This window comes from Flagellimonas beolgyonensis (genome assembly GCF_003992615.1).
In the GTDB taxonomy this organism is placed as follows: Bacteria; Bacteroidota; Bacteroidia; order Flavobacteriales; family Flavobacteriaceae; genus Flagellimonas; species Flagellimonas beolgyonensis.
Map to the genome: position 1 here is coordinate 113,377 of NZ_RZMY01000018.1, position 57,671 is coordinate 171,047.

Genomic DNA, 57,671 nt, shown 5'->3' on the forward strand with positions numbered 1-57,671 from the left:
CGCATTCAGGAAAATCTCGGAATTATCGGGTAATGTAACTTCGGTGCGTTCCGCAAGTTGGGTGCTATAGGTTTCATTCAACGAACTGACATAGAAATACGAGCCTGCAAGGAGCACAGCAATCACGGCAGCCACTCTCAGGAACTTTTTAAAAGGATTGAGGGTGATTACTTTTGGTGAATTGCCGATGCGCTCGGTCTTTAAGCGCTGGAAGGCTTCATCCGCATCAAAATTGGGGGCTTCCAAGGTTTTGGAAACCTCCAGGAGCTTTTGGTATGACGCATATTCTTCGGACTTTTTAAATTCCGCAAGTTCTGCTTCCGAAAGCTCTCCGCTGAGCCATTTTGCCAAGTAATTTTCTTGCATGGGTTCTATGCTTTACGGTATTATAACAACCAACTTGATCAATACCCTACCTTAAAATATATATTTCTTTTCCACTAGATGCCATCTATCTGCTCCCGCAAACTTTTGAGTGCCAAATGCATCCGTTTTTCAATGGCCTTTACACTTACACCCTCCATTTCTGCTATTTCTGCATATTTTTTGCCATCGATCCGGTTCAATAAAAAGGTGGTGCGCTGATTTTCAGGCAGTGCATCCAAAGCATTGTCCAATTTTTGTTTGTATTCCTTTTCCTCCATCAGAAATTCTGGGGACTCATGGGACCGATCATCGCCTTTGTCCGCATATTTCAACCGTACTTTCTCAGCCTTTATAACATTAAGGTATAGGTTGTTGGCTACGGTATACACAAACGATTTGGCTTTGTCGGGGGTAACCTTGGCACAGTTCTCCCACAGTTTTACAAAAGCCTCCTGAACGGCATCGTTGGCCTTCTCCTCATTGCCGAACTTATAATAGATATAATTGAAGACCGATTTGGAATGCGCCTTGAACAGAGAACTAAATGTTTGGTCTTCACAGACATTGTCCATGGTTAGGTATTTTGAAATCCAAATATATTTGAAAAAAAATTAAGATCAGGTAGGGTTTTTTAGGAGTTGGTTGTTTTAGAGTTGAATTATAACCCCAAAATTCAATCGTTATGAAAAAGTTTCTGAACAACTTGATGCGCGCGGCTCTCGTTGTATTGATTTTTAGTCTTGCCTCATGTCAAGAGGAATTTGAAAAAATTGACACAGGAAGCGGCAACGAATCCATAGCTGCCAGCTCTTCCACAGCCCTTTTAATCGAGAACACCTCTTCCCATGATGGCTCTTTCGACAATATTGTGGATGGTGCCAGTTGTTTTGCATTGAATTTTCCGTATACCGTTGATGTAAATGGTATTCAGGTGACCATCGATTCCGAAAGCGACTTGGATGTTATTGAAGAAATCTTTGACGAAATACTCGACGACGACGATATTCTGGAAATTCACTTCCCAGTGACCATCACCTTGGCCGACTTTAGTGAAATCACCATAAATAATATGGATGAGTTGGAAGCTTTGGCCCGTGAATGTTTGGAAGGTGGTGACGATGATGATATCGAATGTATCGATTTTGTATATCCTATTACAATGTACACTTTCAATTTTGAGAACCAACAAACCGGCCAATTCACTGTAGAAAGTGATAGAGGTTTGAGACGTTTGTTTGAAGAATTGGATGATGATGGTTTCATCAGTTTCGATTTCCCCATTACCATGAAAAAATACGATGGTACAGAATTGACCATCAATAGCAATGAAGAATTGGCAGCTGCCCTTGAAATGGCAAAAAACCAATGCGATGAAGATGATGATAACGATTACAACGACGATGATTTCAGTAAAGAAGAATTGGATGCCTATTTAACGGCCTGTCCTTGGGAAGTGCGTCAAGTGATTCGCAATGAAGTGGACAATACCGAGCAATATTTTGAGCAGTTGTTGGCCTTTATGGCCGATGGTACCGTAATGTTCGGCGGTGGAGTAAACGCTTCATTGGCCGGAACATGGAGCACTACTGCTACCGAAGCAGGTGTCTACCTAAGCTTGAATTTTGAGATGTTGGCCGATTTCAACATTGAAGGGCAAGTGTATGAATTGGAAGATCACAGTATCAAGTTGTACCAGAACAGCGGCAACCGAATCGTATTCAAAAAACGATGTGATATCGATGACTCTGTGGGAGAAACAGACCCCAATACCCTGCGAGCCATTCTACAAGAATGTGAATGGGTGATTAAAAAGGTTAAAAACCAAGGAGAGGAAGTTGAAAGGTTGCTTGGATACGAGTTTAAGTTCATGGCCGAAGGTGTAGTTACCTTGAGCAATGGAGTGAACACCAAAGAAGGTACTTGGGACATTGGATTGAACAGTCAATTGGTGCTGTCAGTAATGATCACCATGGGCGATGAACCTGGCGTAAGCTTTGAATGGCCGGTGCGTGAACTTACCCAATCCCGATTGAAATTCAGAATTGAGGAAACGGACCATGAAATGGTACTGCTACGTGAATGTAACGAAAGTGCCGACGATGCCGATGTGGCCGAAATCAAGAACATTGCCATGGGCGGAACTTGGAACGTGGCCTTGTATTCAGAAAGTGATGTGGACATGACCGCTGATTACGCTGGAATGGATTTCACCTTTGGTGCAGACTACCAAGTGGCAGTTGCTGTAAATGCAGATCCTATTGCCGATGGTCTTTGGAGAGTGCTTCGCGACTCTGAGGACGGGTTGAAATTCTACATCAATTTCGATACCACCGACAATTTGGCCGATCTTACAGATGACTGGCAAATAGTTTCCGTAACAACCACTCGAATCGAATTGAAAGATGTGAGTGACGACGGATCTATTGATGTCTTGGTTTTCGAGAAACTATAAGTCCCAACTAAACGAGAACACTATATTTTAACCCCGTTTTATGAAAACCTCGATTTTGAAAATAGCGGCAGTGGTAATGTTCATGGTAACATTGGGTTGCGAAAATAGCGAAGACGACAACATGTTGAACAATTTGTCGGCCGCCCAGATTACTGAATTGAAAGGAATTGCTGCCAGTGGTACTTGGACCATCGCTTATTATTTCGATACTGATAAGGAGGAAACAGCCCATTTCAATGGATATACCTTCACTTTCAACACCGAAGGAAGCCTGGTTGCCACCAATGGCGCCACAACCGTGAATGGTACGTGGTCCGTTACAGATTCGGATAATGGTAATGATGATAGTCCCAATGATAGTGATGTGGACTTCAATATTGCATTTGCCTCACCGGCCGATTTCGCTGATTTGACAGACGATTGGGACATTGTGGAGTACACCGCGGTTCGAATCGAGCTAATCGACATCAGTGGAGGAAACGGTGGAACCGACAAGCTGGTTTTCGAAAAGAACTAGATATTTTTCCCCAATCTTTATTTTTAAAGGACGGCTCTCCCCAAAGCCGTCCTTTTCTTTTTAATTATTCTTAAATTTGTGCCTCTTAAAACCCTAAGAACCTATGTTCGATAATTTAAGCGAAAAACTGGATAAGGCACTCCACGTCCTCAAAGGGCATGGTCAGATTACGGAAATCAATGTTGCGGAGACCCTTAAGGAAATTCGTAGGGCCCTGTTGGATGCGGATGTCAACTTTAAGATAGCCAAGGAATTTACCAACAAGGTAAAGGAAGAGGCCATGGGACAGAACGTGTTGAGCACGCTCCAGCCTGGGCAATTGATGGTGAAGATTGTTAAGGATGAACTTACCGAACTCATGGGGGGCGATGCGGAAGGCATCAATCTTTCAGGTAATCCATCGGTGATTTTGATGTCAGGTCTTCAAGGTTCGGGTAAAACCACTTTTTCAGGAAAACTGGCCAACTATCTCAAAAATAAAAAATCCAAAAAGCCGATGTTGGTGGCCTGTGACGTCTATCGTCCGGCTGCTATCGATCAGTTGCACATTGTGGGTGAGCAAATTGGCGTTGAGGTCTATTCCGATAGGGAAAACAATGATCCCGTGGCCATCGCCAAGGCAGGTATTGCCCATGCCAAAAGTTTGGGCTGTAATGTGGTGATCATCGATACCGCGGGTCGTTTGGCCGTAGATCAGGAGATGATGACCGAGATTGCCAACATCCATAAAGCCATTCAACCACAGGAAACGTTGTTTGTGGTGGATGCCATGACAGGTCAGGATGCCGTGAATACGGCCAAGGCCTTTAACGATGTGTTGAATTTTGACGGGGTCATCCTTACCAAATTGGATGGTGATACCCGAGGTGGTGCCGCCATTTCCATCAAATCCGTGGTGAACAAGCCCATCAAATTCATCGGTACCGGTGAAAAAATGGAAGCCATCGATGTGTTCTATCCTTCACGTATGGCCGATCGTATTCTTGGCATGGGAGACGTGGTATCCTTGGTGGAACGCGCCCAGGAACAGTTTGATGAAGAACAGGCTCGAAAGCTCCAGAAAAAAATCGCCAAGAACAAGTTTGGCTTCGACGATTTCTTGAGCCAGATCCAGCAGATCAAGCGTATGGGGAACATGAAGGACCTGATTGGGATGATTCCGGGTGCGGGAAAAGCCTTAAAAGGTTTGGATATTGATGATGATGCCTTCAAGCATATCGAAGCCATTATCCATTCCATGACACCGGATGAACGTTCCAACCCATCCAAATTGAATGCCAGCCGTAAAAAGCGGATTGCTGCTGGTAGCGGTACTTCCATTCAAGAAGTAAACCAATTGCTAAAGCAATTCGACCAAATGGGCAAAATGATGAAGATGATGCAAGGTGGCGGCGGCAAGCGAATGATGCAGATGATGCAGAATATGAAGTAAATTCAAGAAATCTGATTTGCAATAAATCGATCAAATTTGATAACTGAATAACCACAAACCCAAACCTAAACCCGTTGTCCATGGAAATCCTTGACGGAAAAAAAATATCGAATCAGATTAAAGAAGAAATTGCCGTTGAGGTGGCCCAGATGAAGGAAAGAGGGGAAAAGGTCCCCCATTTGGCAGCCGTGCTCGTTGGTAACGATGGTGCCAGCCTAACCTATGTGGGCAGTAAGGTACGTTCCTGTAAAAAAATTGGTTTCGAATCCACCTTGATCCATCTGCCCGAAGACACTTCGGAAGAAGCGCTGTTGCAACAAGTCCACGATTTGAACAACAACCCCGATATAGATGGCTATATTGTGCAATTGCCCCTTCCCAAACATATTGATGAGGAAAAGGTGTTGATGGCCGTGGATGCCGATAAGGATGTGGATGGGTTCCACCCCACCAATTTTGGTAAAATGGCCCTTGAAATGGAAACCTTCATTTCGGCGACGCCTTTTGGCATTATGGAATTGTTACGAAGATACAATGTGGACATTTCGGGTAAACATGCTGTGGTGATCGGTCGTAGCCATATTGTGGGAAGGCCCATCAGTATTTTAATGAGCCAAAAAGGGAAGCCGGGCAATGCCACGGTGACACTGACTCATAGCCGGACAACGGATATCAAATCTTTGACACAGCAAGCCGATATTGTCGTCTCTGCCTTGGGAGTGCCCAATTTCCTAAAAGCCGATATGGTCAAGGAAGGGGCGGTGATCATCGATGTGGGAATTACCCGAGTTAGCGACGAGTCTAGAGAAAAGGGTTACTACATCACCGGAGACGTGGATTATGAAAATGTAAGCAAAAAGGCATCTTACATCACGCCGGTTCCTGGTGGGGTAGGCCCAATGACCATCGCTATGCTCCTAAAGAATACCCTGTTGGCCAGGGAGCGCCATAAGTCGAAAAGGGCTTAATTCACGGTCTCGGTTTCCAAAGGAGCCGCCGTGGATTGTTGTTCCTCATCCGGATTGAGGTGATCGAACTCGGTATCCGCTTCATCGTTGGTACAACTGGAAACGGCCATGCCGGAAAACAGGATGGTGATCAAAAGTAAAATTGTTTTCATAACGGTACGATTTGGGTTCGGCCCTTAGGCCTATTCATTACATTTATAACGATTTACGTCTCAAATTCTTGTTTTTCTTGGCAATTATTCGATAACTTACCTGTACCTAACCAGAACAATATGGCCAAAACCGTAAGAAACAAGGTAGCCTGGATTGTATTTGTATTGTTGGCCATTGGTATTGGCCTGTATCCACTGATTTATCTATTTGCCACTGATGATTTTGGGCTGCTTTTGAGCAAATCCAAGGAACTATTGGCATCCGATATTTGGAATCTTGCCTTTTATGGACACATTAGTTTTGGGGGATTGGCGCTCTTGTCCGGTTGGTCCCAATTCAGCAAAAAGCTGAGGGCCAAACATCTCAACCTGCACAGGACCTTGGGTAAAATTTACGTGATTTCGGTGCTAATAAGTGGACTCTGTGGTGTGTATATCGGATTCTTCGCCACCGGAGGTTTGGTTTCTTCCTTAGGCTTTATCAGTCTTGGACTGGTTTGGTTATTTACCACAGTTGTGGCCTATGTCGGCGTAAAACGAAAGGACATGTCCCTTCACCAAGGTATGATGATATACAGTTATGCCGCGTGCTTCGCTGCGGTAACCCTGCGAATTTGGTTGCCCTTGCTCACATTGGTTTTGGGAGAGTTCCTGACCGCCTATCGTATTGTGGCATGGTTATGTTGGGTGCCCAACATCCTGTTTGCCTACATTTGGGTGAGGCGCAAAGGCATAACCTTGGTATGATTATTTGGCAAACAATTGCCCCATATCCTTAAAAGCCTTGAACTCCAAAGCATTGCCAGCTGGGTCCAAAAAGAACATGGTGGCCTGTTCCCCGACTTCACCTTTAAATCGAATGTAAGGTTCAATTACAAAATCAATGCCCTTGGCTTCCAATTTTTTGGAAAAGGACTCGAAGGTTTCCCATGGCAAAACAACACCATAGTGTGGAACAGGTACATTTTTTCCATCCACAGGATTGGTGTGCAGTTCTTCTTCGGATTTTGGTTTGTAATGGATCACCAATTGATGACCAAATAGGTTGAAATCTACCCAGTGGTCTGCACTCCGGCCTTCTTCACACTCCAAAACGTCACGGTAAAAAGTACGGCATTCATCCAAATTATGAACTGGGATAGCCACATGAAAGGGGGTTATGTTTTGCATGGTTTATTTTTTGTGAAAATTAGAACAACTTTTTCAAGCTTCCAAAAAAGAGATGATCTGATCGTTCACATCATCTTGGTGCATGGAGTGGCCCAAGCCTTCGGTGCTCACCAAAGTACTGTTTTCCCAATTCTGGTTTACGGCGACCGATGCATGATAGGGGGTTATGGCATCAAATTTATCGTGGAACAACAATCCTTTTTTGCTCAAGGAACGTGCAAATTGGGAGGTGGAAAACTCATCGATGCGAAATCCGAACCGATCCAAGACATACCTGTCCAATTGCTTCATCACGCGGTTGTTGAACTTCAGGATATCTTGAAAATGTTGCATGATTTCATGAAATTCGGATGGAGAACCAATGGTCACCATTTTTTCCACATCCGGACATGGATTTTTGTACTGGTTGTAAATAATGGTCATACCACCTACCGAATGTCCGATCAAATGCTGTGGATTGTATTTTTTCACCATGTGGTTCACTGCTTTTTCATACAGCGGAACATACAGGTGTTTGCCCGTGGAATAGCCATGTGATGGGGCATCAAAGGCAATGACGTTAAAATCGGCTTCGCGTAGTTTCTTGATCAAATTGCGCCACCTAAAGGTGTTGCTTTCCCAACCATGCACCAATAATACCGTTTCCTTGTTTCCCGGCCAGTGGTAGGACTGTACTTTATGGCCTTCAACTTCCTCCACATTCAATTTGGCTTGGTCAAGGTAATCTGCCTGTTGGGGCTGAACACGGCCTTTGCGGACGGTACAGAATAGATGAAAGGCACTTTCTGCCGCTTTTTTGGGGGCGATCAGGGTGTATATATTATAATATTGGCCATAGGCCAAGGGCATTATTTGCTTGATGAGCTTTTTCATTAGGTTACTTTTTGTAACTTACTCTTAATTTGATACTAAAAGTACATATTCATTTTTAAAAATTAAAGTAGTCACTAACTGAAAACTAGGTGTTTATATGGAAACTGTTACTGAAAATCAAAAAGTTAGGACCGTAAAAAAATTGGAAAAAATGTTCGGCCACATCGATTATAAGAACCCGCCCGAACTTTGCCCGGTACGTGATGTGATGTCGGTCGCCTCCGATCAATGGAGCGTGTTGATCTTATTGTGGTTGGGGTATTTTCAGGTGCTACGGTTCAATAAATTGAAAAAATACGTGTATGGCATTTCCAATAAAGTGCTGAGTCAACGACTCAAAGTATTGGAGGCCGATGGCTATTTGAAACGCAAGGCATACCCCGAAGTGCCTATTCGGGTGGAGTATAACCTGACCGACTTCGGGCGTTCGTATGTGGAAAAGCTGTTGGATCTGGCCGAATGGATGCACGATAATAGCCCTAAAGTAATTGCCAATCGGGAACGTTACGGCTTATTTTAAAACAGTTACTCCCATCCCAACATCAAATACTTGATCTTGGCTTCATCAGGAATCTGTACCTCTTCTACCTTGGTACTGAACCTTAGATTTTCAGGTAGCTCTTCCTTGTCGATTGTAAAATAGAGATTGCTATTTTCAGGAAAAACAACCACACTGCTCAAAGTAGCCACAATCTTTTTTATAGGGTATTTCCTTTTGATTTCCCCAAACGTACTGGTCAGTCCAACGCCATTGTCCGAAACATAGCGCTTGTCCATGATGCGCACATTTTCCACGTTGGGTATGCTGTCGCTACTTGGGGTGATGATGAGGAGATGTTTGCCCCCTTTTTCGAATATGTCGATTTTTTTACCGGAAGAACTTAGGGCAACCGTGGTGTCCCGAACAATGGAATCTTGTGCAAATACGGTTTCCAGTTCTTCAATTGTTGTGTTTTGGGACAAAGGCCCCACAGTGGTTTCGGTGATTAGGAATTTGGTGTCTTTTTGACAAGACTGCACAACTGCGATACCCAGAAAAAGGGTAAATAATTGGATATTCTTTCTCATAAAATTAGCGCATCACTTTTTTTAACACACCCATTACACCCCTAATAAATGTGGCACTGGTCAATACTTTTACCACAGGATTCATTCGAGTGCTTCTTCGCGAAGTAGTGGTTCGTCGTGTTGATGTGGATTTTTCTTTTTCTCTTTCTTTTTCAGCTTCTCTTTCGGCCCGTTCCATCTTGGCGTTCAAGATTTCATAGGCACTTTCCCGATCGATTTCCTCATTGTATTTTTTGATCAATTTGGATTGGTTCAATACTTCCTTGAGTTCACTATCCGTCAAGACGTCCATACGGCTCATCGGCGCTCGCATCATGGTAGCCGCCAATGGGGTGGGCCTTCCTTTTTCGTCTAAAGCGGAAACCAAGGCTTCCCCTGTTCCCAAGGAGGTCAAAACTTCTGCTGTATCGTAAAATTCCGTAATGGGATAATTTTGTGCCGTTAGTTTGATGGCCTTTCGATCCTTGGCCGTAAAAGCCCGCAGGGCATGTTGTACCTTCAATCCCAATTGTGCCAGAACATCATCAGGTACATCGGTTGGGTTTTGGGTCACAAAATAGAGTCCGATCCCTTTGGAGCGAATTAGTTTTACAATACTTTCAATTTGGTCCAATAGGGCTTTGGAGGCGTTGTCGAAAATCAAATGGGCCTCATCAATGAACAAAACAAGTTCAGGTCTGTCACTATCCCCTTGTTCCGGAAAGGTGGAATAGATCTCTGCCAACAAGCTCAACATAAAGGTCGAGAACAACTTGGGACGGTCTTGGATATCCGTCAATCGAATAATGTTCACATAACCCCTGCCATTTTCATCGATGCGTACCAAATCTTCCACATCAAAGGATTTTTCGCCAAAAAATAAATCGGCACCTTGTTGTTCCAATTCGATGATCTTTCGGAGGATGGTACCCGTGGAACTGGTCGAGATTCGGCCATAGGATTCCTGAAATTCCTCTTTCCCATCACCGGTGGCATATTGCAATACTTTTTTGAAATCCTTCAGGTCCAAAAGCGGCAACTTGTTGTCGTCACAGTATTTGAAAACAACGGCCACAATGCCTTCTTGGGTTTCGGAAAGGTCAAGGATACGGGAGAGCAACACCGGTCCAAATTCGGACACGGTAGCCCGCAAGCGCACCCCATTTTGTTCGGAGAGGGAAAGGATTTCTACAGGAAATCCCTTGGCCTCGAAGGGCAATCCTATTTTTTCGTGCCGTTCATCAATTTTGGGATGGCCTGGGCTGGGCTGGGCAATACCGCTCAAATCACCTTTCAAATCCATCAAAAGTACCGGGATGCCCTTATCGGAAAGGTTCTCGGCCAAAACCTGAAGGGTCTTGGTCTTTCCCGTTCCCGTGGCCCCGGCAATCAGTCCGTGTCGGTTCAAGGTTTTGAGAGGTATTTTTACAAAGGCATTGGTGATGGTTTCACCTTCCAACATGGCAGCGCCCATCGTAATGTAATCGCCTTTCATGGTGTAGCCCTGTTCGATGTGTTCAAAGAATTTTTCTTTGTCGCCCATGGTGTTCAATTTCCGATAAAAATAGGGTAATTTTAAGCAAATCTAAAAACACGATCATGAAACCTTTTCACTATACACTTTTGTCTTTTTTGTTATGTGCGATCATGACAACCACCTATGCACAGGAAAGTACGGTGCTTATTTTTCATAAATCGCACGAACCCAAAAAGCAGCAGGCTCCATTCAGCGATGTGGTTCAGGCGGGCAACCTGTACTTTTTGGCAGGACAGATCGGTATGGACCATTCCACACGGACCCTGGTGGAAGGAGGTATTCAAGCGGAAACAGAGCAGGCCATTAAAAATATTGAGGCCGTTTTGGCCCAGCACAATCTTACCTTGGAGAATGTGGTCAAGTGTACCGTGATCTTGAGCACCATGGATGATTTTTCATCCTTTAACGAGATTTATACCCAATATTTCACCAAAAAACCGGCCCGAACCACCTTTGCGGCTTCAGGAATAGCGGCCAAAGGTAAAATAGAAATTGATGTGATCGCAGTAAAATGATGAAGGGCCATCGGGAAATTTAAAGCTTTGGGCGGTAAAAATTTGAACTCTTGAATTACTTCGTATCTTTCAAACTTGCGAGAACACAAGTGATATAGGTTGAAATTAAATAAAAAATTAAAGTATTCACTCTTCATTGGGCTTTTTGGCCTGTTTTCCAATTTGCTGTGTGCCCAAGGAAATGTGGCCCCCCAAATAATTGCCACGGGTGATCAGTTCTATTGCCCGCAATCGATGCTGCCCATCACCACGGATTTTAATATCGTAGATCCGGATGATACAGAAATCGATGCCTTTTATATCCAGATTTCCACCGGTTACGAGCGCGGTTTTGATGTACTGAGCCTACAAAACAGTCACCCTACCGTTACCACCAATTGGAATGCCCAAGAAGGGAAATTAACGCTTACTGGAGTAGGTGGTGTCCCCATGTTGTATACGGATCTTATCGCTGCGGTCAGGGATGTGGTGTTTGAAAGTGCTTCTGCTTCGCCTGAGGAAGAAAAGTTTTTTTCATTGACCATCGGAAATGCAAATTATTTGCCTGAAACCGGGCATTACTACGAATATGTATCCGATGTGGGCATTCGCTGGGACGATGCCAGAACTGCGGCGGAGAATAGGACCTATTTTGGGCTGCAAGGCTATTTGGCTACCATAACTTCTGCTGCCGAGGCCCAAATTACTGGGGAACAAACTACTGGAACAGGTTGGATCGGTGGTTCGGACGAACAAACCGAGGGTGTATGGCGATGGATGACTGGGCCAGAGCAAGGGCAGGTTTTTTGGAATGGAGACAATACAGGCAGTAGTCCAAACTTTGCGTTTTGGAACACCAATGAGCCCAACAACTTGGGTGACGAGGATTACGCCCATATTACCGCCCCAGGTGTCGGAATAACAGGTTCGTGGAACGATCTTCGCATTACTGGAGATCCCACAGGGGATTATCAACCCAAAGGATATATAGTGGAATATGGGGGTATGCCTGGTGATCCGATACTGAATTTATCTGCCAGCACAAAAATCACAACACCTAAAATTACTTCAGTTACGCCTGGTACCATTTGTGGTTCTGGTACTGTGAGTCTGCAGGCCACATCTTCTTTTGGTGATGTGGTTTGGTTTGAAACAGAGACCGGTGGAACCGCTTTGGCCACTGGGAATAATTTTGACACCCCTGTTTTGGATAGTTCCAAAACCTATTACGTTATGGCTTCGTATAATGGTTGCATGGTAAGTGAGCGACTTCCGATCCGGGCAACGGTTTTAATTCCACCCAATATCAATGATGGAATCACGTTGACGAATTGTGATGAGGATGGGGTTGCGGATGGTTTTACCCAATTTGACCTTACCCAATATTTGGATTTGCTCAGTACTGAAGATGGCAATTTTGCGTTCACTTTTTACCTCTCCGAAGCGGATGCGGAAAATCGTGCAAATGAAATCGACGCTCAAAATTTCAATAATGCGGTGGCCGACCAATTGTTTTTTCGAGTAGAAGGCACTGGCGATTATTGCTATGCTATCGGCTCGGTATTTTTGGACGTTTCCACAACATCATTTCCAAATGGGTATGTGTATGCCCTTGAAACGTGTGATGATCGTAATGCGGATGGTATTGCCATCTTCAATCTCTTGGAGGCCGAACAGGATTTGCTAGACCAGTTTCCTACATCTCAAGGGTTGACCGTTTCTTTTTATCAAAACGAAGACGATGCCCTTTTAAAGCGAAACCCGATCGGAAATACCCAGGCCTATACCAATACAATGGCCTATTCCGAAATCTTGTTTGTACGAGTGGATGATGAATTCTCAGGTACATGCTTTGGAGTGGGACAACATCTTTCACTTACCGTGCTGCCTACCCCTTCTTATGAATTGGAAGAAAACTATTTTTTCTGTAGTGGATCGTCGGTGGAAGTGGTCCCGTTGCGACCTTTGGGGGCTTACCAGTATCGGTGGTACAATGCCAGTAACACGCTGATCGGTGAAAGTGAATCCATGGTTCTTTCGGAAGCCGGCCAATACAGTGTGGTGGCCCTCTCCGAAGCTGGTTGTACATCGCCAGCCCTTTCTTTTGGGGTGGAGGAATCGAGCCCTCCGGTGCTGCAGCCCCAATTTGTACAGGTTGAAGATGATGGTGAGACAGGTACCATCACCGTACTGTATGAAAATGGGGAACTGGGTCTTGGGGATTATGCCTTTTATTTGGACAATCTTTACGGTGAAGGAGGTGATTCCTCCGTTTTTACCAATGTGGAACCCGGCTTGCATACACTATACGCCATTGATAAAAATGGGTGTGGTGTGGATGCCATTCAGGTCGGGGTAGTGGGGGTGGCCAAATTCTTCACTCCCAACAACGACAATATTAATGATGTGTTGGCGATTAAGGGGGTGACAAGCGAGTTTTATGCCAGCGGCAATTTTCTCGTTTTTGATCGGTATGGAAAATTGATGGGGCAAATCGATCCTTTCCAAAAGGGTTGGAGTGGCCTCTACAAAGGAAAACCATTGCCTCCATCGGATTATTGGTATACGTTGGAGCTTACCGATCATGAGGGGATGATCCACCGACGTAATGGCCATTTTACCCTCAAGCAATAATCAAAAAGATAGCTGGTATTCCACGGGCATAAATGTATCTTTGCACCATGGTTGAAGCTAATACAATGGATTTGGTGGAGAAGGGCCTGATGTTGCCTTTGATGGAAGAATTTTATACCATTCAGGGAGAAGGCTACCACAAGGGAACCGCTGCTTACTTTATTCGGGTAGGGGGGTGCGATGTGGGTTGCCATTGGTGCGATGTCAAGGAAAGCTGGAATGCCGAGACGCATCCGCCAACGGCCATTGAAAGTATTATTGCCAATGCCAAAAAATATTCCGATACCATTGTGATCACCGGTGGGGAACCGTTGACGTGGGATATGGGGCCATTGACCGAAGGATTGAAGGCAGAAGGGATGAAAACCCACATTGAGACCTCAGGGGCCTATCCTTTGACGGGCAACTGGGATTGGATCTGCCTTTCTCCTAAAAAGAACAAATTGCCCGTAGGTGATATCTATAAAAAAGCGGATGAGCTGAAAGTGATCGTGTACAACAAACACGACTTTGTTTTTGCCGAGGAGCAGGCAGCCCAAGTAGGAGACAATTGCATCTTGTACCTACAACCGGAATGGAGCGTTCGCGATAAAATGGTTCCCTTGATCGTGGACTACGTGATGCAGCACCCCAAATGGAAGGTATCGCTACAAACCCATAAGTATTTGAATATTCCCTAAGCGTAAATTAACGCCCCCCATACTTTTGAAGGTCCAACAAACATTCCGCATCAAAATCGGGCACGGCAGCCGTTCCTTTGGAAACATTGCTTTGCATCATTTTCAATAGGGACGTCCCAAACTGGAGTTCGGCACGCATTAAGCAGCCTGCAACATTGCAATGGTTTTCTGCATCGGGATCTTCGTGGTCGTTTACAGGGGTGGTGCTCAGCGCCACCAGACCGAACAAATGGCCGGTTTCGTGCAGAAGAGTCGCCGTTTCCACATCTTCAACCTGTACCGCACTGCTGCTATTGGCCAAATCGCGTATGGTTTGCTCATATACCACCATTGAGGTATTGCGGTATACTGCACCCAGGGTCACCGTACCTTCTGTTTCGTTATCGGTATCGGCAGGGGCATCCGCAAAGTAAATATACAAGGCCAAAGTGGAGCCATCGTTGTAGACATTTCGGTTTTCGCTTTCCAATTGCACCACCTCATCCAAGGTCAAAGTTGCTTCTTGGGGTGAAGGTAGGGTGGTGTACCTGATTTCGATGTCTTGCTTAAAAGTCCGTTCCCGCAAGAAATTTTCATAATTGGTAATGGCTTCTGCCGTGGGTCGAAAACCCGAAACAAAGGCAATCTCGATCAATAATTTATCGAATTCGGCATTGCTCAAAAAATCACTGGCCGATAGTCCTGTGGTCAGCAAGTTTGCTGTTTTGTTGACCGTTGGGTTTTCGGAGGTAATATCGGAGTCCTTGGAACATGCCGCAAAGAGGAGTAGGCCCGTTAAAACGTAAAGTGCAATTTTCTTTTTCATCTATAGCAAATATAAAATAGAACGTTCCATATTGGAATCTATTACGTTTGGCTCGTCAATCGGGCCAAATAGTCGAAATGTTCCCCTTCCATGATCAGTTCACAGTTCAGGCCATTGTCCCAACATGCATTCTGCAAGGTATTGAAATCCAAATAAATCCAATCAAAAGCATCACTTTTTTGCCCTTTGTATTGCATGGTGAAAGTCACTTCGCCATAGTATTTTCCATCGTTGGGAATCCAATAACCACCATCCTCATCTTCCTCGAACATATAAATAATGTCACTCGAATCCAACAAGATTTGACCATCCGGTGCCAACAGCGTGCCTAAATGCTTTAAAAATGGGGCAACATTTTTCAACGTGCCTGCAAGTCCGATGCCATTCATCAGCAATAAAATTGTATCAAATGTTTGGTCGGAATAGGCCAAAATGTTTTGTTGCACCACGTTTTTTACACCACGCTCTTTACAGACAGAAATACAGCCTGAGGAGCTGTCCAATGCGGTTACCTCCAAACCCTTTTCCTGCAGGTATAGGGCATGGCTTCCTGCACCACAGCCCACGTCCAACACTTTGCCTTTGGCCAATCGCAGGGCCTTTTGTTCAATTTTGGGCATTTCTTTGTACGAACGGAATAGGTAGGGCACTGGAATCACGTCTTCTTCGTCCAAGGATGAAAAGGTCTTAATGTCTTCCGTATAATTGCCCTGTTGGTAGTCCCTAAAGGCCATGCCCAAAACATCTGCCATGGTGCTGCTTTTTTGCAAAGGTGGGACTTTAATCGCAGAGAACGATTTAAATTGGATAAGTTTGTGTTGTATGGAAGAATTTCTGGAGGAATTGCCCCAAAGGGCGAGGGAAAAGCAGGCGGAGAATAAAAAATTCTTCACCAAGTTGAAGAAGAAACCGCCAAAGGATTTGGACTATGTGATGCTGGAGTTGCACGAGGCCGAGTTTGAACGGATCGACTGCCTTACCTGTGCCAATTGCTGCAAGACCACTGGGCCATTGTTCACCAATACCGATATTGAGCGCATTGCAAAATACTTCCGGATGAAGCCTTCCCAATTTATCGATCAGTTCCTACGTATCGATGAAGAAAACGATTATGTGCTACAATCCGTACCCTGTACCTTTTTGGGAGCCGACAATTATTGCTCAATTTATGAGGTGAGGCCCAAGGCATGCCGTGAGTTTCCGCACACCGATCGCAAAAAGTTCCAACAGATCGGCAATCTCACCCTAAAAAATGTGGCTATTTGTCCCGCAGCCTTCAACATAGTTGAAGAAATGAAAAAGCGCATAAAAATTTGACGATTTCCTATATTTGGGAATATGGAGCAGATCATTTCTTACTTTGAGACCATTCCCTCAGCACACCGAAGTTTGATTTTGGTGGGAGGAATTACCTTTTTCTGGATTTTGGAGGGCATTGTGCCCTTATTCAACGTGCCCTATAAAAAATGGCGACACTCCGTTCCCAATTTCTTTTTTACCCTTACAACGATCATTGTGAATTTTCCCTTGGCGTTTTTATTGCTCAAGACTTCCGATTGGGCCGTGGAAAACCAGTTTGGTATCATTAATTGGTTGCCCGAAATGCCCTTGTGGCTGTATGTGTTGCTTGGGGTAATGTTATTAGATCTTATTGGGGCGTATGCCGCCCATTGGGTGGAGCACAAGGTGAAACCGCTTTGGATGGTGCATTTGGTGCACCATTCCGATCATAATGTGGATACAACGACTGCCAACCGACACCATCCACTTGAAAGTGTGATACGCTACGTTTTTACGTTGACGGGCGTTTTGTTGGTAGGCGCTCCAATCGGCATTATTATGTTGTATCAGAGCTTGTCCGTGGTGTTTTCCCAGTTCAACCATGCCAACATCCGATTGCCGAAAAAAGTGGACAATGCCATTAGTTGGTTCATTGTAAGCCCCGATATGCATAAAGTGCACCATCACTACCAATTGCCCTATACCGATTCCAACTATGGCAATATCTTTTCCATTTGGGACCGATTGTTCGGTACCTACATGACCATGGATGTAAAGGATATTGTTTATGGGGTGGATACCTTTCCGGATGAAAAGGAAAACAGCAGCATCACTGGTTTGCTAAAGCAACCTTTTCACAAATACCGTAGGCCGACTACCGAAACTCAATCGTAGAGCAAATAGTTCTTTCGGATTTGCTTGAAGGCCTCCAATTCGTTTTGCCAGGTGGCCTTTATTTCGGCTTCGGTCAATCCTTCCTCAATTTGTTGCTGCAGCAAGGGCGTCCCCGCATGTTTGGTAAAACCGCTAGTGAGGAAGAATTTGGATTTGTCCAAACAGTTGGCGTAGGCTTCCATCACCCATCGTAGGGTCATTTCATTCATTCTAGGAGTGTTGGACAAATCTTTTCCATAACAAGTTTTGCCTTCTTCCTTGGGATATTTGGACCCAAAATTGGGTTCGGGCACATAACGGAAATCATTCTTGGTGCTGTCCAAGAAAGAAGCACCATACCGTTGAAATTGGAATTCCGTACCCCGACCGGCATTTACGTTGGTGCCTTCAAAAAGTCCCAAACTAGGATACAGGTTGATCGACACATCATTGGGCAGGTTGGGCGAGGGCCGAATGGGCAAATGGTATTCCGATTGATGGGTGTAGTTTTCCAGTTGGATTACTGTCAAATAAGCTTTGCCGCCATTTTCAAGCCATCCTTCGCCATTGAGCATTTTGGCATATTCCCCCATGGTCATCCCATACACCAAAGGAATGGTGTTCATGCCCAAATAACTGGTGTGTTCAGGAAGCATGGTGGGGCCGTCGATATAATGGCCATTGGGATTGGGTCTGTCCAAGACAATGATGGGTGTGTGGTGTTCGGCGCAGGCTTCCATTACCAATTGCAAAGTGGCGATGTAGGTATAAAAGCGCACGCCTACATCCTGGATGTCAAAAACGATTACATCCAAGTTTTCCAATTGGTCTTGGGACGGTTTTCGGTTATCACCATATAAAGAAATGATGGGTACCCCAGTCTTGGCATCCATACCATCCTTCACATGTTCCCCTGCATCGGCGGTACCGCGAAAGCCATGTTCCGGCGCAAAAACTTTTTGAACGGCAATACCACGGGAAATCAAGGAATCCACCAAATGGGTATGACCCTTTTCATGAAACACTACACTGGTGGCATTGGCCACGACCCCCACTTTTTTACCTTCGAGCAAAGGCAAGTAGGCTTCCGTACGATTGGCGGCCACAACAATAGCAGGTTGGGCGAGTGCCATGGCCTCGTCATTGGTCATTTCCTGTTGCTTGTGCTGCCCTTTACAAGAGGAAAACACCAAAAACAAGAAGAAAACTGTACTTTTGAATCTAGAAAAAATGGCCATTCGTTGAATTTAGAATTGTTTATTGCCAAACGCCTGATCACAGGGAAGGAACATAAAATTAGTATTTCCGCCCCTATAATAAAAATTGCCATTGCGGCAATCGCCATTGGTGTGATCATGATGCTCATTGCGATTGCAACGGGTGTAGGTCTCAAGCAAAAGATTCGGGAGAAGATTGCTGCGTTCAACGGGCATATCCAAATTTCCAACTACGACAACAATACTTCTGAGGTTTCCCTTTTTCCCATTTCCATTCACCAAGATTTTTATCCGGAGTTCAAAAACGTGGAAGGGGTTAGGCATGTTCAGGCTGTGGCCACCAAAGGTGGAATCATTCGCACCGAGGATACCTTTGAGGGCATGTTGGCCAAGGGCGTGGGAACCGATTACGATTGGAACGTTTTCCAGGAGTATATTGTGGATGGACGTTTACCGGATTATTCAGGCAAACTCAACGATGAGGTGTTGATATCGAGAATGATGGCAAATCGATTGCAATTGGGTGTAGGGGATACCTTTTTTTCCTTTTTTCTGAAAGATGGGGATGCCTCCAAAGTGCCCAACAATCGTAGGTTCAACATTGTGGGCATATACGATAGTGGATTTGAGGAGTTTGATGCCACTTACGTCTTTGTCGATATTCGTCACATTCAACGTATGAACAAATGGGAGGATGATGAAATCGGCAATTTTGAGGTGTTTTTGGACGATTTTGACCAGCTCGAAGCCAAAAGCAACGAAATTTATGGCAAAACGGTGTCCAGTTTGGATACCCAAAACATTAAGACCAAGTATTATCGCATTTTTGAATGGCTCGGACTTTTTGATTTTAATATTGCATTGATCATTGGTATCATGATCATAGTGGGCGGTATCAACATGATCACGGCCCTGTTGGTTTTGATCTTGGAACGAACCCAAATGATCGGAATTTTAAAGGCATTGGGCTCGGCCAATTGGAGTATCCGCAAGGTGTTTTTGTACAATGCCGCTTATCTGATCGCCATTGGACTATTCTGGGGTAACCTGATTGGGTTGGGGGTCATTTTTCTTCAGGATAAATACCGCATGTTCAAGTTCCCGAACCCAGAGGAATACTACATCGAATACATCCCGGTACACATCGATATACCTACGGTTGTTTTGCTCAATTTAGGGGTCATGTTCCTGTGTTTGCTCATGTTGCTGGTACCTTCCTACATCATTACCAAAATCACCCCGGTCAAGGCCATTCAGTTTGAGTAACGACTCGGAATTATCCGCATAAATTGATACCTTGTGTGGTAAAATCAACCAACATGACTTCAAAATACATATTCGCTGCCGTAGCAGTATTTCTATCTCTTTCGTTATCAGCCCAAAAACTTTCCAGAACTGAAAAAAAGATTGTTGCTTCCGTGGAAAAGAACAATTCTGATGCCATCGGGTTTTTGGAAAAAGTGGTGAATATCAACAGCGGAACCCTCAATGCAAAAGGCGTACAGGAAGTGGGTATGGTATTCAAGGATGCTTTTGACGACATCGGATTCGATACCCGTTGGGTGGATATGCCCGCCGAAATGGGCCGTGCTGGACATTTGTTAGCCGAAACTTCGGGAAACAAGGGCAAAAAGTTGTTGTTGATCGGTCATTTGGACACCGTTTTCGAAAAGGACAGTCCGTTTCAGACTTTTGAAATGGTAAATGACAGTATCGCCCATGCGCCAGGGGGCAATGATATGAAAGGGGGCGATGTTATCGTCCTCTATGCCTTGAAAGCTTTACATGACAATGGACTCTTAAACAATGCGCAGATTATTGTGGCATTTACCGGGGATGAGGAAAGTACTGGAAAACCTTTGGATATTAGTAGAAAGGACTTGGTGGAAGCGGCCAAGCGAAGCGATATAGCCCTTGGGTTTGAAACCTCCACGGGATTCAATTATGCCACGGTAGCCCGAAGGGGTGCATCGGGTTGGGAAGTGGAAGTGGAAGGAAAACGAGCCCACTCCTCAGGCATTTTTAGCGAGAATACCGGTGCCGGTGCCATTTTTGAGATGTCAAGAATACTGCATGGGTTTTACACGGATGTAAAAGGGGAGGATTTGTTGACTTTCAACCCGGGTGTTTTACTGGGTGGTACCTTTGTCAACTTTGATGAGGCCACCAGTAAGGGCGATGCCTTTGGAAAGTCGAATGTGGTAGCGCAAAAAGCCATTGTAAAAGGTGGACTGCGTTTTATTTCCGAAGAACAAAAGGAAAGGGCCAGGGCCAAAATGCGTGAGATTGCTGCCAATAATTTACCCCAAACATCAGCCACTGTGAGTTTTACCGACAGTTATCCAGCCATGAAACCCACGGAGGGCAACATGCAATTATTGGGAATTTTGAACGATGTAAGCCTAGATCTTGGCCAAGGGGAAGTTTTGGCCTATGATCCGGGTCGAAGGGGTGCCGCCGATGTTTCGTTTGTCGCGGAATATGTGGATTGTTTAGATGGTTTGGGCACCATGGGTTCAGGGGCGCATACGCCACAAGAGACGGTAAATTTGAATACAATCCAGGCATTGACCAAACGTACTGCATTGTTGATCTACCGATTGATAAACACCAACTAATGGTACAACTCCAAAAAAATAATACTGTCGTCAGCATCGATAAAGGCGAACTTGTGGGTTACGAAGTGGATGGCCATGAGTTTATGCACCAAAAAGGAAGTCCAGGTTGGGGAAATGCCGATACGGAAATGTTCCCAATAATCGGACCGGTGGATGAGGCCGATTTTCGGGTGGCTACACCGAGGGGAAAGGCTGTACAGGACCAACATGGACTGTTACGCCAAATGTCGTATGTTCTGGTTTCAAAATCAGAATATTTTGCAGTTTTTACCAAGGAATATAAAGCAGGTACGCCAATTCCAAATTCAAAATATCCAGCAAAATCAACCGAGGAAACGCTTTCATGGCCCTACGATTTTAGATTTGAAAAATCCTTTGATCTGAACGGAGATGCGTTGGAAATTACCTTCAAAATATCAGGTGAAAAAGATATGCCGTTTATGTTGGGTTACCATCCGGCCTTTAAGTTGACCACTCCGTTGCCAACCATCATCACTAAAAAGGGGGAAATTACCTTGGACCAGGTATTGGCAGTTGGGAGTAGGGCGTTACATGTGCCTGAATGTACCGAAATTACCCTTAGGGATGAAAAGGAATTTACGATTGCCACCGAAGGTTTTGGTGATTTCATGTGCTGGACGGAAGTTCGGAACATGGTCTGCATCGAACCCATTTCTTTTTATCCGTATGCCGTGGAACAACACAATTTGCACCATGGATTTCAAATGCTGGAAGGGGAGGCCATTTTTAAAGTTTTCTTGCGCCCCGGTACATGATCTAGCCAAATTTTTGTTGCAGGGTTTCGACCACAGCTTCGGTTTTGCGGTTACGTTCCTGACGGGTTAAAATGGTTGGGGGGGATTGCCGTACATCGCAATCGGCGATGGAACAACGTTCGCAGGTAACACCCACATTATAGGTCTTGATGGAGGAATCGTTCAAAAATGCCACTTTCTTCCGTAATTCGGAATTGATCTGCAGGCCAAGGCTCACACTGCGGTATAGGTTTTTTTTGAACGGGTCTACCGTGGCACTGGAAAAAATTAAATAGGATAATCCATCGTTCGGATAATGGGAAATCTGGGCATCCATATGATGCTCTTCCTCGGTTTTGGCAATATCCTGCAAAACCCGAATGGAGACCCATCGTCTGCAATATTTTTCGTTGGTCTCGTTCCCATGCGGTGAATGGTGGTGCGTTAGGTGCAGTTCCTTGGTGATGTCAAATCGGTTGGTGTCCTTTTTATGGGCCAACCGCAGGAAAAACAGATTTTCGAGCTGGTAATCGTTGGGCAAAATGTTGGTCAAACGTTGATAAAGGGATTCCGGTGACGCATTGTAATAGTTTTTCAATCCCGTTAAAAAGGTCTTGTCAAATTTGGGTTTGGCCAAAAAAGCATCAACGTGTTTTTTGATCACTTGTCTTGGGATGACCAAGGCTCCCGCAAAATAGGAAGCATAAAAATTGTTCAGTACTTGGTCAAAATTATTGAACTTGATCCAAGTGAATGTGTAGAGTCGTTCCTGAATGTCCAAATAATTGTAACCGATTTCTTTGGCATAGATAAAAGTGCGCTGCGCCTCATCAATATGATCGGCCACCAACAAAGTCTTGGTCTTGGGGATAAAAATAGATCGGAGATTATCCAGTTCCCGGTATTTGGTCAGTTCATCGGTATTGATGGTATAGCCATACTCCTCGACCAATATTTCTTCCAACTCTTTTGAAGTTGGCGATTGGGCCAAATCTATCTGGTAAGCTTTGGCAAATTGAAGTACGGCATCTTCCAATTCCGGAAAAAAATTATTGCTCGCTTCTTGAAAGGATCGAAGGGCGGCCAAGTAAAAATTCTCCTTGCCAAAATTATAGTGTTTGGCAATTTCGATGATGGTACTGATAAATGCGTTGACCTTGGTGGGCGCATTGGCTACGATATCAATAAGATCACTTTCCTTAATGCCGAACAGTTCCAATGGCAGTTCCTTAAGCACCTTGGATTGCAACAGTTCACCCACTGGTGCCAGGTTCTTGTCCAATTTCAAGGAAACCAAATTGTCGTAGGGTACTTCCAGTTTTTCGGCAAGCAGCGCAATTTTGTCCGTTTTTGGATATTTTTTTCCCTTCTCGATCTCGTTCAAGTATGATTTTGAAAGGCCGGTAAGCTTCGCTAGGCCGAATAAAGAAAGGTTTCGCTTGGTGCGAACCTGCTTCAGCTTAAGCCCAAATATCAATTTTATGTATTCTTCTTCCATTTTTCTTGATCAAAGATAGCCTTTTTTGCGAATCTTTTAAAAATAGCGGATAAATATAAAAAAGCGAACGTTCGCTTGTTTTTCTCAAACGTTTGCGTTAATCTTGTTGAAGTAAATATGAAATGTTATGGATGAAGCATTAATCACAAGTACCAAGTTGCAGTTTGCAAAAGAAGTGGAGAACTACTATCCGGAATTGTTGACGGATGGCGCATTGGAATTTTTGATCGCACTACATCAAAAGTTCAATAGGTCAAGATTACAATTGTTGGACGAACGGGCCAGAAGACAGGTACGTTTTGATCTCGGGGAGTTTCCTGATTTTCCGGCAGAGACGGAACAGACTCGTACAGCCAATTGGCGCATTAAAAACATTCCTGAGAACCTGCAGGACAGAAGGGTGGAAATAACTGGACCAGTTGAACGTAAAATGGTCATCAATGCACTCAACTCAGGGGCCAAGACCTTTATGGCCGATTTTGAGGACAGCAATGCACCCACATGGTACAATTGCATGCAGGGTCAACAGAACCTTATCGATGCGAACAATCGAACTATTACCTATTATGATTCGAAAAAAGGAAAACAATATGCATTGAACGATGAAGTTGCCGTTTTGTTGGTACGTCCACGAGGATTGCATTTGAACGAACGTCATATTTTGATCAATGGAGAGGAAACCTCCGGTAGTTTGGTCGATTTTGGCCTGTACGTCTACCATAATTCCGGCACGTTGCGAAGAAGAGGGTCAGCCCCTTATTTCTATCTGCCCAAATTGGAGCATTATTTGGAAGCAAGATGGTGGAACGATGTGTTCACCTTTGCCGAGGAATATATTGGCATACCGGTGGGTACCTACAAGGCTACCGTATTGATCGAAACCATTACGGCCAGTTTTCAGTTGGATGAAATCATCTATGAGTTGAAGAACCATATCGTTGGTTTGAACTGTGGGCGATGGGACTACATTTTTTCCTATATCAAAAAATTCAGGAACCATCCAGACTATCTGATGCCCGATCGCGATCAAGTGACCATGACGGTGCCGTTTATGGATGCCTACTCCCGATTGGTGATCCAACGTTGCCACAAAAGAGGCATCCATGCCATGGGGGGCATGGCAGCACAGATTCCCATCAACAATGACCCTGTGGCCAACGAAAAGGCATTGGAAAAGGTTCGGGCAGACAAAGAACGCGAAGTTAAAAATGGCCACGATGGTACGTGGGTGGCCCATCCAGGATTGGTGAGCATAGCCATGGAAGTATTTAATGCCCATATGCCAGATGCCAATCAGTTGGGCAAATTAAGGAAAGAAGATCATATTTCGGCTACCGATTTGCTGGCCATTCCCAAAGGGACCATTACCGAAAAGGGTATACGGAAAAATATTTCCGTGGGTATTTTTTATCTCGAATCATGGCTACGAGGCAATGGTTGTGTCGCCATCAATAACCTTATGGAGGATGCGGCAACCGCTGAGATATCCAGAACACAGGTATGGCAATGGCTAAAGTTCAATGCCCGATTGGATGATGGCCGAAAACTCACTCAAGAACTATATAAATCCATCTTGGCGGAGGAGGTCATCAAGATCAGACATGTGGTCGGTGAGGGCAACATGCACAATACCAAATTTGAAGAAGCCATAGCGCTCTTCGATAAACTTGTGCAGGCCAATGAGTTTGAGGAGTTCCTTACCCTCAAGGCCTATAAAGAAATCTAAACAAGTCAATCAATACATAAAAAAATCCCAAGAATGCGCGAACATTACATGGGATTCAAGTCAAATTTCGAATTCTAAAATTATGGAAAAAAAAGAGAAAATTCAAGCATTGGTAACCGATTGGACCATAAATCCGAGATGGAAGGGGGTAGAACGTCCCTATACGGCCGAGGAAGTGATCAAACTTCGTGGTTCCTATGAAATTGACCACTCCATTGCCCGTTTGGGGGCAGAAAAGCTATGGAAAAAACTGAACAACCAGGATTTTGTAGCGGGGTTGGGCGCCTTGACCGGTAACCAGGCCATTCAGGAAGTGGAGGCCGGACTGGATGCGATATACTTGAGTGGCTGGCAGGTAGCCGCCGATGCCAATTTGGCGGGCGAAATGTATCCCGATCAATCGTTGTATCCAGCCAATAGTGTGCCCATTGTGGTGAAACGCATCAACAATGCCCTGCTTCGCGCCGATCAGATTCAGTCCGTTAACGGGGTTCGGGACAAAAAGGATTATCTAGTGCCCATTGTGGCCGATGCAGAAGCCGGTTTTGGCGGAAACCTCAATGCCTATGAACTCATGAAATCCATGATTGAAAATGGCGCATCCGGTGTCCATTTTGAAGACCAGTTAAGCTCCGCTAAAAAATGCGGACATTTGGGCGGTAAGGTTTTGGTGCCTACGCAAGAGGCCATCAATAAATTGATAGCTGCCCGATTGGCTGCAGATGTTATGGGCGTGCCCACCGTGATCATTGCCAGAACCGATGCCGACGCTGCCAATCTGCTGACCAGTGACATCGACCCAAGAGATCATCAGTTTTTGACCGGAGAACGTTCATCGGAAGGGTTCTTTTATGTGAAAAATGGTTTGGAACAGGGCATAGATCGCGGTTTGAGCTATGCGCCTTTTGCCGATCTGATTTGGTTGGAAACCTCTACCCCAGATCTGGAGCAAGCCAGAAAATTCGCTGAGGGAATCCACAGTAAATACCCCGGAAAACTTTTGGCCTACAACTGCTCGCCATCGTTCAATTGGGCCGCCAAATTGAGTGTGAAGGAAATGGAAACCTTCAGGGAAGAATTGGCTGCCTTGGGCTATAAATTCCAGTTCATCACCTTGGCCGGGTTCCATGCCTTGAACACCAGTATGTTCGAGCTTTCCAAATCGTACAAGGAAAGGGGAATGGCAGGGTATTCCGAATTGCAGGAGCGCGAGTTTGCCTTGCAAAATGATGGTTTCAAAGCCGTAAAACACCAAGGCTTTGTGGGTACTTCCTATTTTGATATGGTCCAGAATATCGTGACCGCTGGAAAGGCAAGTACCATGGCCATGAAGGGTAGTACGGAGACTGCCCAATTTTAATACTGGAAAATTTTAATTCTGTAGTTAGTTGCTCATAATTCCAGGCCCCCTTTTAAAGGGGGCTTATTTGTTGGAAGCTGTTAGGTGACAGGCGAAGTGTAAATCTTCTCCGAATTCTTGAGCAGGTAAGCAGTGAGTATGCTTTCCGTTTCCACGGTGTTTTTTTGGGGCGTTATGAAGGCTTCTATATCATCCAAGGTTCCAATACTGGTGTCCTTGTCGATAAAACCATAGCCCCTGTACATCCCTTCGGCAATTAGTACGACCGCATTTTCATCTGCTGTCCTTCCTTTTTCCTTAATGATTTTTATTTCTGAAGCACCTTCTTTCAAATGGGCTATGGCTTCTTCCACTTTTTTGTTGTAAGCGGCAACAGGTTCATCGCCCCTGCAAATGCCCTCGCAAGTAGTAATTTCATGATGGGAGCATGCCGCATTGGTTTGTTGCAAATGGCAAAAACGCGGACATAGGGAAAATTCTTTGCACAACGTTTCCAAGTAAGATCGGCAATCGGTTTGGTTATAAAAAACCTTTAATGGATTCGGCACACCTTTTATGGTGTTGTAGGCCAAATGTTGAATGCCGTTCCGATCCTCGTAATTAAAAATGGCATATTGCCGTACAGTTCGCTTTTGGGCCCGGTTGTAGGGTGGGAACAATCTTTTGATTTCCGCGGATTCCATCAATAGGGCCACAAGTTCACTGCCAGAGAGTTTAAAGTCGATATCGGCGGTTTCACTACAGAGCTGTATTTCCTTGGCGCTTTTGTCGTAAAAATGCCCCAGCACCCTTTTTTTAAGATTGATGGCCTTGCCCACGTAAATAATCTCCCCTTTCTGGTTCTTGAAATAGTAGATGCCCGGTTTAGGTGGAATCTTATCAAAAACAGATTTGGGCAAGTGTGGGGGCAGAGTGGCCTCTTGGCTTCGAGCATTCAGGAATTTTTTAAATACTGCCTCCGCTTCTGGTTCGCCCAACAATTTTTCGAACAATAAGGCTGTGGCATGTGCATCGCCACGGGCTCGGTGCCTGTCAGTGAGCGGAATACGAACTGCCGTGCACAATTTTCCCAAACTGTAGGAGGCCAGTCCCGGAATCAGTTTTCTGGAAAGTCGCACCGTACACAGCTTTTTCCGGGTAAAATCGATACCGATTTGCCGAAACTCCTCCTTGATCACCCCATAATCAAAGTTGACGGAATGGGCCACGAAAACGCAACCTTCGGTAATGTTTAAAATGTCTTGGGCGATTTCAGAAAATGTGGGGGCATGTTGTACCATCTGGTCATCGATACCTGTGAGCCCGGTAATGAAATAGGGAATGGGGCATTCGGGATTGACCAAGGTGGTGTATTCGTCCACGATTTGGGAACCGTCGTACTTGAAAATCGCAATTTCCGTAATCCGGTTGCCTTTAATGCCGTTGCCCGTGGTCTCTATGTCGATGATGGTGTACAAAAGAAGCTATTGGAATTTAAGTTTGAAATTAGGCATAAACCATGCAGTCTCCAAATACGAGATCAAGTCCTGAATTGGGAGCGGTATTGGGAAGGGGTGAAACCTTTCAAGGATTTGAACTTCCGGTTAAAATGGGCAATATTGCTGAACCCACAATGTTCCGAAATGGTGTTTATGGGATACTCTGGTTGTGCCGCCAACATTTTACAGGCACTTTCAATTCGGATCTCGATCAAAAATTGAAAGAAGGTTTTGTTCGTTCTTTTCTTGAAATAGCGACAAAAAGCATTTTTGCTCATGTTCGCCTTGGCAGCAATTTCATGTAAAGTGATGGGTTCATTAAAACGTTCCATGGCATATTCAAAAACATGGCTCATGCGCTTCCCTTCATCATCACTCAGCGATTTTCGGTACACGAAGGAGGATAACGGCACCGTTTTGGATTTTGCGATTTGATTGATAATGAGCAATAAGGTGGCTATCTGTTCCACTTTGTTCTGATGGGCCAACAGATGGAACCAAGAGGTGATTTTCCTCTTGTTGGATTGCACTTTCATCCCAAATTCCGATTTCTTGAAAAAGGAGGCTGTACCGGACATATCCGACAGTTCGAAGAAATCTTTGCCAAACGAATCGTGGTTGAAGAATAGGGTATGCATCAACGATTCCTCCTGGATTCGGGTATCGCTTCGAAACACATGGGGAATATAACTTCCGATGACCAAGATGTCCCCTTCGCGGTAGGCATTGATGCTATCGCCCACGATCAAAGTGCCCTTTCCTTTTTCCACAAAACTGATTTGGATTTCTCCATGTTGGTGCAATTGATCATAAAAAACCTGTTCCCGATCCACTTGATAGACCAAGGCTTCATTTTTTGGTTTTGGAATTTTAAAGGGCAGTACTTTCATCAATTAGCGAAAAATCATCAGTTAAATTAAAAAAAGACAGATTACTGGTTAATATAGTATCAAAAATAGCTAATAATCGGATAGTTGATGCGATGTTGTCTTTGTAATTTTAGCTTCAAACAATTAGATCATGAAAGTACTATGGGAAGGCGTGATGCCAGCGGTTACCACTAAATTTACCAGTGACGACCAGTTGGACCTCGCCATGTTCGAAAAGAACATCAAGGCACAGATAGCGGCCGGTGTACACGGCATCATTTTAGGGGGAACCTTGGGGGAAGCCAGTACCTTGGAACAAGAGGAGAAAGTGACACTGATTAAAAAATCGGTGGAATTAGCCGATGGAAAGATCCCAGTGATCATGAATGTGGCCGAACAGAGTACCAAGGGTGCCATTGCGGCTGCCCAATTGGCCGAAAAGGTGGGTGCAAACGGTCTCATGCTGTTACCGCCGATGCGCTATAAGGCAACGGATTATGAAACGGTAGCTTATTTTAAGGCCGTGGCAAGCAGTACTTCATTGCCGATCATGCTGTATAACAATCCGGTCGATTATAAAATTGAGGTTACCCTTGATATGCTTGAAGAATTGATCCAGTGTGAGAATATTCAGGCCATCAAGGAATCAACTAGGGACATCACAAATGTTATTCGGATACAAAATCGATTTGGTGATAGAGTGAAAGTATTTACTGGAGTGGATACGTTGGGCTTGGAGAGTTTGGTGATCGGTGCCGTGGGATGGGTAGCCGGTTTGGTTTGTGCCTATCCTGCCGAAACTGTAGCCATTTATGAACTGGTAAAGGCCGGAAGAATTGAGGAAGCACTAAAAATTTATAGATGGTTCATGCCCCTATTGGAGTTGGACATAAGCCCACAATTGGTTCAGAACATTAAATTGGCCGAAGTGGCCACAGGCATTGGCACCGAATATGTACGTGCGCCAAGACTGCCCTTACAAGGGGCAGAAAGGGAGCGGGTGCTTGCCGTTATCGATACGGCAATGAAGCACAGACCAGTGCTTCCAGCATATAGGAATCTAAAAAGTATGGCATGATCACCGGTAAAAATTGTATAGCAGGAAAATTTAAAGCGGAAGGCAAAACCGAATTCAGGACGATAGATCCAAAAAATAATGTGCATAATCCCACCGTGTTTTTGGAGGCAACCCAAAATGAGGTGATCGAAGCGGCCGATAAAGCCTGGGATGCCTTTAAAGTGTTCCGAAAACAATCTGGGGAAAATCGCGCCGATTTTTTGAATGCCATTGCCGATGAAATATTGGCGTTGGACAAGGAGTTGGTGGATATGTACATGCTCGAATCGGGACTGCCTGAAGGCAGGGCCGTTGGGGAACGTGGCAGAACGGTTTTCCAATTGCGCTCGTTTGCCAAACTGGTGGAGAACGAGGATTGGCGCGAAAATACATTTGATGCTGCCGAACCGGATAGAAAACCCTTGCCCAAAGCGGATTTGAGAAAGACCATGATTCCATTGGGTCCCGTTGCTGTTTTCGGGGCGAGTAATTTTCCTTTGGCGTATTCCACTGCAGGAGGTGATACCGCAAGTGCGCTGGCAGCAGGTTGTCCGGTAATTGTTAAATCGCACCCTATGCATGCGGGCACTTCGGAGTTGGTGGCATCAGCTATTGTAAAAGCCGCGGAAAAAACAGGAATGCCGCCCGGGGTTTTCTCCAGTATTAACGGCGGTATCCAAGCAGGAGTGGACTTGGTGAGCCATCCGAAGGTGAAGGCGGTGGGCTTTACAGGAAGTATTTCCGGTGGTAGGGCCTTGTACGACCTTGCAGCAAAAAGGGACGAACCCATTCCGGTTTTTGCGGAAATGGGGAGCATCAACCCAGTAATCATAACTCCCAAAGCCATTGCAAAGCGCTCTTCCGAATTGGCCAAGACCTATGCGGGATCCATCACTTTGGGAACAGGACAATTTTGTACCAATCCAGGACTGCTGCTCACCGTGGTAAGTACGGATACCGAAGATTTTATTACCGAATTGGCCAAGAAAACCATTGCCATTGAACCTCAGTGCATGCTGCATCCCAACATTAAAAAAGGGTATGAAAGCAAGGGGGAACAGGTAACCTCCCAACCGGGTATTTCAGTGGTGGGCAAGTATGAGGGGAATCTGGACCCCAATTTTGCGGCTTCCATCATTGCCAGTGTGTCGGGTGCGGAGTTTTTGAAAAACCCCAAGATGCACCAAGAAGTGTTTGGGCCTTTTTCCTTGGTGGTGAAGTGTAAAAATGAGAACGAATTGATTGAAATCATCGATGGGTTGGAAGGCCAATTGACAGGGACCTTGATTGCGGAGAAAGATGATGACCTGGATTTGGTAGCATTGGTCGATGCCCTTCAAAATAGGGTTGGTAGAATAATTTATAATGGTGTTCCCACCGGAGTGGAGGTTTGCCCGGCCATGCAGCATGGAGGGCCGTACCCGGCTTCAACAGATTCCAGGTTTACGGCTGTTGGTACCCATGCCATTAAAAGGTGGGTTCGACCTATCAGCTATCAATCCTTTCCAAAGGAACTGTTGCCGGAACATCTTAAATAGTAGCTTAAAAAAAACACGTGGCAAGAAAAACCTTTTTTTGTGTGGACGCCCATACCTGTGGCAACCCGGTCAGGGTGGTGGCTGGTGGAGGTCCCAATTTGGTGGGGGAAAATATGAGCGAAAAGCGGCAGCATTTTCTCCGTGAATTCGATTGGATTCGCAAAGGGCTCATGTTTGAGCCCCGAGGGCATGATATGATGAGCGGGAGCATTCTGTTTCCACCCCACGACCCCCGAAACGATTTTGCTATTCTGTTTATTGAAACTTCCGGTTGTTTGCCCATGTGTGGTCATGGCACCATCGGAACCATTACAATAGCCATTGAAGAAGGGTTGATCACCCCAAAGGTGCCTGGGAAAATCCGCATGGAAGCACCCGCAGGTTTGGTGGAAATTGAATACAAACTGACCGGTAAAAAGGTGGAATGGGTCAAATTGGTCAATGTAAAATCGTATTTGGCGGCAGAAAACCTGACCATCGATTGCCCAGAATTGGGCGAGATTACTTTTGATGTGGCCTATGGGGGCAATTATTATGCAATTGTGGATCCCCAAGAAAATTTCAAAGGATTGCAACATTTCACTGCGGGACAGATCATTCAATTTTCCCAAGTGGTGCGCAAGCGCATCAACGAAAAATATCCCGATGCCTTCATCCATCCTGAAAATCCAACGATAAGGGACGTCAGTCATATGATGTGGACAGGCGAACCTTTAGATCCAGCTTCTTCTGGTAGGAATGCTGTTTTTTATGGGGATAAGGCTATAGACCGATCACCTTGTGGAACGGGAACTTCGGCAAGAATGGCCCAATTGTTTGCCAAAGGAAAACTGAAAATGGGAGAATCTTTTGTTCATGAAAGTTTCATCGGCAGCAAATTTGTGGGCAAGGTGGAGCAGGAATCGACCTTGGCGGGAAAACAGGCCATTGTGCCTAGTATTCAGGGTTGGGCTCAAGTAACAGGATATAACAACATCATTATTGACGATGACGACCCTTATGCCCATGGGTTCCAGGTAATTTAGATATGAACCAATAAAACTTAGCACCATGTATAAACTTTTGAAGGGAATTTCGATTTGGTTGGTACTCTTGGCTTCCATTGCGGTCTCGGCTCAGACCAGCAAACTTGCGGATTTGATAGACGAGTTCCGAGCGGACAATTGGGGACTCAACCATGTGTATATCATGAAAGAATCCGATGAATACTACCAACGGTTTTCCAAATTTTATGATGATTGGTCCAAACGAATGGATGACCTTGAATTTGGTTCCCTTTCCCAACAGGAAAAAGTGGACTACATCCTTTTGAAAAATCTCGTGACCAAGGGGGATTATTTCCTTTCCAATGATTGCAACGAGTTCAAAGCGGTGGCCAATGTTATGGATTTGGGTAAAGAGTTGGTGCCATTTATGCAAGAACGAAGAAGAGGCAAAAAACCCGATTCCAAACAGTTGGCGGGACACATGCAAAACGCTGCCAAAGCCATTGTGGCAGAAACCGAGACTAGAAAAAACAAACCATTTAAAGACTGGCAAACCGCCGAAAAGGCTTCCAATGTGGTGCTATCCTTTCAAAAAACATTGGAAGAAGCTTATGAGTTTTACTACGGTTACGACCCCGATTTTACCTGGTGGGTGGAACAGCCTTTTAAACGTTTGAATGAAGATTTGAAAGCGTATGCCGAATTCCTTAAGAACAACTATTCCGAAAACAGTGTCAAGGACGATGGCAGTGGCATTATCGGAATACCGATTGGCAAAGCCGCACTTATGGAAAGTTTGGCCATGGAGTTTATTCCCTATACCCCGGAACAATTGATTAAAACAGCAGAAGAACAATTTGATTGGTGTAAAAATGAGATGATCAAGGCGTCACGCGAATTGGGATATGGCGATGATTGGAAAGCAGCCTTGGAGCATGTGAAAAATACCTATGTGCCCGCCGGGGAGCAACCACAGGCCATCATGGACCTGTACAACCAATCGGTCGATTTCATTGAGGAGAGGGATTTGATCACCCTTCCGGCCATGGCCAAGGAAACTTGGGGTATGAAAATGATGAGCCCCGAGCGGCAAAAAGTGAGCCCCTTTTTCTTGGGAGGTACCGACATCATCATATCGTATCCAACGGATGAAATGGATCATGACGATAAAATGATGAGTATGCGTGGCAACAACCCCAATTTTTCACGTGCAACGGTGCACCACGAATTATTGCCCGGCCATAACCTGCAATATTTTATGACCAATAGGCACAAGAGTTACCGCAATGCCTTTTATACCCCATTTTGGACGGAAGGGTGGTCATTGTATTGGGAAATCATACTCTGGAACAAGGATTTTCCGCAGACCCCGGAACAAAAATTAGGGATGCTCTTTTGGCGGATACACCGTTGTGCCCGTATCATTTTCAGTTTAAAGTTCCATATGGGTGAAATGACCCCACAGCAATGCATCGACCTATTGGTGGATGAAGTGGGGCATGAGTACGCCAATGCAGAAGCTGAGGTCCGTCGCTCCTTTACCACGCGATACCCCCCGCTGTACCAATTGGCCTACATGATGGGTGGATTGCAGTTTTATGCATTGCGAAACGAAATGTTGGAGCAGGGCTGGACCGAGAAGCAGTTTCACGATCGTGTAATGCACGAAGGGCGGATGCCCATTGAGCTGTTACGCGCCTTATTACAGGATAAACCCTTGAGCAAAGATTATAAGACCCAGTGGAAATTCTCCACGGCATTCAACTGATAAAATTTGAAATCCCCTGTTCCCGATTTTGAACAGGGGATTTTTTTGGCAGGTAAATGAGCTCTGATTTAGTGTAAAGGACAAGCCATTCCTAAAAGATCCTCCTGCTTATAATGGGGCAACCTTCCTATTTTGAAACTGAAGATGGCTTGGGAAAGCAAACCAATACCAATAGCCTAGGTTCGGTATTCGATTGACCAATGTCATTTTCTAGGTGTGGCCTTACCGCTATCTTTGGATAAAGCCCAAATGTCATGCGAACTGTCTTAATACCCACCGATTTCTCAAAGAATGCGTTGCATGCCCTGCAATACGCCCAAGAACTTTATAAATGTGAGCGTGCTTGTTTTTTTGTGCTGCATGCCTATGCCGATGAGGTGTATGGTGAATTCAAAAATGTGGATCAGGACAAGTTGGATGAGTTGAAACGAGGAAAGGAGGCAGAGGTGCAGAAAAAATTGGATGATTTGCTCGATAACGTAATCGATGAGCCACCCAATCCATTACATACCTTTGAAACCATTGCAGCGTTTGATGCGCTGGTAGACAGCGTGAACGAATTTGTGGATGAAATGAACATCGATTTGGTGATTATGGGGACCAAGGGATCGACCAGCGACCACAAAACCACTTTTGGCAGTTTTACCATCGAGGTTTTTAAATATGTAAAATGCCCTGTTTTGGCCATTCCAGAGGATTTTAAATACCACCAGCCCAAAACCGTTCTTTTTCCCACGGATTATATGTTGCCCTATAAAAGAAGGGAATTGAAACTGTTGGATGACCTGGCCGGAAAGTTCAAAGCCAATGTGCATTGCCTCTATATTACCGATTTTGAAGATTTGAGTCCAAGACAAGAGGATAATAAATTGTTTTTGGAAGGGACCCTTTCCCGTTCCTATGTGTTTTTTGAGACCACTCCCGTAACAAATAGGGCAGAAGCCATCATGGAACACATCGAGAAGAAAAAGGCCGATTTATTGGTGATGGTGAATTCCAGGCATTCCTTTTTTGAGGATATGCTGTATAGATCAACCGTGGATTTATTGGGTTTGAAAGTAAAAATCCCCTTCTTGGTCATGCAAAACCTAAACAGATAGACCATGAAAAAGCAACGCATTGTATTGCCGACGGATTTCTCTGAAAATGCATGGCATGCAATGAAGTATGCTTTAACAATTTTTAGGGATGTCCCCTGTGATTTTTTTATTGTAAATGCCTTTCAGGTTGGCTCGTCAGGCTTGTCGACCAAAATGGGAATGGCCAATGACACCCGATTGTTTCAATTGATGAAGGAGGAATCGGAACGCGAATTGAAACGGGTGATGGAACGAATCCACGGGCGGGGCACCAATAAGAAGCATTCGTTTAAAACACTTTCCGTTGCCGATACGTTGGTAAACGCCATTGGAAAAACCGTGTATAACCAAGGGGTGGATTATATTGTAATGGGAACAAAGGGAGCCTCAGGGGTTCGAGAGGTGTTCATGGGAAGCAATACCTATAAAATCATCAAGGAAATTGATTTTTGTCCGGTATTGGCCATTCCTGATGATTATGAAATTCAACCAAGTATCAATACCATATTGTTGGCGACGGGGTATGAGCATTCTTTTGAAACGTATGAACTTAAACCAGTTTTGAAATTGGCCAAACATTTTGGCTCGAACATCAAAATAGTGCATGTGGGGCCCGAGGAAGCTTTGAATGAGAGACAACTCGAGTCCAAAACAGCTTTGGAAGGTCTGTTAAAAGTTGCGGATTATCAATTTCTGGATGCAGCTGAAAATATTTCGGTTAATGCCACCCTTCAGCAATTAATTGAGGAAGACGATAGTATTCAATTGATCGTGATGATCAACCATGACCATACTTTTTTTGAACGATTGACCCGTGAACCGGTCATTAAAAAAATAGCATTCAATACCAAAGTTCCCTTTTTGGTCATCCATCTTTTTGAGTAGCGAATCAATGTTTATAAAAGTAATAAGGCCCCGTCAATTGACGGGGCCTTATAGGTACTAAACGGAAAACGCTTAACTAAACTCAATTAAACTATTTAATACCCTGTGTTTTGGGTCAAGATATTACCACTAAGGTCAATCGCTGTAACCGGAATTGGTAATAGATCCATATAGGCTTGATAAGTTGCCACTTTTGTGTTGAAGTTAGGAATGGTCCTATCCTCGCTGGCAATATATGTATTCAATACATCAACAGTCACGCCCCATCTTCTCAAATCGAACAAACGATGGCCTTCCATACCCAATTCCAATCTCCTTTCAAAACGAACAGCTTGTCTGGCAAAGTTCACATCAGGGAATGAACCATAAGGTTCAATTTGGTAATTGGCAGCTGGGGCATCGCCAGCTTCGTTCAATACGTAGCTCATGTTCTTGGCACGATTTCTTACCCTGTTCACATAATCAAGGGCAGTTGGAAGGTCGTTGGTTTCAACAGCGGCTTCTGCGGCCATCAACAATACATCTGCAAAGCGCATTACGTTATAGTTTATTCCCGAATGCTGTTGTCCCCAAGCACCTGTACCTTGGTTGGCATCCAATTCACTAGCTTGGTAAATGTTCTTCTTGGGAAGATAAGGTCCGGAGATATCGGATGGCAATGCTCGAATCCAATCTTGTCCTGCCATAGGTCCGAAACCATTATAATCAATGCCTCTTCTACCCACAGTATAGTCCAATCTTGGATCAAGTGGCCCAGCATGTGGTGTAAATGGATCGGCACTTGGAACTCCTTGATCGTTATCCACATCGGTTTGGTTAAAGGTGTCCAATAATGGTAGACCTGAACCATCTGTTTGGTATGCGTTCACCAAATCTTGAGTTGGTTGATAGAAACCACAGCAAGATCCAAAGGGATCACCACCTGGGAAGTTCAGTGTTCCACCAATGTTACCGTTCAAGGACTGGCCACCATCGGATGCAAACTGAATGGCAAAAATTGATTCGGCTGAGTTTTCACCCGCAGCATTGAAGTTGTCCAAGAACTCAGCATTCAAGCTGTAAGGCCCATTGTTGATGACATCTTGCAACAACGTAAGCGCAGCTCCCCATTCCGATTGGAACAAGTGTGTTTTGCCCATGAAAGCCTTTGCAGTCCATGAAGTTGGTCTACCGGCAACCGGTTGGGTTGTAGGCAAATTATCGATGGCGTACTGGAAATCAGCCTCCACTTGATCCCAAATAGGACCGGTGTTGGGTTGGTTGAATTCCGTTGCAGCATAGTTCTCTTCAGAAATGTAGGCAGGATTGCCGTACATTTTCTGCAGTTCAAAGTTGAAATAACCACGAAGGAAACGGGCTTCGGCCAATTTAGCTGAGAAATCGACATCTTCAATGGTTGCAATCAAAGCAATAACCGCGTTGGCACGGTTGACCCCTGCATACAACGACAACCATTTACCCAAAATGTAGGGGTTACTGGTTTGGATGTCATAGGTTTCCAATTGGTAAAGTTCTACCTGGTCACTATCCGTACTGCCTTTATGGGCATCATCGGACATTACATCGAACCACCAGTTATCTGGACTGATGGCAAATCCGTTTCCGATTTGATTCAAACGAACACCATCCAAAGCGGAGTAGGCGCCGGTAAGAAGGAGGTCAACACCTGTTTCGTTGGCTATTGCCTCATCGGTCAACGAACCGACTGCAGGCTGTTCTGTAAAATCCTCTTTACAGGCAACTGCAGTGCAGATTAGTATTACGTATAAAAATATTCTCTTCATCATTTTTTTTTAGAATTTTAAGTTAACGCCAAATGTGTAAATCTGGGCCAATGGATATGGAGCTGTATCAACACCCTGGGTTAAGTTGTCCACAGAACCGCTAGCTACCAAGATTGGAATTTCTGGATCCATACCATTGTATCCAGTAATGGTAAACAAGTTTGAAGCCTGAACATAAAGTCTGATCTGGTTCATTCCGATTTTATCCAAAATGGTATCAGGAAGTGTGTAGCCTATCTGAAGGTTTTTGAGCCTAAAGTAGGAAGCATCCTCAACAAAATAAGAGTTTGGACTGGATTCGTTGTTGGTAATGGTTGAACTTAAAGCGGGAATGCTTGTATTGGTGTTTTGTGGTGTCCATGCATCCAATACCCTTGTGCTTCTGTTCCCGTTAAAGAAGGTAGGAAAATCAGTAAAGATTTTGGAGTAATTGTATGCATCCCTTCCTTGAACACCGGAGAAGAACAAGGACATATCCCAATTCTTATATCCAAAGTTCATGTTGATACCATAGGTGAAATCTGGGTGGGGAGATCCTATAAAGGTTCTGTCCTCATCGTTGATTGTACCATCACCGTTAACATCGCGGTATTGGAATCTTCCAACACCGTCTGCTGGGGTTTCAAACCCTTGACTTGCAGCGGCACTCACTTCGGCTTCGCTGGAGAAAACACCAACGACATCAAATCCATAAAAAGAGGAAATAGGTTGTCCCACTTGGGTCGCTGTTACGGCACCACCCCGGAAACCAGCATTACCAAATTGAATTTCGTTGATCAAATCGGTCACCTCGTTTTTGTAACGCGAAACATTCACATCCACACCATAGGAGAAACCGGATTCGGTTTGGTCCCTGTAGCCAACTGCCAAATCAAAACCAGTGTTCTGCACGCTACCGATGTTCACGAATGGTGCATTGGCATCAATTGCAGTTGTACTGATACGTTGGAAATCTTGAGCAATCAAATCTTTGGTTTTGATCTTAAAGTATTCAAATTCCACACTCAATTTGTTTTCCATAAGGCCCAGTTCGATACCGATGTTGCTGGTCTGGGAGGTCTCCCAAGTTAAATCTGGGTTACCGATGGCACTTACAATGGCACCGGTCGCTGGAGCACCAGATCCATTATAGGCATAGTTGGATTGTGCAGGATCTATTTGAGAAACGTTGATGGTCGGGTTTGCTGTTGGAACCGATTGGTTACCCAATTCACCATAGGACGCTTTCAACTTCAAACGATTGACGATACCAAGGTCGAACCAATCTTCATCACTCATCAACCATCCACCGCTAACAGCAGGGAATACATCACTCTTGTTGTCACCTAAGAAGTTTGATGAAGTATCACGACGTAAAGTAGCGGTCAGGAAGTACTTGTTTTTGAAAGAGTAATTTGCACTACCAAAAACCGAGAATAGTGAAGTGGTGTTGTCACCTACAAAACCAAATGTTGGATCTCCGGAACCTCTGTTCAACAAATAGAAATCTGGGGTTTCAAACAAGAAATTGGTAACACTGATGGTCTTTTGCTTGTTTCTGGTTTCCACGGCCTCGATACCCACAAGGGCATTGATGGTATGATCGCCGAAGGTTTTGTTGTAGTTCAAGGTATTGGTCCAGATCCAGTTGAAGATATCCACATCGGATTCAGTCAATTGGTTGGTCGATCTTGCCTCTGAGTGTTCAGGGTTAGTTGGTAAGAAGGCTCTTGTGCTCAACAATTCCACATCACCACCAATGGATGACTTAGCGGTAAGGCCGTCAAGAATTTCATAGGTAGCATAAATATCGCCCAATATCCTGAACGTCTTATAAAAATCATCTCCAGCACGTTGTAAATCAGCAACTGGGTTGGTAGGGTTGGAAAGTCCCAATGCATTGCTGTAAGTACCGGCATAGCTTCCATCGTCTGCAAAAGCAGGTAACAATGGGCTGTTACGCATGGCCAACATCAAGGGGCTTCCACCAAGACTTGTGTTTGGATTTTTAGGAGCGCTGCTGTTGGCGAAGGAAACGTTCAAGTGTTGGCCCACCCTAACTTTATCACCAATTTTGAACTCAGAGTTCACCCGGGTCAATCCTCTTTTGAAGGACGACTCCAACTGAATACCTTGACGATTCAAATAGGACATGGTTACGGAATATTTGGCCCCGGCATTTCCATTTTCCAATCGTAGGGAAACATTCTGGGTCGGAGCACTTCTAAAAATGTCATCAAACCAAGTTCCACTTGTTCTGGTGGTCACAGGAACTGGAGCACCAATAATAGTGGATGGTACAACAGGGGACGCACCATCTCCGTATTGCGGATGAGTAGGAGTCAAACCATCGTTGGACAAGCTATCAAATATCATTTGACCATGTTGTTCGGCGTTCAGGATGCCAGGCAGGTTTGCCGCTCTAGAAAAACCGGTGTACATGTCAAGCGAAACTTCAGCGGTTTCCATGTTGTAACCACCATTTTTAGTAGTGATGATGATAACACCATTGGAAGCCCTTGCACCATAAATGGAAGCAGCACCATCTTTCAAAACGTTCATTTGAAGAATGTCCGCAGGGTCAATGGCGTTCAAAATGGAGCCATCAGTGGTCTGGACACCGTCGATAATAAACAACGGGTCGTTGCCATTGGTGGAACCAAAACCACGAATTCGGATAGTTGGTGAAGAACCTGGAGTTCCTGAGTTGATCAAGGATACACCGGTTACCCTGCCTTCCAAGGCTTCAGCGGCGTTCACAAGTGGAGCTTTGGTGGCTTCTGAAAGGTCTACCGAAGCAACAGAACCTGTCAAATCGCCACGTGTTTGGGTGGAGTAACCTAATACAACCACTTCATCCAGCTGGCTCGCATCTTCCATCAACGTAATGTTAACTACAGATCTTCCGTTTACAGCAATTTCCTGCGTCTTGAATCCAACATAACTGAATACCAAGGTGGCATTGCCATCGGCTTGGATGGTAAAGTTACCGTCAAAGTCGGTTTGGGTACCATTGGTTGTCCCTTTTACCAGAACGCTGGCGCCAGGCAGGACTTCTCCATTTTCGTCGGTTACCGTACCTGTAATTGTTTGTTGAATTGTTTCGAGCGCCGAATCTGGAAAGTTCTCATTGGCTCGGACGAAATTGCTGCAACACAGCATCATTAATAAACCAAAGGCATAGGATAGCAAAGGCCTACCATGCTTTGGCCATGAACAATTGATTTCATTCATAATTGTCGAGGTTTGTTTAGTTAATTTCAGTTAAATAATTCTAATTAGGTTTAGTTTGTAATAAATTAAATAAAAAGTTAAAATATTCTTTGTAAATCATTAAAAGGCTTAAAGAAATCTTAAAATGATAATGACAAATTAAAAGATATTTTTGCTGATAAAACAAATTGAATTGGACAAATTTGTTATAAATCTAAAAAAGCAATATCCATATTTGGAATATCTTAAGTTAAATTTTAAAACTTTAAGAGGGCAAATACTTTCAATCTTCAGTCAATTTTTGAATTCGATAAGATTTTTTTAACACTTATTTAACTTTTTGATTAATAGTTGGTTAATGTGGGAATAAGGGAGGATTAACCCTTTGGGTCTATGGATAATTTGATTAAAATAGTTGAACCAAATTCAAGGAATCATTGCCTGAATTGAACAAATGCCTATTGGTTGCAATTTGCAGTTGGGAAAAAAGGAATTTTTATCATTGTAAAGAATTTTGTCGGAACAAAGCGAATGTTGTCCGGCCATATTAATGAGTTTTGAACCACCAATCACTAAACTAAATACATACCTCGATTAATGAATAACAGATTAATAGTCCTCGCAGTCTTGGTTTTGCAGACAATTTCCTGTTCCAAAAAAAATGACCAACCCCTTCGTTTTGAACTTTTAAATCCCCAACACACCCAGGTGGATTTTATCAACAAATTAGTGGAATCGGATACCATGAACATTGTTGGGTTCGAATATATGTACAATGGTGCAGGGGTTGCCATTGGCGATATCAATAATGATGGACTAAAAGATATTTATCTAACAGGAAACCAAGTAAATGACAAGCTGTATCTGAACAAGGGGGATTTTGTGTTCGAAGATATCAGTGCGTCTGCCCAAATAGAATCCACAGGTTGGTCCAACGGGGTAACAATGACCGACATCAATGAAGACGGACTCTTGGACATTTATGTGAGCCGTGGCGGCATGCGCGAATGGTCGCGAGACGATTGGGCCAATAGATTGTTCGTGAACATGGGGGATGGTACGTTCAAGGACATGGCCAAGGAATATGGCGTGGCCGATACAGGTTACAGCATGCAGTCCGTGTTTTTTGATTATGACAAAGATGGGGACCGCGATCTCTATGTGCTTACCAATGCCCTGGTCGACTATAATAGAAACACAAGCAAATACAAAACAAGCGATGGAAGTGCACAGAGTACGGATAGGTTGTACCGAAACAATGGCGACGGCACATTTACCAATATATCTATGGAAGCAGGCATTACCATGGAAGGTTTTGGACTTGGTGTCTCGGTCTGCGATATCAATAAGGATGGTTGGTTGGATCTCTATATTTCCAATGATTTTTTAACCGACGACCTTTTACTGGTGAACAATCAGGACGGCACTTTTAGTGATCGGCTTACGGATTATTTCAAGCATTTGAGCTATAACGGAATGGGCAACGACGTGGGCGACCTAAACAATGATGGGAACCCCGAACTGTTTACCGTGGATATGTTTCCCAATAGCAACGAGCGAATCAAACAGACCATGATGAAACCGAGTTTGGATGTTTTGGATCATAATATTTCGTTGGGATATGCACCACAGTTTGTCCGAAACACGCTTCAACTCAATAATGGTAATGAGACATATAGCGAAATAGGCCAGTTCAGTGGTATCTATAACACCGATTGGAGTTGGGCCCCTTTGATCGCGGATTTTGACAATGATGGGTTCAATGATCTTTTCATTACCAACGGGTATCGTAGGGACATTACCAACCTGGATTACCAATCCTATACTCAGAGACCGGCCAAATATCAAACCGAGGATGAACTGATCCAAGGCGAATTGGAGCGTGTAAGCAGCTTACCGGAGGTCAAACTTTCCAATTACATATATAAAAATAATGGAGATTTGACCTTTACTGAAAAAATAGAGGAATGGGGCTTTGAAACTCCCTTGTACTCCAATGGGGCTGCTTTCGCGGATTTGGACAATGATGGAGACCTTGATCTGGTGGTGAACAACATCGACGACCCTGTAAGCATCTACAGGAATAATACCATGGAGCAGGCCACGGCCGATGATCCAATTTCGTACCTGACCCTACAATTGAAAGGGAAGGCCAACGAGGATCTAACGGGAACGGAAGTTTGGGTTTATCAAGATGGTAAAACCCAATACAAATTTGCTTCTACGGTTCGAGGGTACTTGTCCACCATGGATCCTGAACTCCACTTTGGACTGGGCCATGCCAATAAGGTGGACTCCATTGTGGTGCACTGGTATGACGGTTCCTCGGAGCTAATAAAAGACGTTGATGCCAACCAAAAACTGGTCGCGGATATTGCCAATGCAGGTTCGGGTTCAAAAAGACTTTTCCAGAATAACGTGCCAAAATTGTTCAAGGAGGTGGCCCAAGAACTGGGAATTGATTATAAGCATGTCGAGGACGACTTTGACGAATTCAAATTGCAGACCACCCTATTAAAAATGAACACAAAATTAGGTCCGGGGATTGCCGTTGGCGATGTAAATGGCGACGGACTGGAAGATTTTTATATAGGGGGAACCAAGGAAAAGAAAGGAACATTCTACATGCAGGTGGAGGGTGACAAATTTGTGGAAAAACCGATAGCCTGTGCTGGACTAAAAGAAGATATGGGTGTGGTTTTTGTCGATTTGGACAATGATGGCGACTTGGATCTTTTAGCCGTAGACGGTGGTAGTATTGAAGAAATGGCGTTGCAGAATTATGAAGACATGGCCTATTATAATGATGGCGAAGGCAACTTCACCTGTGCGACCCTGTTCAAAAGGAAATCCAGGGGATCCGGTGTGGAATTGGCGGATTTTGACAAAGATGGTGACCTGGATGTGTTCATCGGTGGAAGGGTCATCAATGGATTTTATCCCAAGAGTCCTAAAAGTTATGTGCTTCGAAACGATCCAAATGGATTTACGGATGTTACTTTGGATGTGTTGCCCGAACAGGAACTGGGAATGGTAAGCGATGCCCTCTGGACCGATTTTGACAATGACGGATGGTTCGATTTGATCGTGGTGGGCGAATTTATGGACATCACTTTTTTGAAAAACAACAAAGGAAAATTCCAGGATGTAACAAACAACACAGGTTTGAAGTATACCAGCGGCTGGTGGAACAGTGTTGTTTCGGGCGACTTCGATGCCGATGGCGATATGGATTACCTAGTGGGCAATTTTGGACTGAACAGCGATTTCAAATGTTCCCCGGAACAGCCATTGACCATTTATACCAAGGATTTTGATGGCAACGGGACCATTGATCCCTTAATCAGTTGCTTTAGGGGAGGAGAGGAACACTTGATCCATACACGCGATATTTTGGTGGACCAGATCAGTTCCATGAAGGGCAAGTTCAAGGACAATGATTCTTATGCAAGGGCGGATTTTGAGGAAGTGAAGAAAGCAGTGGGTCTTTCAGGGGCAGAGCAAATGAAGGTGTACAATTTTGCCAGTAGCTATATTGAAAATTTGGGCAATGGGAAATTCACAATCAGTAATTTGCCCAACCAAGTACAGTTTTCACCGGTTTTTGGCATGTTGACAGGCGACTATAACCACGATGGAAATCTGGATGTTTTGGTCACCGGCAACCAATTCGATATTGAACCCTTTATTGGGCAAAATGATGCTTCCATTGGGTATTGTCTTCTGGGAGATGGAAAAGGTCATTTTACCGTTGTTAACCCGATGAAGAGTGGCCTGAATATTTCAGGTAGTGCCAAAGGGGCAGCAAGCATTACAATGGGAAATGGAAATTCGGTATTGCTCTTTGGAATGAACTCCGATACGCTTCAGGCCTACCAGTTGATGGACAATGGGGACGCCAGGGTTTCCCTAAATAGTGATGATGCATTTGCGATCATCAAGACCAAGGACGGTACCGAAAGGAAAATGGAGTTCGTTTATGGCGACGGGTATTTGGGCAATTCTTCCCGAACCTTAAAATTCAATAAGCAAGAGACACAGGAAATTCGGGTCACCAATTTTAAAGGGGAAACACGCACCCTAAATCTCGGTGATGTACTTTGACGTCAACATTTTCGATATTCAGTCAATCACATGAACGATTGGGCCACTTGGATGATCTCGCCTTTTTGGAGCACACCCGATTGGCGCCACAACTGTTTTCCGTTCTTAAAGAACATCATCGTGGGCACACCACGAACTTGGAAGGTATTGGCCAGCGTTTGGTTTTTGTCGACATCAATTTTAACGATTTTCAAATTGTCGCCCATTTCATCCTTGACCTGCTTTAATATGGGCGCCAGCATTTTGCAGGGACCGCACCATTCCGCAGAAAAATCGATGAGCACCAATTGGTCCGAGTTGATCAGATCTGCAAATTTCCCTTTCATGATAGTTTTGGATTTTGATTATGCAAGTTATAAAAACGACCCAGCTATAACATTGACGAAAATCATAAAAATCCCTTTGAAAAGAATCGGAACCCATACGAACCCATTTCATTTTTTTAATTTTATCCATGTACAACCTAACTAACGCATTATGTACCCAAAACACAAATTCCTGATTTTAGCCCTCATGGCACTTGTTGCCTGCAAAAATCAAGAACAAAAACAAGAGGAAACCACTTGGCGTACCAAGAAACAGGCCGTCGAAAATGAAACCCACAATCAACTGCTCGATATTGAAAAAGAGCAGGGATGGCAATTGCTTTTTGATGGAAAAACCCTAAATGGCTGGCATGTGTACAATGTCCCGGAAGGCAATTCGGTTTGGGAGGTGGTGGATGGCGAAATCCATTCCAATGCCAAAGATGAATCCCTGGTAGCCGGAGATTTGGTCACCGATAAAGCCTACAAAAATTACGAACTCAGTTTGGAGTGGAAAATTTCCAATCGGGGCAATAGCGGAATTTTTATGAATGTTCAGGAAAAACCAGAAATTCCCACAGCTTGGCAAACCGGTCCGGAATATCAAATTTTGGATTCGGACCATATGGATTATGGGGTGCCCGAAAAGCGCCCGGGTTGCCTTTACGTTTTTTTGCCCCAAGCCAATGAGGTTGATATGCAACAAGATCAATGGAATGAGACGCGCATCAAACAAGTGGACGGCAAGGTGGAATTTTATCTGAACGGGGTGCTAACGGCCACCGAGGATTTTGGCTCTCCGGAGTGGCAAAAGAAGATTTCAGAAACCCATTTTATCAAATATCCCGAATTCGGCAAAGCTACAGAAGGTAGAATAGCATTACAATATTGGTATTTTGAAACTTGGTTCCGGGATATCAAAATTCGGGAACTCTAACATTTTGGTACTGGTTCCATAAAATTGACTGCCACAATTCCATAAAAGGTATTGTGGCAGTTTTTATGTAATGGTCAGCGTTCCATGCGCTTTCGGTTCAGTAATATTTTTGCATAGTCCCTGGCCATCCGATCGCCAAAATCCTGATAGGATTTTTGGGCCCATTCCAAGGCTAGATCTGTATTTCCAAGTACTTCGTTTGCCACGGCAATATTGTAGGCCGCACGCCCTGCGGATTTTCTGTTTCCTTTTTGGGCCACATCGGTCCAAATTTCAATGGCTTCCTTCCAATTGGCCACTTCTGAGGCTCTCCAGCCTGCTTCGAACATTCTTTTGTCACGGCCACTTCCTTTTTTGTACATATCGCGCCTTACCCTAAAAAAGCTGGGGTAAAATCGGGATGCATAGTCCATTCCGGATGCATAGGCCGTTTCGGGCAATGCTGTAAAGGGAACTGTTCCATCGGCAAGGTCAAATTGCATCAAATAGGTCTGTTGGTATTGATCCACGATTCGTTTCACGGCAGGGTCGTACAATCGCCAATAGCTTTTAACATTCACTCGGGCCCTTCTGGGTATTCTGTCGCTCATTTTGCCCGTTTGTAGAACCGAGGTAACTTGTTCCACTGCTGTATTGATCACAAAATCGGTGTTGGAATCGAAATTTTCGAGCACCAAAAGCACATCGGCCTCGGAAGCTTCACAAATTTCGGTTACTTGGTCCCAGCTCAAAACTTCAGGTGTGGACCTTGTTCCGGTGCCCATCAATCGGGTCGTTTCCGGAATAACCACCTGCAAGCTGCCTTGATCGCGGAGCCCATCAAAAATACCCTTGATCGCCTCGTCGGAAGCCAGTTTGTCGGAACCTACTATTTCGCCTGTCGCAATGGATTCCAAAGTTTTGTTGGATTTATCCGATTCCTCGGTCAATGAACGATTGACCACGGCAATGGTCTGGATTTCATCAGGGAGCACCAAGGCGGGCTCTTGTGGGAAATCGAGATTGACATAACCGGAACTGGCACAGGAAAAAAGAGTAAGGGCGATTAGGCCTAAGCCAAAAAGTTGAGATTTTTTCATGACGGTAAGGTTTTGGTAAAGGATTTAGGGCAACAAATATGCCAAAAATGGGATTTTACACGCTTCCAAACCTATCAACGTTCAATTATGTCTTTTATTTTCAAGGGTTTAAGTAACTAATTTTTGACATTGGAAAAAGGTGTGCCTGCTTGATACATTCCATAGTACACGATCAATTTTGAAGCTGGGCCAGTAAACCGTTCAGAATTTCATCCTGTTCATCCAATAAATGATCTTTGATACAAATATCGGGCACCACACCTTCCGCTTTGGCACTTCCATTCACACGGATACTGTATCCTTTGGATAGATTGACCGTAATGCCCGTATTGGGCAATCGAAATTGAAACTGGGAGGCATAAAGCGTGGGAAATTCCCCTGTTTCTTCCCCAACTAGGGTCCCGAAACCATAATCTTGGATTTGTGCTGCCGTGACCGTCGACTGGGAATGGGACTGACGGTTTACCAGAACATACACTTTTCCCATAAACCGTTTGGCTTTGGGTTGTGGTTGATGGTAATCCAAATCGGGTTCATAGGTGGTCCCGTTTTTATGGGCCAGAATTTCCTTGAAATAGGTCTTGGTGGTATCAAAATGCTTTCGGGTATGCTCTTTCAGGACCTGGCTGGTTTTTAGTGAGAAGTGTGAATACCAGGTAAAGGGTCTGTCCGCAAAATAAGAAACCAAATAATCGCTGAAGGAATCGTTGCCACCTGGATTGTTCCGCAAATCAATGATCAAGTTCTTGCTTTTCTGGGCCTTGATCTGGGTAAAGCACGAATCAACAAAATGCTGATATTTTGCTTCATCGCCACCAAATTCTCCTGGGCTGAGGTAGGCCGACTCGCCTATGAATTTCAGTTGCATTTTGGAATCAATCACTTCGTTCCGTTTCATTTCATAACCATTGATCACGTCCACCGCTTTAAGGGTGTATGTAGCAGGTTTTCCTTCGGAAACCAATTCCACGGTAAAGGAATCTATTTGACCATAAACCTGCCAGTACAAACGCGGAAGGGAATACAGTTCAATCTTGGCATTTTTAAAATAGGGCCGTTCGGCAGAGAGTTGGGGATAAATTTTGGCCAAGATCTGTTCCATGGATTGCCCATTGATGGCTAGAATTTCCGACCCAACTTTGATGCTGTCATTCCCCGACCAATTTTTTCGTACCCACCCTGTACCATCTTCAAAGGTAATTTCTAAAGGAAAAATGGTTCCACCGGCATAGGCATAGGTTCCATATGACTGCCCGGGGAAGCCAATCTCGGTGTGTCCATTGTTCGCTTTGGAAATGATGCGTTGCAAAAGTGATGTCGCTTCCAATAGGTTGAAGCTATCCTTGCGAACCGACTGTTTGACCTCTTCATAATTGCGATCAAATTCTTTTTTGGGAGTGTAGGCATACAAATTATAATGGGCTTCTTCCATAGTGCTTTTCAGATAGGCCATGTCCGATAGAATTTGATCTTTTGTGAACGTTTCCTGGGCAGAAACACAGAACCAAAAAAGGAATACCGCAACATTGTGAAATCTAAAAAGACTTGTCGTGAAAGCTAAAGGGAATTTCATGCAAACAGTTTGAAATTAAAGGCGCAAAACTAGGCAAGCACACCATACGGAACGACCGACTGCTTCCATTCGGACTAATCTTTCAGCTGTTTGGCATAGGAACTAGGTGTGACGCCCGTCATCTTTTTAAAAACATCGTTGAAGGTCGATTTGGAGTTGAAACCACACTCAAAAGCATGCGCAAGTAAGGTCAGTTTACTGCTCTCGGGTTGTTGCAATCTTTCTTTAAAGGCCGCCACGCGGTATTTGTTGACAAACTCGTAAAAGTTCATCGCGAAATCCTGGTTGATGGTTTGGGACAATTGCTTCGGATTGATATCCAGTAAATCGGCAAGCCCGGAAAGATCTAGCTCAGGATCTAAATAGGGCCGCTCCCTTTTCATAAGTTCGGTGATCCTCTGGGCCAATTCGGAATTGGATTTTGATTTTTTTAGATGTGCCTTTTGCGGAACAAAGCCGGAAACGTCCTTTTGGGAATGGAGATACCCCTTAAATCCGATCCAGTTGGTGACCATGGCCAGACCCACGAAAGCAGGTAAAAAATAAGAGTCCCGTAAAGAGCGATCGAAAGCAAAGCGATCGATTTCCGTCAATACCATCCAACCAATCCAGTACCCTGCATAAATGATCACCGGCAGTTTCATCCAGTTGAGGGATTTGTTCTCAATATTGGAAAACTGACTTTTTAACCAAGATTGATAACGAAATAACAAGATCAAGGAAACCACCACATAGATGGTGATGGAAAGTATGCCCAGCCACTGTTCCCACAAATAGATTTTGGTGTACGGATGAACAGGATCTTGGTACATGCCCTCCGCACCCAATCGGTAGAAGGCCGTTCGATAAAACAGGAATTCGAGAACGACCGGAACAAAATGGATATAATCTTTTTTAGCGAACCGGAATTCGCTATCGGTTATGCATTTGGTATAAAAATAGAGGGAGGGCCCGATCCCATATAAAAGTTCCATCTGAAAATAGCGAAATACCGGCATCAAGTTGTTTGCGCTCAAAACATTGACCCAGGCAATATTGAACGCCATCAATGCAAAAAAGAAAATCAAAAAGGAAAGGAAAACATGGGCTTGTTTTCGGGGTCTTTTTAAGATCAACAACACACCCAATACCATGGCTTGCAGGGCAAAAACAAAAATAATAGTGGTTAAAATGGGGTTTGGGGCACTCATTGGTTACAAATCGTCACGCTAAGTTAACAAAACGATTTAAGGGACGGAGTACCATTTTGAAGGCCTTTTGTTGGTGTTGGCCGCGTATTGTGGTTTGAAATATCCCACTTGGGAAAACTGTGGATTCTGAAAAATTTTATTTTTAAAAAAGCCCCTTGGTATTTATGCAATATCCAAAGGGCCAATTGTTCATGCCAATGCTACTTAAACCTAATTCAAAATACTTAAAGCATGACTTCCTCAATGATTCTGTTCTCCTTTTTGGAAGGGGTTGCCGTTTCTTCCCTCTCTAGCCAAATGTGTCGTTTGTCATATACAAATGACGACATGCCTTTTTCGGGATCTATCACGATCAAATAGATCCATTCGTTGTCGAGTAGGGACTTTAATCCATCGTTATTAAACAGTATCGAGGTAACTCGGTCTAGTGGCGCTTGGATCACCACGGACAACCGTAATGGTTTATGATAGGGGTTGTTTTCCCCATCAAAAAGTGACTCCCAAGGCAGTCCCATTTTTAGGTCACCACCGTTTCCTTGAACCACCCCAAATTTACCGGTAACGTTGTGTGTGGTTTTGGTGCCCCCGCCAAATTTTTCGTTGTCTACCGTGGAAAAGTAGTAATGGTTGTTGATCCATTGGGTGACCACCATGGGCCCCTGCATAATGGCCTCGAGGGCAGTACCTTTTTTGTCCATTTTCCAATCGTAGGAGTGGAGGAAGCAACGACCATCCAAGTTGTGGTTTTGTGTCATTGTTCTCGGAGCGATCACAAAGCTTGCGTTTTTGGCCAAGCCCCACTCGGGTCTTGTCTCGCCCCAGTAATTGGCATTGAATTGGGCTTGCCCAATACTGTTCTTGAGGGTCCCCAAACGTTCTTGGGTAGCCGTTACCTGTGCTTTGGCCAAGTTTGCTTTAATTTTTTTCAAAGCATTTTCATGGCTTTCTGGGGCATTGGCGTCAAAAAGAATTATTTCATCCGTGGTGGTATTGTGCTCCGCACCCACAAAAAGAGTGGTTTCAGGAATCTCCAGTTGAAATTGCTCCTTCAAAGCTTGCCTTACATTTTTGTCATTGGCCAATTGTGCCAACATACGGGCATTGTGCCTTCCTGGGCTTGCGGCGCATGCGCCACAGTCCAAACTGGAGCCGAAGGGATTGTTTGCCGAATGGCTGCCGTGACCCACAAAGAGTACCAAGGGAGCGAACTGTTTCCAGCCCATAAGGTCAAACGCCGATTTAACAATGGCCGTCTTGCTTTCAATCGGAATTTCTAGGTCCTTGTCGGAAGGATTGCAACTATGTAATTCGGGCTCGCTAATGGACTCGTACGTTTTCCTTCGGTTGTGCCATCTGTACAAAGAGTCGGGGACCAGTGTTCTGCCCAAAAGGTTGATTCCGTAAAAAAATCCTGCACCTTCCACGAAACCGAAGGTGGATGGCAGCATGTTTTTCATTCGTTTTAGGAAGTAGTTCCAAAAAATCTGCAGGCTATTCTTGCGCTCGAATACCTTTTTGGCCTCCATTTTATCCGTAATGGTTTTTTCCGAGACGGTATAGCTCGAAGGAACAATGGGCGGACAAGCTTTGTGTACATGACCATCCTTGGGGCTTTCATAATCCATGGCGATGCCAAAAAATCCTGCATAACCAAAGGTTTCGTAATTCCCATTGGCTTCCACATGCCTTCGAATAAGTTCTGACCGTGTATCGATGCAAAAGACCAATTGTGCATCCGGTGCTTTTTCATCCAATTCGATTTCTTCGGATGGGGCATTTTGTTTCAGTGTGTGCACCAGACGGTTTTGCCATGATTTTTCCCATGCCTTTAACCACAGATGTTTTAATTCGAAGTGTTGTGTGTCTTGGTTTGTTGGAGCTGCATCCCAGAGTACGGGTAGTTTGAGCAGCTTTGCACTCCACAAACGAACCGCCAAATATTGTGCAAGGTCTATCGGATATTTTTGCTGCCAAAGGGGTAGGTTTTGGGTACGATGGTTAATGTATCCGGTCCATCCCGGCAGGGCTGCCAAATGTTGGATAAAGAGTTCCTGGATGATCCCCTCATCATATCCGGACACCAATTGTTCCAAAGCAGCTTCATGTGTTTTGGGGATAGTGGATAGCTTCACTTTTCCCATCGTGCCATCGTATGTCACCAATTTTCGCCAAGCCTTGTAGAACCCTTCGGCCTTAAAAGGCATTTCCCATTCGGCCAAACCTTCATCCATAAAGCTGGACAACCACTTCACCATAGATCGGTCCAGTTGGTGGTATGGGTTTTTCACCGTTTTTGCAATTGGAGTGTCCATCAGTTCCAGATAATGCTCAAAGGACTTGGTATACCCTTTTTCCTTTAATAGTTTATCAAGTTCCAAGGGTACAATCTCTCCATTTTCCAGTGCCATTCGGTACACGTCCGCTTTGGGGAAGACTTGGCAGCCAAAAACTGCACCGGCCTGCTCAACAGCTTCCAAAAAGGGAGCATTTTCATATCCGCTCAATGGATTGGAGGTCACGAAGGAATAAAGTGGCCATGTCTTTCCGACACGCTCGGAAGCTTTTGCTATTAGATTTTCAATGCCGTTTTGGTTCATTGGTTTTCGTTTTTGTACGTTAACACGGTGTTTTTATGCGGTTGGGAGAGATTCATCAGTTTTACGTAGATCCAGGGAATTTTGCGGTATACCCCCAGTTTCATCAAAAAGAAACCGATCAGGAAGATAATCCCAAACCCTATCTGCAAGGTGGATACCGGCATATGGACCGAAGCCACCGCTATGTCTGCCATTAATAGGGTGACCCAATTATACAACAGGGCATAAATACCGATTCCTGAAAGAAAGAGTACGGGTGGAAGCACGAGTTTTTGCCATCCGCTCAACAATTGTTGTTTTACAATATTGTAGGTTGCCTGACCCACAGCAATCGATGCTACGAGTGTCAAGAAAATACCGCTGTCCCAATGCATGCCCTTACCGGTCAATCGGGCAAAAAGGTAAGCGCCGATCAAACTGAAAAGGACGACGATAATGGCCTGAAACCATTTGATTTGAATGATTGGTGGTGCTTTGGGATTGGATTGTTGGATTTCCTCGCCGGAGGATAGGAACAACGACGCCTTATAGAATCCATGAAGGATCAAGTGCGTGATTGCGGCATTGAAAAAGCCGAGGCCGCACTGCATGATCATGAATCCCATTTGCGCAATGGTGGAGCAGGCCAAACGTTGCTTTACGTTTACCTGAATGAGTTTTGTAAACTGTGCTACAATGGCTGTGAGCCCTCCGATAATGAAAAGGATGTCTAATGAATCCGTGGCTAATAAGAGGGTGGCGAACAAGGTCAACAGAATACCTGAGCCGTTCACAAATCCAGCATGCATAAGCGCTGAAGCGGGTGTAGGTGCTGTCATGGCCGAAAGTAACCATTTATGAAAGGGGAAAATGGCAGATTGTATGAGTGCAGCCAAAATGATGCACACAGTGGATACCAGTAAAATTACATTGGGAATCCCATCCAATTTTGCTAGAATGGTGCTTAAGGAATAGCTGCCTACATAAAATGCGGGCAAGCATACCCCGATTCCCAATAAAAGACTGCCCACAAGAAAATAGCTTCTGGAAAACCCTTTGGCTTGCCTGGCTTCGCCCCAGGTGGAATCCAGTCCGATCAGCCTCGACATAAAGAGACCCATCAGCAACCAGCTAAGGATCAATAAGCCCACGTGCTCCGAAACGACCAACAACATTACGCTGAAGGTGAAGGCCAAACAGTGCCACATAAAACTTGACAATTGTGCTCTGTGCTTGAAATAGGTACTGGCATAGTAGCTTACAATGGCAGCAAAGAACGTAACCGTGGCCCACAGTAGCTGCGAAAAACCATTGAAACGAATGAAGTGCTCTATATTTCCTGTTGGAAAGTTAGGGTACAGCAGCACCGTATACAGTAGATTGCCGAGGAACAAGGCCCAGAACAGGGATGGGATTATTTTGGCGATCAACGGTTTTTTTCCGGTGACGGCCTTTTGGGTTTTGTGTTGAATGGTGATGGTCTCCATGCTTGGATTTAATGATTGGTTTGTTCCTTTTCGACGGATACTTTTTTAACACCGCTACGCAACCGGGCAAAAAGTACCACTGCCAGTATAAAGCAGCACATTAGGATTTGGTCGAGGAAAATGGAACCGTTTACGTAAGAGAGCACGATTAAGGCAATCGTGAAAACTATGCCTAAACCTTTGGTTACTGTGTCTTTGTTGATTTGCATTTTGTGTTGTTTTTAAGATTTATCGAATTTGAAATGGTGTAGCCAGCAATCAGTCTTCGAGATGCATCTTCAAAATGCCACTGATCCTTACATTTTTACCTTGGCTCCTAGCCATATCAACAATGCGACGTGCAGTTGCCTTTTCCTGCTCCAATTCTTCAATACGGTTGTCCAACAGATTGGTTTTGCTGTGATGGTTGCCCTCCCATATTTTTAGCCGTTGTATTTTGTGAAAGTTGATTTTTTCATCAATCAAAGAGATAATGACGTCCGAAGCTTCGGTTGGGGTGAACAATCCTTTGACCAGTTCAATGGTGCGTTGGTCTGTTGTGGTCTGGGTCAATTCTTTGGTTTCCATGCTTTTTTGTTTTTTAGATTTTCTGCGTGCAAAGGTTGGGCATATTAATCATTAATTTTTATTTATATTTATAATGTTATATATTAATATAATTTATGAATTATACATTGCACCAACTTCAAATATTTTTGAAAATAGCTGAACTGCAGAGCATTACAAAGGCTTCGGAAGCCCTTCATTTGACCCAACCTGCGGTATCAATTCAGTTGAAAAATTTTCAAGATCAGTTCCCCATTCCCCTTACCGAGGTGGTGGGCAGAAGGCTTTTTATCACCGATTTTGGTAAGGAAATAGCCGGTGCCGCGGAAAAAATACTGAATGAGGTGCACGAGATCAACTATCGAACCCTGGCCTATCAAGGGAAACTTTCCGGGAGGTTGAAGATATCCGTGGTATCAACAGGTAAGTATGTGATGCCTTTTTTTATGTCCGATTTCATGCGAAAAAATGAGGGAGTGGAGTTGGTGATGGATGTGACCAACAAATCGATGGTGGTACACAGTTTGGAGCAGAATGAAGTGGATTTTGCCCTCGTTTCGGTATTGCCGGACAAATTGCAAGTGGAGCGGGTGGAGCTCATGCCCAATAAATTGTTTTATGTAAGCGATTATGGCCGGGAGTTGCCCAAAACCATCAATAAACGAAGATTGTTTGAGAAAATACCTTTGATATACAGGGAGCCAGGCTCCGCCACCCGAAATGCCATGGAGGGTTTTATTGAAAAGAACAATTATGCCGTGGTCAAGAAAATGGAGCTTACCTCCAATGAGGCGGTGAAACAAGCCGTGATTTCGGGTTTGGGCTGTTCCATTATGCCCTTGATCGGCATCAAAAATGCACTCCGTAACCATGATTTGAAAATTGTGCAGGTAAACGGTTTGCCCATCACTACCAACTGGAACCTGATATGGTTGAAATCAAAGAAACTTTCCCCAGCGGCAGTGGCTTTTTTGGATTATTTGGATCATAACAAAGATCAAATCATAAGGGAGCATTTTGCCTGGATCCATGATTTTTGAGAATCATTGGAATAATTAAGTTGGCAGCTAACTTCTGATAATCACAATTGATACCGTCTTTAATTTTTTTAATCCGTTTGTTTACAAAACAAAAGAATGATAACCCGTAGTAACCAAGAAATTTAAAGGAGCGCTGAAAAAGTTGGATGTCAAAAAATGAGTTATGCCATTTTGTTGAATTTTCAAACTCCAATTAGTGATTGCTATAATTTGTGGCTGTTTGCCGTGACTTGGTGAATGCTTAACAAATTTTCTTTCAAAACCGCATATCCTCACTCAGCATTCTATCCATAATCTTGGCATAATGCTAGATTGTTAGCAGATTCTTGTACTCTAAAAGTTTTGCCCAACAGTTTTAATGGGAACCCCAGTGTAAAGCATTACGTTAATGGTTAAGGTATGCCAGGTCAAAATGCAAGTTTATGCTTCCCTTTTCTCACCGATATGCTCTCTAACTTCATCCAAAAATTCGGCCTCTTCATGTGGTATCAATTGCACAGCCATTTCCAAAACAGATAGAATGCAAACATCCGGTTCTACAATATCCTTATGGTTGCCAGAGTTGGGATTGTCCAAGGCCAAAATACAGACATTGAGCAACGACTCTACTTTAAAAAGTAGGTCACGATATCCTTTAAACCGTACATTGCTGGCACTAAAATCTCTTTTTTGGGGAATCAACGAACCAAAATAGGTTTCCAAGCGGAGGTCTAGGTTTTCAAGCTCAATGACTTTGAATTTTTCCATATTGATTGATTTGGGAGTTGTTTTTCCAAAGGAAATACATAAAGTTGAGAAAGGTGTCACACAATAAGTTGACACTTATACCATTGTATTGATAATGAATAATTTATGTAAGAAGTTCAAACCAATCTCTTGTTCCTAAACGCAATTCCAGAACCTGATTTTAGATATTTTTCAAAAGCATAAGCTTTTTGTTTATCACAGAACACAATATAGGTGACCAACTCAAATGGTAATCTGTAGCTAGTTGAAAAAGATTTACCCTCCTCGTGTTCTTTCAGTCGTCGATTTAGATTATTGGTAAAACCGGTATAGAATTTACCATCGTTACATTTAAGAATATAAACCGTCCAGTTCATTAGTAAAAAGGTTCGTTTGGGTTACGATGGACGGGTCCTCCGAAGCCCAAAATGTTCAGAATAAAAAGGAGGTTGAATACAAAAAGAAGCCCTCCTTCGCTTTTCGTTAAACTCAAAGCTACGGAGGGCGTAGGTGGAGCCGGAGGGATTCGAACCCTCGTCCAAACAAGCAATAACCATGCTTTCTACATGCGTAGTCTTCGTTTGGTTGTCGACGCACGACCGACCGAAAACCGCCTATCGTACGCTTAGCTTCTAAAGTTTTACGACCGTATCGAAGCCATACGATCGCTATGTTGACTTTTTTGGTGCTCCTTTACGAATCGCCGCCAACAAGGGCTATTCAGGAACATCTCGCTTCCCTACCTTGTAGGGACGAGGCAAATCCTACTATAATTCAGATTATGCGGCAAGAGCGTAATTATTTTCGCCAATTAAAAGTGTGAAACATGAGATTAACGAGCTATATCCCAGCGCTCGGCATGCTTACATCGCCATTGGTCTCGCTGTCAAAACCGGTCGGCCCCATAATGAGTTAGGTAAGCTGGGCCTACCGTAAACGAATTATGCCCTGAGCGAAGTCGAAGGGCCTAAACGCATTCTCATTTTTTATCAAAGAACTTAGCCTGCACTAAGTACT

At 44.3% G+C, this 57,671-nt stretch carries 49 protein-coding genes and 1 other RNA gene (1 of these 50 running past the window's edge); 25 read left to right on the top strand and 25 right to left on the bottom strand.

Annotated elements, in window-relative coordinates:
- Window positions 1-366 carry the 5' end (the start) of a FecR family protein gene (locus EO131_RS14990; protein ID WP_127024029.1) on the bottom strand. The gene continues 549 nt to the left of window position 1, outside the view, so 366 of the gene's 915 nt are visible here — the first part of the coding sequence; it begins with the start codon at window positions 364-366; its stop codon lies off the left edge, out of view.
- A 74-nt stretch (window positions 367-440) separates the two neighbouring features.
- Entirely contained in the window at window positions 441-938 is a 498-nt protein-coding gene (locus tag EO131_RS14995) for an RNA polymerase sigma factor (RefSeq protein ID WP_127024032.1), read from the bottom strand.
- A 110-nt stretch (window positions 939-1,048) separates the two neighbouring features.
- Between EO131_RS14995 and EO131_RS15000 the strand changes: the two genes are divergently transcribed.
- The 4 genes from EO131_RS15000 (at window position 1,049) to folD (ending at window position 5,735) form a co-directional block, all read left to right on the top strand.
- On the top strand, window positions 1,049-2,818 hold the full coding sequence (locus EO131_RS15000; protein ID WP_127024034.1) for a hypothetical protein: 1,770 nt from the start codon (window positions 1,049-1,051) through the stop codon (window positions 2,816-2,818).
- Window positions 2,819-2,858: 40 nt separating this feature from the next.
- Window positions 2,859-3,335, top strand: coding sequence for a hypothetical protein (locus EO131_RS15005; protein WP_241243870.1), 477 nt, complete (start codon window positions 2,859-2,861; stop codon window positions 3,333-3,335).
- A gap of 103 nt (window positions 3,336-3,438) precedes the next feature.
- Complete coding sequence (ffh, locus tag EO131_RS15010; RefSeq protein WP_127024037.1) at window positions 3,439-4,767, top strand: signal recognition particle protein; 1,329 nt, start codon at window positions 3,439-3,441, stop codon at window positions 4,765-4,767.
- A gap of 80 nt (window positions 4,768-4,847) precedes the next feature.
- The gene (folD, locus tag EO131_RS15015; protein ID WP_127024040.1) at window positions 4,848-5,735 is read left to right on the top strand and encodes a bifunctional methylenetetrahydrofolate dehydrogenase/methenyltetrahydrofolate cyclohydrolase FolD; all 888 of its coding nucleotides are present in this window, start codon (window positions 4,848-4,850) and stop codon (window positions 5,733-5,735) included.
- Here folD and EO131_RS17215 read toward each other — a convergent pair.
- On the bottom strand, window positions 5,732-5,887 hold the full coding sequence (locus EO131_RS17215) for a hypothetical protein (protein WP_164731714.1): 156 nt from the start codon (window positions 5,885-5,887) through the stop codon (window positions 5,732-5,734). The two genes, folD and EO131_RS17215, sit on opposite strands and share 4 nt — an antisense overlap.
- Window positions 5,888-6,007: 120 nt before the next feature.
- Between EO131_RS17215 and EO131_RS15020 the strand changes: the two genes are divergently transcribed.
- On the top strand, window positions 6,008-6,634 hold the full coding sequence (locus EO131_RS15020) for a DUF2306 domain-containing protein (RefSeq protein WP_127024042.1): 627 nt from the start codon (window positions 6,008-6,010) through the stop codon (window positions 6,632-6,634).
- Here EO131_RS15020 and EO131_RS15025 read toward each other — a convergent pair whose 3' ends face one another.
- Both EO131_RS15025 and EO131_RS15030 read right to left on the bottom strand, forming a co-directional pair.
- The gene (locus EO131_RS15025; protein ID WP_127024044.1) at window positions 6,635-7,057 is read right to left on the bottom strand and encodes a VOC family protein; all 423 of its coding nucleotides are present in this window, start codon (window positions 7,055-7,057) and stop codon (window positions 6,635-6,637) included.
- A 33-nt stretch (window positions 7,058-7,090) separates the two neighbouring features.
- Window positions 7,091-7,930, bottom strand: coding sequence for an alpha/beta hydrolase (locus tag EO131_RS15030; protein ID WP_127024047.1), 840 nt, complete (start codon window positions 7,928-7,930; stop codon window positions 7,091-7,093).
- 97 nt (window positions 7,931-8,027) lie between these two features.
- Here EO131_RS15030 and EO131_RS15035 point away from each other — a divergent pair, with 97 nt between their 5' ends.
- On the top strand, window positions 8,028-8,450 hold the full coding sequence (locus EO131_RS15035) for a winged helix-turn-helix transcriptional regulator (RefSeq protein WP_127024050.1): 423 nt from the start codon (window positions 8,028-8,030) through the stop codon (window positions 8,448-8,450).
- Between the two features lie 5 nt (window positions 8,451-8,455).
- Here EO131_RS15035 and EO131_RS15040 read toward each other — a convergent pair whose 3' ends face one another.
- Together EO131_RS15040 and EO131_RS15045 are read right to left on the bottom strand one after the other, a co-directional pair.
- Window positions 8,456-8,998, bottom strand: a complete 543-nt coding sequence (locus tag EO131_RS15040) for a hypothetical protein (RefSeq protein ID WP_127024053.1) — start codon at window positions 8,996-8,998, stop codon at window positions 8,456-8,458.
- 4 nt (window positions 8,999-9,002) lie between these two features.
- Window positions 9,003-10,520, bottom strand: a complete 1,518-nt coding sequence (locus EO131_RS15045) for a helicase HerA-like domain-containing protein (protein WP_127024056.1) — start codon at window positions 10,518-10,520, stop codon at window positions 9,003-9,005.
- Window positions 10,521-10,576: 56 nt separating this feature from the next.
- On the opposite strand from EO131_RS15045, the gene EO131_RS15050 reads away from it, so the two are divergent.
- The 3 genes from EO131_RS15050 (at window position 10,577) to EO131_RS15060 (ending at window position 14,322) form a co-directional block, all read left to right on the top strand.
- The gene (locus EO131_RS15050) at window positions 10,577-11,029 is read left to right on the top strand and encodes a RidA family protein (RefSeq protein ID WP_127024059.1); all 453 of its coding nucleotides are present in this window, start codon (window positions 10,577-10,579) and stop codon (window positions 11,027-11,029) included.
- A gap of 99 nt (window positions 11,030-11,128) precedes the next feature.
- On the top strand, window positions 11,129-13,642 hold the full coding sequence (locus tag EO131_RS15055) for a T9SS type B sorting domain-containing protein (RefSeq protein WP_127024062.1): 2,514 nt from the start codon (window positions 11,129-11,131) through the stop codon (window positions 13,640-13,642).
- Between the two features lie 47 nt (window positions 13,643-13,689).
- A complete protein-coding gene (locus EO131_RS15060) occupies window positions 13,690-14,322 on the top strand; it encodes a 7-carboxy-7-deazaguanine synthase QueE (protein ID WP_241243871.1) in 633 nt (210 codons plus the stop codon).
- Window positions 14,323-14,329: 7 nt separating this feature from the next.
- Here EO131_RS15060 and EO131_RS15065 read toward each other — a convergent pair whose 3' ends face one another.
- Window positions 14,330-15,127 carry a hypothetical protein gene (locus EO131_RS15065; protein ID WP_127024068.1) on the bottom strand — a complete coding sequence of 266 codons (798 nt, stop codon included), beginning with the start codon at window positions 15,125-15,127 and terminating at the stop codon, window positions 14,330-14,332.
- Window positions 15,128-15,168: 41 nt separating this feature from the next.
- Entirely contained in the window at window positions 15,169-15,879 is a 711-nt protein-coding gene (locus tag EO131_RS15070) for a class I SAM-dependent methyltransferase (RefSeq protein WP_127024071.1), read from the bottom strand.
- Between the two features lie 70 nt (window positions 15,880-15,949).
- On the opposite strand from EO131_RS15070, the gene EO131_RS15075 reads away from it, so the two are divergent.
- The gene (locus EO131_RS15075) at window positions 15,950-16,444 is read left to right on the top strand and encodes a YkgJ family cysteine cluster protein (protein ID WP_127024074.1); all 495 of its coding nucleotides are present in this window, start codon (window positions 15,950-15,952) and stop codon (window positions 16,442-16,444) included.
- 21 nt (window positions 16,445-16,465) lie between these two features.
- Complete coding sequence (locus EO131_RS15080; RefSeq protein ID WP_127024077.1) at window positions 16,466-17,302, top strand: sterol desaturase family protein; 837 nt, start codon at window positions 16,466-16,468, stop codon at window positions 17,300-17,302.
- Here EO131_RS15080 and EO131_RS15085 read toward each other — a convergent pair.
- Window positions 17,293-18,519: an exo-beta-N-acetylmuramidase NamZ family protein gene (locus tag EO131_RS15085; protein ID WP_127024080.1), complete on the bottom strand. Its 1,227-nt coding sequence runs from the start codon at window positions 18,517-18,519 to the stop codon at window positions 17,293-17,295. The two genes, EO131_RS15080 and EO131_RS15085, sit on opposite strands and share 10 nt — an antisense overlap.
- A 3-nt stretch (window positions 18,520-18,522) precedes the next feature.
- Between EO131_RS15085 and EO131_RS15090 the strand changes: the two genes are divergently transcribed.
- The 3 genes from EO131_RS15090 to EO131_RS15100 are packed head-to-tail and all read left to right on the top strand — an operon-like array spanning window position 18,523 to window position 21,892.
- On the top strand, window positions 18,523-19,764 hold the full coding sequence (locus EO131_RS15090) for an ABC transporter permease (protein ID WP_127024083.1): 1,242 nt from the start codon (window positions 18,523-18,525) through the stop codon (window positions 19,762-19,764).
- A 53-nt stretch (window positions 19,765-19,817) separates the two neighbouring features.
- Entirely contained in the window at window positions 19,818-21,116 is a 1,299-nt protein-coding gene (locus EO131_RS15095) for a M20/M25/M40 family metallo-hydrolase (protein ID WP_127024086.1), read from the top strand.
- Window positions 21,116-21,892, top strand: coding sequence for an aldose epimerase family protein (locus EO131_RS15100; protein ID WP_127024089.1), 777 nt, complete (start codon window positions 21,116-21,118; stop codon window positions 21,890-21,892). The genes EO131_RS15095 and EO131_RS15100 overlap by 1 nt, the downstream gene beginning before the upstream one ends.
- Before the next feature lies 1 nt (window position 21,893).
- Here EO131_RS15100 and EO131_RS15105 read toward each other — a convergent pair whose 3' ends face one another.
- Window positions 21,894-23,369 carry a helix-turn-helix domain-containing protein gene (locus EO131_RS15105; protein ID WP_127024091.1) on the bottom strand — a complete coding sequence of 492 codons (1,476 nt, stop codon included), beginning with the start codon at window positions 23,367-23,369 and terminating at the stop codon, window positions 21,894-21,896.
- A 127-nt stretch (window positions 23,370-23,496) separates the two neighbouring features.
- On the opposite strand from EO131_RS15105, the gene aceB reads away from it, so the two are divergent.
- Both aceB and aceA read left to right on the top strand, forming a co-directional pair.
- On the top strand, window positions 23,497-25,095 hold the full coding sequence (gene aceB / locus EO131_RS15110) for a malate synthase A (RefSeq protein WP_127024094.1): 1,599 nt from the start codon (window positions 23,497-23,499) through the stop codon (window positions 25,093-25,095).
- Window positions 25,096-25,177: 82 nt separating this feature from the next.
- Complete coding sequence (gene aceA, locus EO131_RS15115; RefSeq protein ID WP_206512904.1) at window positions 25,178-26,455, top strand: isocitrate lyase; 1,278 nt, start codon at window positions 25,178-25,180, stop codon at window positions 26,453-26,455.
- A gap of 80 nt (window positions 26,456-26,535) precedes the next feature.
- Here aceA and EO131_RS15120 read toward each other — a convergent pair whose 3' ends face one another.
- Together EO131_RS15120 and EO131_RS15125 are read right to left on the bottom strand one after the other, a co-directional pair.
- Window positions 26,536-27,912, bottom strand: a complete 1,377-nt coding sequence (locus EO131_RS15120) for an exonuclease domain-containing protein (protein WP_127024097.1) — start codon at window positions 27,910-27,912, stop codon at window positions 26,536-26,538.
- A 62-nt stretch (window positions 27,913-27,974) separates the two neighbouring features.
- Window positions 27,975-28,823 (bottom strand): AraC family transcriptional regulator, encoded by an 849-nt coding sequence (locus EO131_RS15125; RefSeq protein WP_127024100.1) that lies wholly within the window; start codon window positions 28,821-28,823, stop codon window positions 27,975-27,977.
- Between the two features lie 130 nt (window positions 28,824-28,953).
- On the opposite strand from EO131_RS15125, the gene EO131_RS15130 reads away from it, so the two are divergent.
- The 6 genes from EO131_RS15130 to EO131_RS15155 all read left to right on the top strand — a co-directional run bounded on the left by EO131_RS15130 (window position 28,954) and on the right by EO131_RS15155 (window position 36,115).
- Window positions 28,954-29,880 carry a dihydrodipicolinate synthase family protein gene (locus tag EO131_RS15130; protein WP_127024103.1) on the top strand — a complete coding sequence of 309 codons (927 nt, stop codon included), beginning with the start codon at window positions 28,954-28,956 and terminating at the stop codon, window positions 29,878-29,880.
- Complete coding sequence (locus tag EO131_RS15135) at window positions 29,877-31,397, top strand: aldehyde dehydrogenase (NADP(+)) (protein WP_127024106.1); 1,521 nt, start codon at window positions 29,877-29,879, stop codon at window positions 31,395-31,397. The genes EO131_RS15130 and EO131_RS15135 overlap by 4 nt, the downstream gene beginning before the upstream one ends.
- 17 nt (window positions 31,398-31,414) lie before the next feature.
- The gene (locus EO131_RS15140; RefSeq protein ID WP_127024109.1) at window positions 31,415-32,422 is read left to right on the top strand and encodes a 4-hydroxyproline epimerase; all 1,008 of its coding nucleotides are present in this window, start codon (window positions 31,415-31,417) and stop codon (window positions 32,420-32,422) included.
- Window positions 32,423-32,447: 25 nt separating this feature from the next.
- Window positions 32,448-34,151, top strand: coding sequence for a DUF885 family protein (locus EO131_RS15145; RefSeq protein ID WP_127024112.1), 1,704 nt, complete (start codon window positions 32,448-32,450; stop codon window positions 34,149-34,151).
- A 254-nt stretch (window positions 34,152-34,405) separates the two neighbouring features.
- On the top strand, window positions 34,406-35,251 hold the full coding sequence (locus tag EO131_RS15150) for a universal stress protein (protein WP_127024116.1): 846 nt from the start codon (window positions 34,406-34,408) through the stop codon (window positions 35,249-35,251).
- A gap of 3 nt (window positions 35,252-35,254) precedes the next feature.
- Window positions 35,255-36,115, top strand: coding sequence for a universal stress protein (locus EO131_RS15155; protein WP_127024119.1), 861 nt, complete (start codon window positions 35,255-35,257; stop codon window positions 36,113-36,115).
- Window positions 36,116-36,210: 95 nt separating this feature from the next.
- On the opposite strand, the gene EO131_RS15160 is transcribed toward EO131_RS15155, so the two are convergent.
- Window positions 36,211-37,902 carry a RagB/SusD family nutrient uptake outer membrane protein gene (locus EO131_RS15160; RefSeq protein ID WP_241243872.1) on the bottom strand — a complete coding sequence of 564 codons (1,692 nt, stop codon included), beginning with the start codon at window positions 37,900-37,902 and terminating at the stop codon, window positions 36,211-36,213.
- A 6-nt stretch (window positions 37,903-37,908) separates the two neighbouring features.
- The gene (locus EO131_RS15165) at window positions 37,909-41,112 is read right to left on the bottom strand and encodes a SusC/RagA family TonB-linked outer membrane protein (RefSeq protein ID WP_241243873.1); all 3,204 of its coding nucleotides are present in this window, start codon (window positions 41,110-41,112) and stop codon (window positions 37,909-37,911) included.
- A gap of 576 nt (window positions 41,113-41,688) precedes the next feature.
- Here EO131_RS15165 and EO131_RS15170 point away from each other — a divergent pair.
- A complete protein-coding gene (locus EO131_RS15170) occupies window positions 41,689-45,195 on the top strand; it encodes a VCBS repeat-containing protein (RefSeq protein ID WP_127024122.1) in 3,507 nt (1,168 codons plus the stop codon).
- A gap of 26 nt (window positions 45,196-45,221) precedes the next feature.
- Here EO131_RS15170 and trxA read toward each other — a convergent pair whose 3' ends face one another.
- Window positions 45,222-45,521, bottom strand: coding sequence for a thioredoxin (gene trxA, locus EO131_RS15175; RefSeq protein WP_127024125.1), 300 nt, complete (start codon window positions 45,519-45,521; stop codon window positions 45,222-45,224).
- A gap of 151 nt (window positions 45,522-45,672) precedes the next feature.
- Between trxA and EO131_RS15180 the strand changes: the two genes are divergently transcribed.
- A complete protein-coding gene (locus EO131_RS15180) occupies window positions 45,673-46,437 on the top strand; it encodes a 3-keto-disaccharide hydrolase (protein ID WP_127024128.1) in 765 nt (254 codons plus the stop codon).
- A gap of 74 nt (window positions 46,438-46,511) precedes the next feature.
- Here EO131_RS15180 and EO131_RS15185 read toward each other — a convergent pair whose 3' ends face one another.
- From EO131_RS15185 to EO131_RS15210, 6 genes are all read right to left on the bottom strand, one after another.
- Window positions 46,512-47,516 carry a DUF6340 family protein gene (locus tag EO131_RS15185; protein ID WP_127024131.1) on the bottom strand — a complete coding sequence of 335 codons (1,005 nt, stop codon included), beginning with the start codon at window positions 47,514-47,516 and terminating at the stop codon, window positions 46,512-46,514.
- Between the two features lie 172 nt (window positions 47,517-47,688).
- On the bottom strand, window positions 47,689-49,089 hold the full coding sequence (locus EO131_RS15190) for a S41 family peptidase (RefSeq protein WP_127024134.1): 1,401 nt from the start codon (window positions 49,087-49,089) through the stop codon (window positions 47,689-47,691).
- A 74-nt stretch (window positions 49,090-49,163) separates the two neighbouring features.
- The gene (locus tag EO131_RS15195) at window positions 49,164-50,279 is read right to left on the bottom strand and encodes a helix-turn-helix domain-containing protein (protein WP_127024137.1); all 1,116 of its coding nucleotides are present in this window, start codon (window positions 50,277-50,279) and stop codon (window positions 49,164-49,166) included.
- Between the two features lie 224 nt (window positions 50,280-50,503).
- Window positions 50,504-52,876 (bottom strand): DUF2309 domain-containing protein, encoded by a 2,373-nt coding sequence (locus tag EO131_RS15200; RefSeq protein WP_127024140.1) that lies wholly within the window; start codon window positions 52,874-52,876, stop codon window positions 50,504-50,506.
- On the bottom strand, window positions 52,873-54,342 hold the full coding sequence (locus EO131_RS15205) for a proton-conducting transporter transmembrane domain-containing protein (protein WP_127024143.1): 1,470 nt from the start codon (window positions 54,340-54,342) through the stop codon (window positions 52,873-52,875). The genes EO131_RS15200 and EO131_RS15205 overlap by 4 nt, the downstream gene beginning before the upstream one ends.
- Before the next feature lie 258 nt (window positions 54,343-54,600).
- Window positions 54,601-54,909, bottom strand: coding sequence for a hypothetical protein (locus EO131_RS15210; protein ID WP_127024146.1), 309 nt, complete (start codon window positions 54,907-54,909; stop codon window positions 54,601-54,603).
- Window positions 54,910-55,004: 95 nt separating this feature from the next.
- Here EO131_RS15210 and EO131_RS15215 point away from each other — a divergent pair, with 95 nt between their 5' ends.
- Window positions 55,005-55,928, top strand: coding sequence for a LysR family transcriptional regulator (locus EO131_RS15215; RefSeq protein WP_127024148.1), 924 nt, complete (start codon window positions 55,005-55,007; stop codon window positions 55,926-55,928).
- A gap of 420 nt (window positions 55,929-56,348) precedes the next feature.
- Here the strand turns inward: EO131_RS15215 and EO131_RS15220 are convergent, their stop codons facing one another.
- From EO131_RS15220 to ssrA, 3 genes are all read right to left on the bottom strand, one after another.
- On the bottom strand, window positions 56,349-56,675 hold the full coding sequence (locus tag EO131_RS15220) for a hypothetical protein (protein WP_127024151.1): 327 nt from the start codon (window positions 56,673-56,675) through the stop codon (window positions 56,349-56,351).
- Between the two features lie 116 nt (window positions 56,676-56,791).
- Window positions 56,792-57,031: a GIY-YIG nuclease family protein gene (locus EO131_RS15225; RefSeq protein WP_127024153.1), complete on the bottom strand. Its 240-nt coding sequence runs from the start codon at window positions 57,029-57,031 to the stop codon at window positions 56,792-56,794.
- 131 nt (window positions 57,032-57,162) lie between these two features.
- Window positions 57,163-57,558: a transfer-messenger RNA gene (gene ssrA / locus EO131_RS15230) on the bottom strand.
- Window positions 57,559-57,671: the final 113 nt, after the last annotated feature.

Excerpts from the sequence above, each read along its gene's own strand:
- aceA (WP_206512904.1), top strand. The coding sequence starts at position 25,178 with ATGGAAAAAAAAGAGAAAATTCAAGCATTGGTAACCGATTGGACCATA.
- EO131_RS17215 (WP_164731714.1), bottom strand. The coding sequence starts at position 5,887 with ATGAAAACAATTTTACTTTTGATCACCATCCTGTTTTCCGGCATGGCC.
- EO131_RS15080 (WP_127024077.1), top strand. The coding sequence starts at position 16,466 with ATGGAGCAGATCATTTCTTACTTTGAGACCATTCCCTCAGCACACCGA.
- EO131_RS15155 (WP_127024119.1), top strand. The coding sequence starts at position 35,255 with ATGAAAAAGCAACGCATTGTATTGCCGACGGATTTCTCTGAAAATGCA.
- EO131_RS15050 (WP_127024059.1), top strand. The coding sequence starts at position 10,577 with ATGAAACCTTTTCACTATACACTTTTGTCTTTTTTGTTATGTGCGATC.
- ffh (WP_127024037.1), top strand. The coding sequence starts at position 3,439 with ATGTTCGATAATTTAAGCGAAAAACTGGATAAGGCACTCCACGTCCTC.
- EO131_RS15215 (WP_127024148.1), top strand. The coding sequence starts at position 55,005 with ATGAATTATACATTGCACCAACTTCAAATATTTTTGAAAATAGCTGAA.
- EO131_RS15185 (WP_127024131.1), bottom strand. The coding sequence starts at position 47,516 with ATGAAAAAATCTCAACTTTTTGGCTTAGGCCTAATCGCCCTTACTCTT.
- EO131_RS15105 (WP_127024091.1), bottom strand. The coding sequence starts at position 23,369 with ATGGAAGAAGAATACATAAAATTGATATTTGGGCTTAAGCTGAAGCAG.
- EO131_RS15005 (WP_241243870.1), top strand. The coding sequence starts at position 2,859 with ATGAAAACCTCGATTTTGAAAATAGCGGCAGTGGTAATGTTCATGGTA.
- EO131_RS15085 (WP_127024080.1), bottom strand. The coding sequence starts at position 18,519 with ATGGCCATTTTTTCTAGATTCAAAAGTACAGTTTTCTTCTTGTTTTTG.
- EO131_RS15180 (WP_127024128.1), top strand. The coding sequence starts at position 45,673 with ATGTACCCAAAACACAAATTCCTGATTTTAGCCCTCATGGCACTTGTT.
- EO131_RS15145 (WP_127024112.1), top strand. The coding sequence starts at position 32,448 with ATGTATAAACTTTTGAAGGGAATTTCGATTTGGTTGGTACTCTTGGCT.
- folD (WP_127024040.1), top strand. The coding sequence starts at position 4,848 with ATGGAAATCCTTGACGGAAAAAAAATATCGAATCAGATTAAAGAAGAA.
- EO131_RS15030 (WP_127024047.1), bottom strand. The coding sequence starts at position 7,930 with ATGAAAAAGCTCATCAAGCAAATAATGCCCTTGGCCTATGGCCAATAT.
- EO131_RS15040 (WP_127024053.1), bottom strand. The coding sequence starts at position 8,998 with ATGAGAAAGAATATCCAATTATTTACCCTTTTTCTGGGTATCGCAGTT.
- EO131_RS15220 (WP_127024151.1), bottom strand. The coding sequence starts at position 56,675 with ATGGAAAAATTCAAAGTCATTGAGCTTGAAAACCTAGACCTCCGCTTG.
- EO131_RS15225 (WP_127024153.1), bottom strand. The coding sequence starts at position 57,031 with ATGAACTGGACGGTTTATATTCTTAAATGTAACGATGGTAAATTCTAT.
- EO131_RS15035 (WP_127024050.1), top strand. The coding sequence starts at position 8,028 with ATGGAAACTGTTACTGAAAATCAAAAAGTTAGGACCGTAAAAAAATTG.
- EO131_RS15190 (WP_127024134.1), bottom strand. The coding sequence starts at position 49,089 with ATGAAATTCCCTTTAGCTTTCACGACAAGTCTTTTTAGATTTCACAAT.
- EO131_RS15075 (WP_127024074.1), top strand. The coding sequence starts at position 15,950 with ATGGAAGAATTTCTGGAGGAATTGCCCCAAAGGGCGAGGGAAAAGCAG.
- EO131_RS15170 (WP_127024122.1), top strand. The coding sequence starts at position 41,689 with ATGAATAACAGATTAATAGTCCTCGCAGTCTTGGTTTTGCAGACAATT.
- EO131_RS15095 (WP_127024086.1), top strand. The coding sequence starts at position 19,818 with ATGACTTCAAAATACATATTCGCTGCCGTAGCAGTATTTCTATCTCTT.
- aceB (WP_127024094.1), top strand. The coding sequence starts at position 23,497 with ATGGATGAAGCATTAATCACAAGTACCAAGTTGCAGTTTGCAAAAGAA.
- EO131_RS15165 (WP_241243873.1), bottom strand. The coding sequence starts at position 41,112 with ATGAATGAAATCAATTGTTCATGGCCAAAGCATGGTAGGCCTTTGCTA.
- EO131_RS15020 (WP_127024042.1), top strand. The coding sequence starts at position 6,008 with ATGGCCAAAACCGTAAGAAACAAGGTAGCCTGGATTGTATTTGTATTG.
- EO131_RS15000 (WP_127024034.1), top strand. The coding sequence starts at position 1,049 with ATGAAAAAGTTTCTGAACAACTTGATGCGCGCGGCTCTCGTTGTATTG.
- EO131_RS15125 (WP_127024100.1), bottom strand. The coding sequence starts at position 28,823 with ATGAAAGTACTGCCCTTTAAAATTCCAAAACCAAAAAATGAAGCCTTG.
- EO131_RS15045 (WP_127024056.1), bottom strand. The coding sequence starts at position 10,520 with ATGGGCGACAAAGAAAAATTCTTTGAACACATCGAACAGGGCTACACC.
- EO131_RS15200 (WP_127024140.1), bottom strand. The coding sequence starts at position 52,876 with ATGAACCAAAACGGCATTGAAAATCTAATAGCAAAAGCTTCCGAGCGT.
- EO131_RS15160 (WP_241243872.1), bottom strand. The coding sequence starts at position 37,902 with ATGATGAAGAGAATATTTTTATACGTAATACTAATCTGCACTGCAGTT.
- EO131_RS15150 (WP_127024116.1), top strand. The coding sequence starts at position 34,406 with ATGCGAACTGTCTTAATACCCACCGATTTCTCAAAGAATGCGTTGCAT.
- EO131_RS15195 (WP_127024137.1), bottom strand. The coding sequence starts at position 50,279 with ATGAGTGCCCCAAACCCCATTTTAACCACTATTATTTTTGTTTTTGCC.
- EO131_RS15065 (WP_127024068.1), bottom strand. The coding sequence starts at position 15,127 with ATGAAAAAGAAAATTGCACTTTACGTTTTAACGGGCCTACTCCTCTTT.
- EO131_RS15060 (WP_241243871.1), top strand. The coding sequence starts at position 13,690 with ATGGTTGAAGCTAATACAATGGATTTGGTGGAGAAGGGCCTGATGTTG.
- EO131_RS15210 (WP_127024146.1), bottom strand. The coding sequence starts at position 54,909 with ATGGAAACCAAAGAATTGACCCAGACCACAACAGACCAACGCACCATT.
- EO131_RS14995 (WP_127024032.1), bottom strand. The coding sequence starts at position 938 with ATGGACAATGTCTGTGAAGACCAAACATTTAGTTCTCTGTTCAAGGCG.
- EO131_RS15100 (WP_127024089.1), top strand. The coding sequence starts at position 21,116 with ATGGTACAACTCCAAAAAAATAATACTGTCGTCAGCATCGATAAAGGC.
- trxA (WP_127024125.1), bottom strand. The coding sequence starts at position 45,521 with ATGAAAGGGAAATTTGCAGATCTGATCAACTCGGACCAATTGGTGCTC.
- EO131_RS15130 (WP_127024103.1), top strand. The coding sequence starts at position 28,954 with ATGAAAGTACTATGGGAAGGCGTGATGCCAGCGGTTACCACTAAATTT.
- EO131_RS15070 (WP_127024071.1), bottom strand. The coding sequence starts at position 15,879 with ATGGCAGATGTTTTGGGCATGGCCTTTAGGGACTACCAACAGGGCAAT.
- EO131_RS15135 (WP_127024106.1), top strand. The coding sequence starts at position 29,877 with ATGATCACCGGTAAAAATTGTATAGCAGGAAAATTTAAAGCGGAAGGC.
- EO131_RS15025 (WP_127024044.1), bottom strand. The coding sequence starts at position 7,057 with ATGCAAAACATAACCCCCTTTCATGTGGCTATCCCAGTTCATAATTTG.
- EO131_RS15205 (WP_127024143.1), bottom strand. The coding sequence starts at position 54,342 with ATGGAGACCATCACCATTCAACACAAAACCCAAAAGGCCGTCACCGGA.